At 70.0% G+C, this 44,996-nt stretch carries 40 protein-coding genes, 1 tRNA gene and 1 riboswitch; of the genes, 20 read left to right on the top strand and 21 right to left on the bottom strand.

Going from position 1 to position 44,996, the window contains the following annotated elements; translation table 11 throughout:
* Together R2N01_RS01625 and R2N01_RS01620 are read left to right on the top strand one after the other, a co-directional pair.
* On the top strand, positions 1–449 hold a 449-nt coding region (locus R2N01_RS01625; protein WP_316667779.1), incomplete at its 5' end, for a 4Fe-4S dicluster domain-containing protein.
* A 201-nt stretch (positions 450–650) separates the two neighbouring features.
* Entirely contained in the window at positions 651–1,334 is a 684-nt protein-coding gene (locus tag R2N01_RS01620) for a TetR/AcrR family transcriptional regulator (protein WP_316667777.1), read from the top strand.
* A 9-nt stretch (positions 1,335–1,343) separates the two neighbouring features.
* Here R2N01_RS01620 and R2N01_RS01615 read toward each other — a convergent pair whose 3' ends face one another.
* The 6 genes from R2N01_RS01615 to R2N01_RS01590 form a co-directional block, all read right to left on the bottom strand.
* Positions 1,344–3,029: an AMP-binding protein gene (locus R2N01_RS01615; RefSeq protein ID WP_316667775.1), complete on the bottom strand. Its 1,686-nt coding sequence runs from the start codon at positions 3,027–3,029 to the stop codon at positions 1,344–1,346.
* 52 nt (positions 3,030–3,081) lie between these two features.
* Entirely contained in the window at positions 3,082–4,233 is a 1,152-nt protein-coding gene (locus tag R2N01_RS01610) for an acyl-CoA dehydrogenase family protein (protein ID WP_316667773.1), read from the bottom strand.
* Between the two features lie 60 nt (positions 4,234–4,293).
* Positions 4,294–5,706: an MFS transporter gene (locus R2N01_RS01605; protein ID WP_316667771.1), complete on the bottom strand. Its 1,413-nt coding sequence runs from the start codon at positions 5,704–5,706 to the stop codon at positions 4,294–4,296.
* A 173-nt stretch (positions 5,707–5,879) separates the two neighbouring features.
* Positions 5,880–7,103, bottom strand: coding sequence for a CoA transferase (locus R2N01_RS01600; protein ID WP_316667769.1), 1,224 nt, complete (start codon positions 7,101–7,103; stop codon positions 5,880–5,882).
* A 36-nt stretch (positions 7,104–7,139) separates the two neighbouring features.
* On the bottom strand, positions 7,140–8,321 hold the full coding sequence (locus R2N01_RS01595) for an acyl-CoA dehydrogenase family protein (protein ID WP_316667767.1): 1,182 nt from the start codon (positions 8,319–8,321) through the stop codon (positions 7,140–7,142).
* Positions 8,322–8,917: 596 nt separating this feature from the next.
* Positions 8,918–8,991, bottom strand: a tRNA-Pro gene (locus R2N01_RS01590).
* Between the two features lie 364 nt (positions 8,992–9,355).
* On the opposite strand from R2N01_RS01590, the gene R2N01_RS01585 reads away from it, so the two are divergent.
* The 16 genes from R2N01_RS01585 (at position 9,356) to R2N01_RS01510 (ending at position 26,012) form a co-directional block, all read left to right on the top strand.
* Complete coding sequence (locus R2N01_RS01585) at positions 9,356–9,829, top strand: SRPBCC domain-containing protein (protein ID WP_316667765.1); 474 nt, start codon at positions 9,356–9,358, stop codon at positions 9,827–9,829.
* Positions 9,826–11,202 carry an MFS transporter gene (locus tag R2N01_RS01580; RefSeq protein WP_316667763.1) on the top strand — a complete coding sequence of 459 codons (1,377 nt, stop codon included), beginning with the start codon at positions 9,826–9,828 and terminating at the stop codon, positions 11,200–11,202. Before R2N01_RS01585 ends, R2N01_RS01580 begins: the two co-directional genes overlap by 4 nt.
* 2 nt (positions 11,203–11,204) lie before the next feature.
* Complete coding sequence (locus tag R2N01_RS01575; protein ID WP_316667761.1) at positions 11,205–11,726, top strand: universal stress protein; 522 nt, start codon at positions 11,205–11,207, stop codon at positions 11,724–11,726.
* A 3-nt stretch (positions 11,727–11,729) separates the two neighbouring features.
* Positions 11,730–13,610 carry an alpha-amylase family protein gene (locus R2N01_RS01570; RefSeq protein WP_316667759.1) on the top strand — a complete coding sequence of 627 codons (1,881 nt, stop codon included), beginning with the start codon at positions 11,730–11,732 and terminating at the stop codon, positions 13,608–13,610.
* Between the two features lie 109 nt (positions 13,611–13,719).
* Positions 13,720–14,190, top strand: a complete 471-nt coding sequence (locus tag R2N01_RS01565; protein ID WP_316667757.1) for an S-ribosylhomocysteine lyase — start codon at positions 13,720–13,722, stop codon at positions 14,188–14,190.
* 73 nt (positions 14,191–14,263) lie between these two features.
* Positions 14,264–15,034, top strand: coding sequence for an IclR family transcriptional regulator (locus tag R2N01_RS01560; protein WP_316667755.1), 771 nt, complete (start codon positions 14,264–14,266; stop codon positions 15,032–15,034).
* Positions 15,035–15,205: 171 nt separating this feature from the next.
* Entirely contained in the window at positions 15,206–15,850 is a 645-nt protein-coding gene (locus R2N01_RS01555; RefSeq protein WP_316667753.1) for a bifunctional 4-hydroxy-2-oxoglutarate aldolase/2-dehydro-3-deoxy-phosphogluconate aldolase, read from the top strand.
* Complete coding sequence (locus R2N01_RS01550; RefSeq protein ID WP_316667751.1) at positions 15,847–16,953, top strand: sugar kinase; 1,107 nt, start codon at positions 15,847–15,849, stop codon at positions 16,951–16,953. Before R2N01_RS01555 ends, R2N01_RS01550 begins: the two co-directional genes overlap by 4 nt.
* A 115-nt stretch (positions 16,954–17,068) precedes the next feature.
* Positions 17,069–18,658: an MFS transporter gene (locus R2N01_RS01545; RefSeq protein ID WP_316667749.1), complete on the top strand. Its 1,590-nt coding sequence runs from the start codon at positions 17,069–17,071 to the stop codon at positions 18,656–18,658.
* Positions 18,659–18,891: 233 nt separating this feature from the next.
* A riboswitch (FMN riboswitch) is annotated at positions 18,892–19,011 on the top strand.
* Positions 19,012–19,108: 97 nt separating this feature from the next.
* A complete protein-coding gene (locus R2N01_RS01540) occupies positions 19,109–20,023 on the top strand; it encodes an ABC transporter permease (RefSeq protein WP_316667747.1) in 915 nt (304 codons plus the stop codon).
* Positions 20,020–21,024, top strand: coding sequence for an ABC transporter substrate-binding protein (locus R2N01_RS01535; RefSeq protein WP_316667745.1), 1,005 nt, complete (start codon positions 20,020–20,022; stop codon positions 21,022–21,024). Before R2N01_RS01540 ends, R2N01_RS01535 begins: the two co-directional genes overlap by 4 nt.
* Positions 21,025–21,166: 142 nt before the next feature.
* Entirely contained in the window at positions 21,167–22,336 is a 1,170-nt protein-coding gene (locus R2N01_RS01530; RefSeq protein ID WP_316667744.1) for a homoserine O-acetyltransferase, read from the top strand.
* Positions 22,336–22,971 carry a methionine biosynthesis protein MetW gene (gene metW, locus R2N01_RS01525; protein ID WP_316667742.1) on the top strand — a complete coding sequence of 212 codons (636 nt, stop codon included), beginning with the start codon at positions 22,336–22,338 and terminating at the stop codon, positions 22,969–22,971. Before R2N01_RS01530 ends, metW begins: the two co-directional genes overlap by 1 nt.
* Before the next feature lie 73 nt (positions 22,972–23,044).
* On the top strand, positions 23,045–23,500 hold the full coding sequence (locus R2N01_RS01520; protein WP_316667740.1) for an Lrp/AsnC family transcriptional regulator: 456 nt from the start codon (positions 23,045–23,047) through the stop codon (positions 23,498–23,500).
* Entirely contained in the window at positions 23,500–25,110 is a 1,611-nt protein-coding gene (gene lnt, locus R2N01_RS01515) for an apolipoprotein N-acyltransferase (protein WP_316667738.1), read from the top strand. Before R2N01_RS01520 ends, lnt begins: the two co-directional genes overlap by 1 nt.
* 83 nt (positions 25,111–25,193) lie before the next feature.
* Entirely contained in the window at positions 25,194–26,012 is an 819-nt protein-coding gene (locus tag R2N01_RS01510; RefSeq protein ID WP_316667736.1) for a polyprenol monophosphomannose synthase, read from the top strand.
* Between the two features lie 61 nt (positions 26,013–26,073).
* Here R2N01_RS01510 and R2N01_RS01505 read toward each other — a convergent pair whose 3' ends face one another.
* The 4 genes from R2N01_RS01505 to R2N01_RS01490 form a co-directional block, all read right to left on the bottom strand.
* On the bottom strand, positions 26,074–26,412 hold the full coding sequence (locus tag R2N01_RS01505) for an RNA polymerase-binding protein RbpA (RefSeq protein WP_316667734.1): 339 nt from the start codon (positions 26,410–26,412) through the stop codon (positions 26,074–26,076).
* A gap of 194 nt (positions 26,413–26,606) precedes the next feature.
* On the bottom strand, positions 26,607–27,404 hold the full coding sequence (locus R2N01_RS01500; RefSeq protein WP_316667732.1) for a glycerophosphodiester phosphodiesterase family protein: 798 nt from the start codon (positions 27,402–27,404) through the stop codon (positions 26,607–26,609).
* A gap of 17 nt (positions 27,405–27,421) precedes the next feature.
* Positions 27,422–28,033 carry a PGPGW domain-containing protein gene (locus R2N01_RS01495; protein WP_316667730.1) on the bottom strand — a complete coding sequence of 204 codons (612 nt, stop codon included), beginning with the start codon at positions 28,031–28,033 and terminating at the stop codon, positions 27,422–27,424.
* A gap of 133 nt (positions 28,034–28,166) precedes the next feature.
* Positions 28,167–29,720, bottom strand: a complete 1,554-nt coding sequence (locus R2N01_RS01490) for a UDP-N-acetylglucosamine 1-carboxyvinyltransferase (RefSeq protein WP_316667728.1) — start codon at positions 29,718–29,720, stop codon at positions 28,167–28,169.
* A 130-nt stretch (positions 29,721–29,850) separates the two neighbouring features.
* Here R2N01_RS01490 and lpdA point away from each other — a divergent pair, with 130 nt between their 5' ends.
* Complete coding sequence (lpdA, locus tag R2N01_RS01485; protein WP_316667726.1) at positions 29,851–31,254, top strand: dihydrolipoyl dehydrogenase; 1,404 nt, start codon at positions 29,851–29,853, stop codon at positions 31,252–31,254.
* 114 nt (positions 31,255–31,368) lie between these two features.
* On the opposite strand, the gene R2N01_RS01480 is transcribed toward lpdA, so the two are convergent.
* The 4 genes from R2N01_RS01480 to R2N01_RS01465 form a co-directional block, all read right to left on the bottom strand.
* Positions 31,369–32,646: a chloride channel protein gene (locus tag R2N01_RS01480; RefSeq protein ID WP_316667724.1), complete on the bottom strand. Its 1,278-nt coding sequence runs from the start codon at positions 32,644–32,646 to the stop codon at positions 31,369–31,371.
* Entirely contained in the window at positions 32,643–33,422 is a 780-nt protein-coding gene (locus R2N01_RS01475) for a 2,3-bisphosphoglycerate-dependent phosphoglycerate mutase (protein ID WP_316667722.1), read from the bottom strand. Before R2N01_RS01475 ends, R2N01_RS01480 begins: the two co-directional genes overlap by 4 nt.
* 112 nt (positions 33,423–33,534) lie before the next feature.
* The gene (locus R2N01_RS01470; RefSeq protein WP_316667719.1) at positions 33,535–33,912 is read right to left on the bottom strand and encodes an arsenic metallochaperone ArsD family protein; all 378 of its coding nucleotides are present in this window, start codon (positions 33,910–33,912) and stop codon (positions 33,535–33,537) included.
* Between the two features lie 54 nt (positions 33,913–33,966).
* Positions 33,967–34,986: a DNA glycosylase AlkZ-like family protein gene (locus R2N01_RS01465; protein WP_316667717.1), complete on the bottom strand. Its 1,020-nt coding sequence runs from the start codon at positions 34,984–34,986 to the stop codon at positions 33,967–33,969.
* Between the two features lie 690 nt (positions 34,987–35,676).
* Here R2N01_RS01465 and R2N01_RS01460 point away from each other — a divergent pair.
* Complete coding sequence (locus R2N01_RS01460) at positions 35,677–36,813, top strand: Xaa-Pro peptidase family protein (protein ID WP_316667715.1); 1,137 nt, start codon at positions 35,677–35,679, stop codon at positions 36,811–36,813.
* 117 nt (positions 36,814–36,930) lie between these two features.
* Here the strand turns inward: R2N01_RS01460 and R2N01_RS01455 are convergent, their stop codons facing one another.
* From R2N01_RS01455 to R2N01_RS01425, 7 genes are all read right to left on the bottom strand, one after another.
* Positions 36,931–37,134 carry a hypothetical protein gene (locus R2N01_RS01455; RefSeq protein ID WP_316667713.1) on the bottom strand — a complete coding sequence of 68 codons (204 nt, stop codon included), beginning with the start codon at positions 37,132–37,134 and terminating at the stop codon, positions 36,931–36,933.
* A gap of 139 nt (positions 37,135–37,273) precedes the next feature.
* Positions 37,274–38,059, bottom strand: coding sequence for an alpha/beta hydrolase (locus tag R2N01_RS11375; RefSeq protein WP_399553211.1), 786 nt, complete (start codon positions 38,057–38,059; stop codon positions 37,274–37,276).
* A gap of 512 nt (positions 38,060–38,571) precedes the next feature.
* On the bottom strand, positions 38,572–41,121 hold the full coding sequence (locus R2N01_RS01445; protein ID WP_316667709.1) for a DUF2156 domain-containing protein: 2,550 nt from the start codon (positions 41,119–41,121) through the stop codon (positions 38,572–38,574).
* Between the two features lie 143 nt (positions 41,122–41,264).
* Positions 41,265–42,776, bottom strand: a complete 1,512-nt coding sequence (gene gatB / locus R2N01_RS01440) for an Asp-tRNA(Asn)/Glu-tRNA(Gln) amidotransferase subunit GatB (protein WP_316667707.1) — start codon at positions 42,774–42,776, stop codon at positions 41,265–41,267.
* Entirely contained in the window at positions 42,773–44,302 is a 1,530-nt protein-coding gene (gatA, locus tag R2N01_RS01435) for an Asp-tRNA(Asn)/Glu-tRNA(Gln) amidotransferase subunit GatA (protein WP_316667705.1), read from the bottom strand. Before gatA ends, gatB begins: the two co-directional genes overlap by 4 nt.
* A 7-nt stretch (positions 44,303–44,309) precedes the next feature.
* Complete coding sequence (gene gatC, locus R2N01_RS01430) at positions 44,310–44,615, bottom strand: Asp-tRNA(Asn)/Glu-tRNA(Gln) amidotransferase subunit GatC (RefSeq protein ID WP_316667791.1); 306 nt, start codon at positions 44,613–44,615, stop codon at positions 44,310–44,312.
* Between the two features lie 136 nt (positions 44,616–44,751).
* Positions 44,752–44,958 carry a hypothetical protein gene (locus tag R2N01_RS01425; RefSeq protein ID WP_316667703.1) on the bottom strand — a complete coding sequence of 69 codons (207 nt, stop codon included), beginning with the start codon at positions 44,956–44,958 and terminating at the stop codon, positions 44,752–44,754.
* Positions 44,959–44,996: the final 38 nt, after the last annotated feature.

Below are 44,996 nucleotides of genomic sequence, written 5' to 3'. Positions count from 1 at the left end.
TGGACGCCCAGCTGAGCGGCGCCGGGGGCGCCGCGCCCCGGGCCCAGCCGGTGATCGGCGCACAGCGGATGAACACGGGCCATTTCGCGACGCGCGTCCCGGTGCTGCCGAGCGGGCGGGCTGCGGGCGGCGCCGCGGGGCACCGGCCGGACGATCCGCCGTCGGGACTGACGGGAGTGGCCGCGGAGGCCGGCCGCTGCATGTCATGCGGCAGCTGCATGGCCTGCGATCTGTGCCACGACGCGTGCCCCTTCTACGCCATCGATCTGCTCGATTCGGGGGGCTACGAGATCGTGGCGGACGACTGCGAGAGCTGCGAAATCTGCGTGGCCGAGTGCCCGACCGGAGCGCTCGTAATGCCCTCACCCGAAATCGACATCGAGCCGCGGGTTATTCGCCCGCGGAGCAGTCGAGGAGCAACCGATCGGACGGCCCAACCAAGACGTTGAGCTTATTCGGGAGCAGCTCATCGTCAACCATAATACCCTGTTGAAGCAATACTACTGGGCAGTTTGAATAAACCTCAGTATACTCCGGGGGCGCGGTCCCGCACGGCCGGCCGCGGTGATCGCAGTTCACCGCGAGGCCCGAGCCGCGCCCGGGCCGCCGCGACACGCCAAGGATCATCAGCCACCAGGAAGAAAATCCCCATGTCATCGTCCGCAATCACTGGCCACAAGCTCCGCCGGGATCCCGATCTGACCAAGCAGGAGATTCTCGAGGCGGCCACCGAGGAGTTCGCCCTGCACGGCCCCTACGGGGCCCGCACCGAGGACATCGCGGAGCGCACGAACACCTCCAAGCGGATGATCTACTACTATTACGGCTCCAAGGAGGCGCTGTACGCGGCGGTGCTGCTGGAGAACTACATGAGGATCCGGAAGCTGGAGGCCGATCTGGGCCTGTCCGGGATGGAGCCGGTCGACGGGCTGGTACGGCTGATCAGGGCGACCCTCGACCACTACGAGGAGAACCCGAATCTGGCGCGCATCGTGGCGCTGGAGAACCTGCTCAAGCAGGGCCGTGTCGCGGCTCAGATCCCCGACTTCCAGAGGCTCAACGCGAGCGCGCCCGGAACCATCGCCGAGCTCTTGGAGCGCGGCCGGGCCGCAGGCGTGTTCCGATCCGGTGCGGGCGCGCCCAGCGCTCTGGACGTGCACCAGGTGCTGTCGGCCCTGGCCCTGAACCGCATCGAGCACCGGGCGACCTTCCGGACGGCCTTCGGACGCGACATGCTCGGGCGCCGGGACAACGCCCGTGTTCGGGCTCTCGTCGAGGAGACTGTGCTGCGCTTGGTGCTGGATGACCCGGAGGGCTATCTCGCCGGGCGCTGAGAACCGCCCTCAGCCCGCCAGGATCGCCGACCCCCCGGAGCGCTCCGCCGCGAGCATCGTCCCGATGCGTTCGCGCAGCACCCGCTTGGCGACCTTGCCGGAACTGGTGGTGGGGATCTCGTCGAGGTACTCGACCCGCTCGGGGATCTTGAACTTGGCGATGCCGCAGGAGACGAAGTAGTCGTGCAGATCGGCCACGGTGAGCCGCGGCTGGCCGTCGCGGGGCACCAGGAAGGCGCAGGCCCGCTGGCCCATGACCTCGTCGGGCATCGCCACCACGGCGGCCGACAGGACGGCCGGATGACACATCAGCGCGCGTTCCACCTCGGCCGCGCTGATGTTCTCCCCACCGCGGTTGATGACGTCCTTGCACCGGCCGGTGACCCGGATGTACCCGTCGTCGTCCATGATCGCCAGATCGCCGCTGTAGTACCAGCCGGCCTCGTCGACCGCGGCGGCCGTCAGGTCGGGCCGGCCCAGATAGCCGCAGAACACGGCCGGGCCGCGGGAGGCCTCCTCGCCCTCCACGCCGGGCGGGACGGGACGGCGAGTGACTCGGTCGACGATGCGGATCTCGGTTCCCGGGCAGGCCCTGCCATCGGTACTGAGCACCCGCTCGTCGCTGTCGTGGAAGGTGGTCATGGTGTGCGGCGCGGACTCGGTTGCGCCGTAGACCGAGTAGACGCGGATGCCCAGGTCGCGGGCGCGCTCCAGCAGCCGCCGCGGCACCGGCGAGCCGCCGCAGCACAGGAAGCGCATCCGTTCCAGCCCGGTGCCGCCGGTCTCGCAGGTGCACAGCATGGAGTCGATCACGGCCGGCACCGACATGCCGCAGGTGGCCCCGTAGCGGCTCGCCATCGCCGCCATCTCCGGGCCCTTCGTGTTGTCGCACAGCAGCGAGGTGCCCCGGGTGAGCATGGGCATCACGACCCCGTGCATGAAACCGGTCGCGTGGCCCACGGGCGCGGGCATGAGCATCCGGTCCTCGGGCCCCAGGCGCAGGGCGTGGGAGAAGCCGATCTCCGAGGCGATCAGATTGTTATGGCTCAGCATGACGCCCTTCGGCTCGGACTCGCTGCCGGAGGTGAACAGGACCGCGGCGAGATCCTCGCCGTGGACCGGCCGCCAGTCGCCCTCCGGTAGCGGCCGGGCGACCCCCACCGCGGCCGGGAGAGCGCCCGTGCCGTCGGACGCGTCGTGCACGAAGAGCACCTGCTGCAGACTGCCCACCTGCTCCACCAGTTCGGCGCCCAGCGCGCGGTGGTCCATCGAGCGGAAGACCGCCGGCATGAGCATGACCCGCGTGCCGCAGACGTTCACCGCGTGGCGCAGCTCGCTGAGCCGCAGGTTGGCCGAGAGCGGGTTGATCACCGCCCCCGCCTTCAGCACGCCGATGAAGACCGGCAGGAACTCGGCCCAGTTGGGCAGCTGGACGGCGACCACCTCGCCGGGGCGCACGCCCGCCCCCACGAGCCATCCGGCGAACCGGGAGGACAGCTCGTCCACCTGCGCGTAGGTGAAGCGGGTGCCCTCGCGGTCGATGACCGCGGTCGCGTCGGGGCAGGCGAGCACCGCGAGCCTCCACCAGTCGAGCAGGCAGTGCTCGCCCCACCAGCCGCGGGCGCGGAAACCGTCCCGCAACCGCGCCGGTACGGCGGCGAAGCCGGACTCGTGGCGTCTCGGCGTCCTTGACACGGTGGTCCCTCCTGTGCGTGCGCGGGGTCGGCGGCGCCCCTTGCAGAGCGGCTCAGAGCCTGTTGGCGTATTCCTTCTTGAGCTGACGGGCGATCACCACGGACTGGATCTGGTTGGTGCCCTCCATGATCTGGAAGACCTTGGCGTCGCGCATGAGCTTCTCGACCGGGTACTCCTTGGTGAAGCCGTTGCCCCCCATCACCTGGACGGCGTCCGAGACGACCTCCTGCTGAAGATCGGTGACGAACTGCTTGGTGATCGCGCCGTCCTTCTGCACGTCCAAGCCGAGGTCGACCCGGCGCATCGTCTGCTGCACCAGGGCCCGGCAGGCCACGATCTTGGCCGACATGCGCGCCAGGATGTCCTGCACCATCTGGAACTCGAAGATCGGCTGGCCGAACTGTTCGCGCTGCAGGGCGTAGACGGCCGCCTCGTCGAGCGCCCGCTGCATCATGCCGACCGCGATGGTGGCCATGAAGGGGCGGGAGACGTCCAGGCCCGACATCGCGATCCTGAAGCCGTCGCCCTCGGCGCCCACCAGGTGATCGGCCGGCACCCGGACGTCGTTGAGGATGAGATCGCACGTGTTGGAGGTGCGCAGACCCATCTTGTCCTCGTGCGCGCCGTGGCTCAGACCTTCGCGATCGGCCTCCACGAGGAAGGTGGAGATGCCGCGGTGCCCGGCCCCGGGGTCGGTCTTGGCCGAGATCAGGTAGATGTCAGCGATGCCGCCATTGGTGATCCAGCACTTCTGGCCGTTGAGCACGTAGTCGTCACCGTCGCGCACGGCGCTGGTCCGGATGGCCGCCGCGTCCGAGCCGGCGCCCGGCTCGCTGATCGCGAAGCAGCCCAGGCCGCCGTCGGCGATCGTGTCCGCGAACAGCCGCGCCTGCTCCTCGGTGCCGGCGAGCATGACATTGCGGAAGGCGACGAAGGTGGAGACCAGGGTGATGGCGTAGCCGGCGTCGACCCTGCCGAGTTCCTCGAAGACCATGGCACCGGTCTGGAAGTCGATGCCGGATCCGCCGTACTCCTCGGGCAGCTCGAGCATGTGCAGGCCCAGTTCGAAGGCGGACCGGAAGTCGGCCGGCTCGCACTGGGAGTCGCGATCGCGCTGGGCGACGCGGGGAGCGACCTCGCTCCAGACGAATTCCCGGACTGAGTCGAGCAGCAGTTGCTGCTCGTCGGTGAGTGGCTGGTTCATGATGCCCTTTCTTGGTGGTATGAACGTGCTCTTGCGTGTTGGCCCCGTCCGCGGACGGGGTCAGTCGGTGCCGTGCCGCGGGACACGGGGGCCGAAGAGATTGTCGGCGCGCAGGCTCGCGTACTCCTGTTCGTCGAGGGGGACCGCCTCACTGCTCCCGAGCCGGTCGCCGGGGATCCGGGAGGTCTCCGGGGACAGCGCGGCGGCAAGTGCGGCGAGCCCCGTGATGCCCAGGGTCATGGCCCCGACGACGAGTACGATCATCACCGTGCGCGTGCCGGGCGGGCAGACCGCTGCGAAGACCATCGCCATCAGGGAGGAGGCCGCGGTACCGATGTTCTGCCCGATCGCCATGCCGGTGACCCGCGTGGACGCCGGGAACTGTTCGGGGAAGAAGGCGGGGAACACGGCGTTGTAGCCCTGGTAGAGAGTGCCCCACATGAGCAGCGCCGAGCAGATCGTCAGCCACAGGATGCCCTGGGTGATGGCCCACAGGTAGAGGAAGGAGAAGGCCCCCGAGCTGAGTGCCCCGCCGATGACCAGGGGCCGGCGGCCCAGACGATCGGACAGTCGCGCGGCGACGGGGATCACGAGCACCGCGACGCAGTTGCCGAGCACCGGGATCCACAGGTAGACCGAGGCCAGCCAGCCGATTCCGTAGGCCCGCTGAGTGGCCAGCGAGGCCCCGAAGACCGTCGCCGTCACGGGCACGATATTGGTCAACGACATCGCGAAGACGCGCAGCACTGTTCCCGGGTTCTGGCTGAGGACGCGGCGGATCGGCGGCACGGCGGGGGCGTCGGCGGGCCTGGACTCCACCGTGCGCAGCCGCACGGAGAAACCCACCACGATGAGCAGGGCGCTGAGCAGGAAGGGCAGGCGCCAGCCCCAGGCCCGGAAGGCCCCGGCCGGCAGGAGGGCCGACAGCGGGATGAACACCAAGGCGCCGAAGATCTGCCCGATCTGGGCGCCCTGCAGGGTCACGGAGGCGCGCGAGCCGCGCACGCCGAGCGGGGTCTGCTCGATGATCAGCGTGGACGAGCCGGAGATCTCGCCGGCGACGGCGAAGCCCTGGACGAGCCTGCACAGCACCAGCAGCAGGGGAGCGGCGATGCCGATCCGGCCGTAGCCGGGCAGCAGCCCCACCGCGAAGGTGGAGGCGCCCATCAGCGCCATGGTGAGGATCAGGGTGAAGCGCCGCCCCACGCGGTCGCCGAGCCCGCCCAGCACGAAGGCGCCGACGGGACGCGCCACATAGCCCACGCCGAAGGTGCCGAGCGAGGCGATGATCGCCTGGGCGGGATCGGCGGAGGGGAAGAAGAGCTCGGGGAAGATGATCGCCGCGGCCTGCGTGTAGATGAAGAAGTCGTAGAACTCCAGGGCCGAGCCGACGGCCCCCGACCGGGCCGCGACCCGGCCCCGCTCCGGGCCGGCGCCGCGTTTCACGGCGCCCGGCGTCCATGGATGAGGCATCCGTGCCGTCCTCCCCTGTGTCCCCGGAATCGATGTGGTGCAGGGCCCGGAGCCGTCGCCGCTCGCCGGCCCGGGCCGTCGAGCGGCGTGGGCGGGGGTCCTTCTGCGGGCGCCCGTCGCCGACGGGCCCGGGTGCCGACCGGCGCGCCCCGCGGACGGACGGCATCCGCGACTCATGCGGGCCGCGTGGCCGCCAGGACGCCCTCGGAGGCGAGGATCTCGCCGATCCGCTGCTCGTCGTAGCCGAGCTCGGCGAGCACCGCCTCGGAGTCGGAGCCCTGGGCCCGGGTGAGTCTGAGCTCGGGATCGCCCTGCGAGGCGAAGCGCACCGGATTGGTCGGGATCATCCGCTCGTTCCCGCTCGGGCAGGTCACCGTGCGCAGCACGTCGTTGGCCTTGGCCTGCTCGTCGACGTAGATGTCGGTGGGCAGCTGGCAGGCCTCGATCGGCACGTCGTTGCTCAGCATCACCTCGAGCCAGTAGGCGCGGTCCCGCGCGGCGAAGGCCTCGTCCAGGATGTCGACCACCTCGCCGTTGAGCCCCTTGGCGTTGAGCTCGTCGCAGACGTTGTAGCGGGTGCTGCCCACCAGGTCGTCGCGGCCGATGAGCCTCATGAGCTTGTCGAAGTCGCGGTCGTACTCCGGCGCGCACAGCGTCATGAGCAGACCGTCGCCGGCGGCGTAGGTGTTGTTGAAGGGATTGATCACCTCGCGTCGGTCCTTCGGGTACTCGTTGCCGTACTGGGCCGAGATCATCGCGGTGTTGAGCATGAACGCGCCCGAGTGGAACAGGGAGGTCGTCACGTAGTCGCCCCGGCCGCTGCGCTCCCGCCCCAGCAGCGCCGCGAGGATCCCGGCCGCCAGCACGAAGGAGACCTGGAAGTCGCCGTAGCCGTTGGGCGGGATCATCGGCCGGCTGCCGCGGTTCACCGTGGTGCCGAGCACACCGCCGCGCGACATGCACGCGGTCATGTCGAAGCCGGGCGCGTCCTTGAGCGGGCCCTCGGCTCCGAAGCCGAGCACCTGCGCCATCACCAGGCGGGGGAACCTGGCATGCAGGGCGTCGAAGTCGTAGCCGAGCTTGACCAGCGATCTGACGCGGGTGGAGGTGAGGAACACGTCGGCGCCGGCGAGCAGGCGGTCCATCACCTCCCGGCCCGTGTCCTTGCGCAGATCCACCGTGATGAAGCGCTTGTTCATGTTGGACATGTCGAAGCCGAGGTTCTCGTCGTCGGTGTACGGGGTGCCGAAGACGGCGCCCTGGGTGCGCCCGGGATCGCCCTTGGGCGGCTCGACCTTGATCACGTCGGCGCCCCACTCGCCGAGCACGCGGGCCACGGTGGGGGCCGCCAGGAAGGCCGTCATGTCGACGACCCTGATTCCACGGAGCGGGTTCATGCCCATGTCACTGCCTTCCCGAAGAGGTTGTCGCGGTCACGAGTCCCACAGATCCCCGCCGGTGTCGATCAGCCCGCGGGCCGCGGTGGTGCGCTGCACGGTGGGCGGGCCCTCCTCGAGCCACATGGCTCGGCAGTCGCGGTAGAGCCGCTCGACCGGGCCGTACTCGCACTCCTCGAAGTAGCCGATGCCCCCGAGGATCTCGAGCATGTTGTCGGAGACGACCTTGACGCCGTCGATGGAGGCGAGTTTGCACAGCGAGGCCTGGGTCATCGGGTCCTCGCCCGCGTCGTAGCGGCGGGCCGCGTCGTGGATGGCCGAGCGCAGCATGTAGACCCACTTGCCCGACTCGGCGATCATCGTCTGGATCGCCTGGCGCTTGACCAGCGGCTTGCCGAAGGTGACGCGCTCCTTGGCGCGGGCGATCGAGATCTCGAGCATCCGCTGGGCCATGCCCAGGTTCGAGTCGGCGATGTGGAGCCGGGACAGGCCGAGCGAGTACATGGCCACGTGCAGGCCCTCGCCCACCTCGCCGAGACGGTACGCGTCGGGCACGCGGCAGTCGGTGAAGCGCAGGCCCGCATGGCCGGCGCCGCGGCAGCCCATCATGTGGGGCATGTCGACGATCTCGTAGCCGGGGGTGTCGAAGGGCACGAAGAAGGCCGTGAGTCTCTTGTCCTTGTCGGCCTCGGGGTTGGTGAGGGTGATGAGATAGGTGCCGTCGGAGCAGTCGGTATGACTGATCAGGGTCTTCTCGCCATTGATGACCCACTCGTCGCCGTCGCGCCGGGCATTGGTCTTGATGTCGGCGCCGGAGCCCGCCTCCTTCTCGGTCAGGGCGAAGTTGACGAACAGCGTCTTGTCCTGGAAGCGGGGCATGGCCCACTCCTTGAGGGCGGGCTGGGCGAAGTCGTCCATGATGCGCCAGTTGAGGCCGGCCGCGTGGTGCAGGTGCATGCGCATGCCGCCGGGCCCGCGCGAGAACTCCTCCTGCACCTTCATGATCTGCAGGGTGGACATGCCCCAGCCCCCGTACTCCTCCGGCAGGTAGAAGCGGTACAGGTTGTGCTCCTTGGCGAGCTCGTAGAACTCGTCGGGGAACTTGTTGGTCACCTCGATCTCGAGCTGCATCTCGTCGAACGGGCCCTGAGCGAGCTCCCGGACCTCCATGAGGTACTGCTGGAACTCTTCCTCGTTCTGTGGTTTCTTGGTCAGCATGGCATCTCCTTCGACGACCGAATCGGCGTGACACCCGTTGTCAACGTCCTGTCCATGGTCCAGCAAGTCTGCGAACTACCCGGATAGAACAAAGTTTAGCGACGTCGTCCGCCCCTGTCAGGGGACTATGGTCCCGACCCGTACCGCTGATCTGGAGCCATGGAACGAGCCGATGCCCCGATCGGGAGGACGGCTGGGCTCCGACCGCGGCGACGCGATGCCGCCGATGAGCCGGTGCGAACCAGCCCTTGGAAGGCGCCTGCGCCGGGCACTCGTCCACCGGGCGGGCCCTGCCTGACTCCGGCCGAGAACGCGGGGTTTCCGGTAAGCGCCGGCCCTGCCGGACTCCGGTCGCCTCCGGCAGCCCCGTTGTCGAGCCCGTCGCAAACCGCGACGAACGCGTCCTCGACGCCCCGGCCCCTTCGAACCGGTGAGCACCCGCAACCGGGACCTCGCACCCCCGCGCCGCAGCACATCCGCCATGAAGTGCTCGCCGGGCCTGCTCGGTTCCTGGGCGGGCGGGAGTACGAACGCACCCCCGCCCACGGGGTGCGGACCCGAAGAGGCCGGGCACCATCCAGGCACCCGGCCATCGGTCGGGCTGACAGGATTTGAACCTGCGACCCCTTGACCCCCAGTCAAGTGCGCTACCAAGCTGCGCCACAGCCCGCCGGGCCACTGCCGGCCCGCCGGGAAACTCTAGCCCACGTCGAGCCCGGTTTTCCAATCGCCGAGGCCGGTCATCACCACGGCCGGAGGGCCCGAGACGACACGGCCGCACCCGCCTCGCAGCCGCCGGCACACGACCACGGCCTCGTCCACGAACGGGCAGGATCGTTCTCACAGGATCTGGCCAGGGCACTCACAACCGTCACCAGAACTAGTCTGGCAACGCCTTTCCCCTGAGCCGAGGGATCGACTTAATTCGCTAACAGCGATCTGGACAGCTCCCCTGGGCCCCTAGGGGTGGTGGAAAAATCGATCGCACCGGGCCACCCCTAGCGCCCGCGATCGATTGCGACGGAGGAATCGACATGGAAGTGGATACCGTCCTGGAGGTCGAACGCGAGTTCGCCCAGCCGCGCGAAGTGCTGTTCAGAGCATTCACCGAGCCGGCCGCCTTCAGTCAGTGGTTCGCCCCGACCGGCTGGCACGTCGTGCCCGAATCCGTGGAGCTCAATCCCCAGCTGGGCGGGCGCATCCGTCACACCAAGGTGCACGATGACGATCCCGAGAGGATCTGGGTCGTCGACGGCATCTACACGGAGGTGTTCTACCCGGACGTGCTCGTCACTCGCCAGCGGATCAGCGGCATCCCCGGCATCGACCCGGCCAAGCCCGTCGAGCTGCGCGTCGAGTTCACACGCCTGGGCCAGGGCAAGACGCTGCTGCGCGTCGTGCAGGGCCCCTACACGGAGGAGGCCGCCCTCGACTACTCCGACGGTTGGGAGTCCATCCTCGACCATCTCCAGAACTATCTCGACGCCTCCAAGGACAACGCACGATGAGCGAGACAACGACCGCTACGACGACCGTCATCAGGCGCAAGCCGATGATGTCGATGAAGCAGATCCTCCTGATGAATCTGGGCTTCTTCGGCATCCAGTACTCCTTCGGCATGCAGCAGACGGCCATCAACCCGATCTACAACTTCCTCGGCGCCTCGGCCGACGAACTCCCGCTGCTGAACATGGCCGGCCCGATCACCGGCCTGTTCATCCAGCCGCTCATCGGTTCGCTGTCCGACCGCACCTGGAGCGAGCGCTGGGGCCGGCGCAAGCCCTTCTTCCTCATCGGCGCCGTCGGCTGCGCCGTCTGCCTGTTCTGCTTCCCCTTCGTCTCGGCCATCTGGATGGCGGCCCTGCTGCTGTGGCTGCTCGACGCCTCGAACAACACCGCCATGGAGCCCTACCGCGCCTTCATCGCCGACAAGCTGCCCCCGAGCCAGACGGCCAAGGGATTCCTGGCGCAGAGCTTCTTCACCGGTCTGGGCATCACGCTGGCCAACATCTCGCTCTTCCTGTTCCAGCACGTCCTCTCGGGCATGACGGCGGCCGGCCTGCCGTACTGGGTGTTCGGCTCCTTCATGCTCGGCTCGGTCTGCTCGATCGGCACCGTGCTCGTCTCGGTGCTGACCACCCCCGAGATCCCGCCCTCGCCCGAGGAGCTGGCGCGCCTGCGCTCGAAGCAGAGCGGCAACGCCCTGGCCGGCATCTGGACGGCCATCGTCGAGATGCCCGCCCAGCTGCGCAAGCTCGCCCTGGTCTACCTGTTCCAGTGGTACGCGATGAACGTCTACTGGCAGTACGTGTCGTTGTCGGTCGCCAAGAGCGCCTTCGGCACCAGCGACACCCACTCGTCAGCCTACGAGTCGGCGGTCACCTGGACCGGCCTGATCAACGGGGGCTACAACGTCGTCACCTTCTGCGTGGCCTTCTTCCTCGTGTCCTTCGCCAAGAGGCACGGCGCCAAGTGGGTGCACGCGTCCTGCCTCACGCTCGCGGTGATCGGGCTGTTGATCTTCCCGCACCTGGGCAACAAGTTCCTGCTGTTCCTGCCGATCATCGGTCTGGGCGTCGCCTGGGCCTCCATCATGGGCGTGCCCTACATCATGGCCGTGCGCATGGTGCCGTCGAGCCGCTACGGCGTCTACATGGGCATCATCAACATGATGATCGTCATCCCGCAGCTGCTGGAGACCCTCACCTTCGGCGCGATCTACAAGCACCTGCTCGGATCCAACCCGACCAACGCCATCACCTTCGCGGCGATCCTGCTCGGCTGCGCCGCACTGGCGATGCTGTGGATCAAGGAGCCGCCGATCGTGCGCGACATGGATGACGTCACAGCACCGGCGCAGGTGCAGATGGGGGAGAAGTGATCATGCAGCTCGACCGTTACAAGAAGATCCTCGTCGGCACGGACGGCTCGTCGCTGGCCAGCCCGACCGTCACCCGTGCGGCCCGCCTGGCCGTGACCGACGACGCGGACCTGATCATCGTGTGCGCCTATACGAAGATGCCGGCCCGAGAGGCGGCGAAGGAGCCCAATCTCGAGGGCTCCGTGGCCACGCTCGGCCAGGTGCCCGGCACCGAGGCGGCCACCCTGGCGCTCCAGGAGGCCATGCAGACGGCGCACGCCGAGGGCGCCCGCGTGACAGCGGCCCTGCTCGTCGACGCCGAACCCGCCGCCGCGATCCTCGAGACCGCACGCGACCAGCTGGTCGACGCCATCGTCATCGGCGCCATCCGCGACACCTCGATCGTCGGACGGCTCCTCGGCACCGTGTCCTCCGCCGTGGTGCGCCGGGCCCACCGCGACGTGCTCATCGTGCGCCCAGTGCCGGGCGAGGAGGAGCCGAACGTGGCCGAGGACGTCGAGATCGCCCCGGCCCCGGAGGACTGAGCCATGAGCCTCGATGCCCCCACCGCCCAGTCCCTGGAACTGCGCTGGGACCGCTACGCCCCCCAGATCGCCGTGTCCCTGGCCCGTCTGTACCCCGACCGCGCCGCCGAGATCACCGAGCGGCTCAAGACGATCATCACCGGCGCGCTGACGAAGCGCTCCGACGACCTGAAGCGGCTCGACGAGGCGCGCCTGCTGCGGCCGGACTGGCTCCAGCAGCCGGACATGACCGGCTACGTGTGCTACGCCGATCGTTTCGCCGGGGACCTGCGGGGGGTCAAGACCCACGTGGACTACCTGGACGGGCTGGGAGTGCACTATCTGCACATCATGCCCTTCCTCAGGCCCCGCGACGGCGAGAACGACGGCGGCTACGCCGTCGCCGACTACCGCGCGATCCGCCCCGACCTGGGCACCATGGACGACCTGGAGGACCTCACCGGCGAACTGCGCGAGCACCGCATCTCGCTGGTGATGGACCTGGTGATCAACCACGTGGCCGCCGAGCACGAGTGGGCCCGCAAGGCCCGCGAGGGCGACAAGAAGTACCGCGACTACTTCCTCATGTACCCGGACCGCTCCGTCCCCGACGCCTACGAGCGGACGCTGCCCGAGGTGTTCCCGGACTTCGCCCCGGGCAATTTCACCTGGAACGACGACGCACAGGCCTGGGTGTGGACCACCTTCAACGACTACCAGTGGGACCTCAACTGGGCCAATCCCGACGTGCTGTGCGAGTTCGTCGACCTCATGTGCTGGCTGGCGAACAAGGGCGTCGAGGTATTCCGTCTGGACGCCATCGCCTTCACCTGGAAGCGCATGGGCACGAACTGCCAGAACCAGCCCGAGGTGCACGATCTCGTCCAGATCATGCGCGCCTGCATGCGCATCGCCGCCCCCGCGGTGGCCTTCAAGGCCGAGGCGATCGTCGCCCCGGAGGATCTCATCGCCTACCTGGGCACCGGCGAGCACTACGGGCTGGTCTCCGACATGGCCTACCACAACGAGCTGATGGTGCAGCTGTGGAACTGTCTCGCCACGGCCGACGTCAGGATGACCGAGACGGCCCTGGCGAACATGCCGGCCAAGCCCCCCTCGGCCACCTGGGCCACCTACGCCCGCTGTCACGACGACATCGGCTGGGCCATCTCGGACGCCGACGCCGCCGCGGTGGGGGTCGACGGGTACGACCACCGCCGGTTCCTGTCCGATTTCTACTCGGGCGAGTACAAGACCTCCTTCGCCCGCGGCCTCGTGTTCCAGGCCAACCCGCTGACGGGGGACAGGCGCATCTCGGGCTCGGCGGCCAGCCTGGCCGGGCTGGAGAAGGCGCTGGAGGAGGGCGATGAGCACGGCGTCGACATGGCCATCGCCCGCATCCTGCTCGTGTACTCGATCGTCTGCGGTTACGGGGGAGTGCCGCTCATCTACATGGGCGACGAGCTCGGCATGCTCAACGACACGGACTACGCCCGCGACCCGGCCCACGCCGACGACAACCGCTGGGCGCACCGGCCCTTCATGGACTGGGCCCTCGCCGAACGGGTGGGCCAGGACGAGGAACTGCCCGCGGCCCGCCTCAACAGCGCGATCCGCCACGTCCTGCAGGTGCGCGCCGCGACGCCCCAGCTGCACGCCGGGTTCGCCACCGAGGTGGCCGTCAGTCCGGACCCGCGCATCCTCATCCTCAGGCGCTGGCATCCGCTGGGGCCCCTGGTGGAGGTCTACAACGTCAGCGAGCAGATGGTCGACCTGCACCACGGCGCGCTCACCCAGCACCTGGGCTACAACGCCCGCGAGCTCATCGGCGGCTACGACTACGACCTGCGTCCGGCCACGATCGGCATCTGGCCGTACCAGGCGGCCTGGTTCATCGCAACCTGAGTGGTGGCCCCACCGGGCGGTCCGGCCTGGCGGCGACCGCCCGGTGGGGTGCTCGCCAGTGCGCCCGGGTCTGCGAGAATGGGCGGCAGCAACGAACCTCGAGTGGGGGATGACCGTGCCTCAGCACATGAACGTGGAGAGTTTCAACCTGGACCACCGCACCGTGGCCGCGCCGTTCATCCGGGTGGCCGACGTCAGACGCCTGCCCGCCGGGGACGCGCTCACGAAGTACGACGTGCGCTTCTGCCAGCCCAACAAGGAGCACCTCGAGATGGTGGCCGTGCACTCCATCGAGCACTCCTTCGCCGAGTGCGTGCGCAACCACAGCGATGCCGTCATCGACTTCGGTCCCATGGGCTGCCAGACCGGCTTCTACCTCATCATGGCCGGGGAGCCCGACGTCCCGGCCACCTGCGACCTGGTCGAGCGGACCCTGCGCGACGTCCTCGGGCTGACCGAGGTGCCCGCGGCCAATGAGGTCCAATGCGGTTGGGGCGCCCACCACAGCCTGGAGGCGGCCCAGGCCGCGGCCTCCGAGATGCTCTCCCACCGCGGCGAATGGGAGCAGGTCATGGCCTGAACCCGATCGCATCCAGCCAGATTCGCACCGCCGGTGCGCGTGCTGCGCCCGGGACGAAAGGAGCCGCTCGACGATGGGCGCGACCAACGGAGCTACGCGCATCGAGGCGATCGACCGCGCCCTCGCCCTGCTCGACGACCTGTCGCGAGCGGGGACGGACGGATCCTCGCTGGCCGGTATCTGCGCACGCGTCGGGATGAACAAGTCGACCGCCTATCGCGCGCTCACGACGATGCGCGGGCGCGGCTACATCCAGCAGGACGTCGAGACCGGCAACTACTCACTCGGCCCGGCCGCCTTGACACTGTCGTCCAGGTACTTCGAGGGCGACGCCCTGGTCTGGAGCATGCACCCGGTCATCGTCGCCCTCTCGCGCGAGACCGATGAACTCGTCCATCTCGGTGTGATGCGGGGCGACAAAGTCATCTACCTCGACAAGGTCGAGCCTTCGCGCATCATCCGCGTGCGGTCCGACATCGGTCGTGCGGTGCCCGCCGCGAACACTGCGCTGGGAAGATCGATCCTGGCCTTCACGGGGGTCGGGCGCCAGCAGCTCAGCGCCTACGCCCCAGCCGACGGGCCGCCCCGGACCGAGCACCTGTGGGAGATGATCGGGTTCGCCCGCAGGCACGGTTATTCCTTCGAGGTGGAGGAGTACGAGCCGGGCATCGCCTGCTTCGGTGTGGCCCTTCTGCGCGCTGGCCAGCCCGTCGGGGCGATGAGCGTGACGACCTTCGCCTCCTCTTTCACCGCCGAGCGTCGGGCGGAGTTGCTCGAGGCCGTCTCGAGCGTCGTCCCGCCGTTGCTGCCGAGCGGCATCAACCTGCCTGAACTGCGCCGCTGAGCCGGTCCCGCTTCGCGGCACGGTCCGTCCCCCGGCGCACCCCGGGAGCCGTCAGCGGCCCCTCTGGACGTATGCTCTAGATGTTTCTCGGAACAAACTATATATTTCACTTGCAGAAACATGAATCGAGCGAAGGACCCGATCCTCCATGCATCGAAAGGGGTCTCCTCCATGCCCGTGGACCTGGCCGTCATCACGGCCCACAGGATCATTCCCGTCATCGCCCTCGGCAGCTCCGACAAGGCCGACGGTCTCGCCCAGGCCCTCGTCGACGGCGGTCTGCCCATCGCCGAGGTGACCTTCCGCACCGATGCGGCCGCCGAATCCATCCGGGCGATGGCCGATCGGGGCGACATCCTCATCGGCGCCGGCACCGTTCTCGACGTCGAGCAGGTGCACCGCGCCCTCGACGCCGGGGCAGTCTTCATCGTCAGCCCCGGCTACAACCAGGCGGTCATCGACGAGTGCCTCGGGCTCGGCGTCCCCGTCCTGCCCGGCGCCGCCACTCCTTCCGACATGACCGCCGCCGTCAATTCCGGACTCGACACCGTCAAGTTCTTCCCGGCCGGCGCCTGCGGCGGCCCCGGGACCATCAAGGCCCTGTCCGCCCCGTTCCCGCAGATGCGGTTCGTCCCCACCGGCGGCGTCAATGCCGCCAACATCGGCGAGTACCTCGCCCTCGACTGCGTCCCCGCAGTCGGCGGTTCCTGGATGGTCCCGCCCGGACTCGTCGACGCCGGCGAGTTCGACCGGGTCACCGGACTCGTCGCCGAGGCCGTCGCCGCTGTCGAGAACCGCCGGGGAGGACGACGATGACCGCCGGTATCACCCTCCGCCCCGCCAACCAGTGCGCCTTCGACGCCGCCGGCCTCGGCGAGGTCATGCTGCGCCTCGACCCGGGCGAGGGCCGCATCCGCACCGCCCGTGCCTTCCGCGTCTGGGAGGGCGGCGGCGAGTACAACGTCGTCCGGGGCCTGCGCAAGGTCTTCGGCCTGCGGTCCACCGTCCTGACCAGTCTGGTCGACAACGAGATCGGTCACCTGGTCGAAGAGCTCATCGAGGCCGGCGGCGTCGACACCTCGAACATCCTCTGGGCCCCCGGCGACGGCGTGGGCCGCACGGTCCGCAACGGCCTGAACTTCACAGAGCGCGGCTTCGGCGTGCGCGGCTCGGTCGGCGTCTCCGACCGCGGCGCTACGGCCATCTCGCAGGCCGGGGCCGGCGATTTCGACCTCGACGGGTTGTTCGGCAGGGCCGGCGTGCGCTGGCTGCACACCGGCGGCATCTACGCCGCCCTGTCCGAGCAGGCCGCCCGGACGTGCATTGACGTCGTCAAGGCGGCCCACGAGGCCGGCACGATCGTCTCCTACGACCTGAACTACCGTCCGAGCCTGTGGCGGGCCATCGGCGGCCGGACCCGCGCCCAGGAGGTCAACCGCGAGCTCGCCGAGTACGTGGACGTCATGATCGGCAACGAGGAGGACTTCACCGCCGCCCTCGGCTTCCAGGTCGAGGGCGTGGACGAGGACCTCACCGAGTTGCCCGTGGACGAGTTCAGCGCCATGATCGACCGCGTCGCGACCGTCTACCCGAACTTCAAGGTCATCGCCACCACCCTGCGCGGCGTACGCTCGGCCTCCAGCAACGACTGGGGCGCCATCGCATGGAGCGCACAGGACGGCCTCGTCCGGGCCACCCAGCGCAACGCCATGGAGATCCACGATCGGGTCGGCGGCGGTGACTCTTTCGCGTCCGGTCTCATCTACGGCCTGCTGAACGACGAGCCCCTGCAGACCTGCGTCGAATACGGCGCCGCCCATGGGGCGCTGGCCATGACGACCCCCGGCGACACCTCGATGGCCTCCAAGGCCGAGGTGCTCAACCTGGCCGGCGGCGGCAACGCCCGCGTCGACCGCTGAACCGGCGGGCCGCCCGACTCCCGCCAGCGGCCGCACGAGACGCGCCGGGCAGGGCACTGCGCGGCTCACGGCGCGTCTCGTGCACGCGTCCGACACGTGATGAGAAAATTCCTCAGTGAGTCCTCTCCAGAGCTCCCAGGCCCACGCGGAGCACGCCCGCGCCGACAGGCGCCGGTGGTGGGGACTCATCGCCCTCACCATCGCGCTGCTCATGGCGTCGATGGACAACACGATCCTCAATGTCGCCCTGCCCACCCTGGCCCGTGAGCTGCACGCCACCAACGACGCCCTGCAGTGGACCGTGGACGCCTACCAGCTCACCTACGCGGGCTTCCTCCTGGTGGCCGGCAGCCTCGTCGACCGCTGGGGGCGCAAACGCACCTTCATAACGGGCGTGGCCCTGTTCGGCGCGTGTTCGCTCGCCGCCGGTTTCGCCTGGGACACCGCCGTGCTCGTCGCGGCGAGGGCCCTCACCGGCATCGGCGCCGCCCTCCTCACGCCGTCCACGCTCGCCGAGGTCTCCGTGCTCTTCCGCCGCCCTGCAGAGCGGGCAACGGCCTTCGCCATCTGGTCCGGCGCGAATGGCGCCGGCGCCGCGGTGGGCCCGCTGCTGTCGGGCGCCCTGCTGGGACGTTTCACCTGGTCGTCCATCTTCCTGATCAACGTGCCGCTGGCCGCGGCCTGCGTCCTGGCGGGCACCTGGCTGCTGCCGCGCACCGCGCCGGAGCGGAGCGATGAACGCGTCGACTGGCTCGGCACGGTCGCCTCGATCGTCGGCCTGTCGGTACTGTGCTGGGCCGTCATCTCCGCTCCCGGCCTCGGGCTCGCCTCCCCGCTCGTCATCGGCGCCGCCGTCATCGGACTCGTCGTGCTCGGCCTCTTCGTCTGGGTCCAGGCGCAGACCGCATCCCCGCTCCTGGACCTGGCGCTGTTCAAACGCCGCCCCTTCGCCGTCTCCGTCTCGGTCTCGGGCCTGGTCACCGGCGGGGGAGCAGGCGCCCTGTTCGTCCTGACCCAGTACATGCAGTACGTACTGGCCTTTTCGCCGTGGCAGTCCGGGCTGGCGATCATGCCGGTCGCGGCCTGCATGCTCGTCGGCGCCGTCAGCGCCCCGAAAGCACTTACCGCGATCGGCATCAAGCGCACCGTCGTCGCCGGACTCCTCCTGGTCACCGGCGGTTTCACCGGCCTGGCCGCAGCCGGCCCGTCCATGGCCTACTCGCACCTGGTCGTCGGAGCCTGCGCCTTCGGCCTGGGTGCCGGCGTGCTCCTGCCCGCCGCCACGCAGGCCGTCATGGACTCCCTGCCACCCGGCTCGGAGGGCGCGGGCTCGGCCACCAACAGCGCGCTCATGCAGGTGGGCAGCGCCCTCGGCGTGGCCGTCATCGGCAGTCTGCTGGCCTCCACCTACCGGGTCAGCCTCGCCGGCAGGGCGGTGATCGCGGGCCTGGACGAAGCCACCCGCGAGAAGGTGCTGAGCTCCGCCGGCGAGGCCTTCTCGATGGCGCTGGGCGGCATGGGCGACCTGCTCATCGCCATGCGCGAGGCCTTCTCCTCCGGCATGGCCCTCGGCCTGGGCGTCTGCGCCGGTGTCGTCGCCATGGCGACCATCGCGGTCATCGCCCTGTACCCGATGCACGCCCCGACCGAGCCCGCCGCCGAGCCGGCCGGGCAGCCCGCCGGCACCGTCCCAGGGCAGAGTTGATGCACCTGACCGCCGCCCTTGCCCCGGCGGGTCCCCGTCCGAAACGGCATGCGGGCAGCGGGCCCCGCACACCGCAGGCGGTGGCGCTGCGGCTGCCGTTCTTGGATCGGGAGGACAATCGGGCACCGTGCGGAACCCGCCCACGGGCGAGCGGCCGCGCGTTATCGACCCGGTCCACGGACAACAGGACCGGCAGGGTCATGGCGCCAAGGGCTATAGTTCTTCCCAGCAATCAACGTGCCCGGGGTCGGTGCAAACCCGAACCGGCGGTGACAGCCCGCGAACCAGTTCTGCTGGCCGAATCGGTGGAATTCCGATGCCGACGGTGACAGTCCGGATGGGAGAGCACGTGCAGGCTCGCAGGGGGCCGTGACGGCGCATGCCGCGCACGACCGCTGCGTACACTGACTGCGCCCCGGTCGCAACGAGGCGGCAGGAGACGCGCAGCAGATGAGGACGATCAAGGCGAACCGACCGGCAGCACCGCTCGTCGTGCGCATCGGCGCACCTGCGGCCGTTCTTCTCGTCCTGCTCACCGCCTGGCACCTCATCGCCCTCTCGGGCACCGTCCCGACCGCTCTCCTTCCGGCGCCCGGCAGGGTCCTCACTCGTCTGGTGGCCGATCTGCGGACCGGCGACCTGTTGGCCCGCACGCTCGTGACGGTCTGGGAGGCCGTTCTGGGCTGCGCCCTCGCCACCGTCATCGCGCTGCCGATCGGCTACCTGATCGCCCACATCCGTTCGGCCGAGGCCGCGTTCTCCCCGTACCTGGCCGCCTCGCAGGCCATCCCGGCCGTGGCGATCGCACCGCTGCTGGTCATCTGGGTCGGCTACGGCTTGGTGCCGATCGTCCTGCTGTGCGCCCTGCTCGTCTTCTTCCCGCTCGTCCTGGCGACCGTTCTGGGCGTTCGCGGCATCGACGACGAGATCACCGAGGCCGCTGAGCTCGACGGCGCCTCCGGGCTGCCCATGATCGTCCATGTCGAGGCTCCGATGGCCCGCACGGCGATCCTCACCGGCATCCGCAATGGCTTCACCCTGTCGATCACCGGCGCCGTCGTCGGCGAGTTCGTCATGGGCGGCGAAGGCCTGGGCGCGATCGTCTCGGAGGAGTCCGCCAGCGCCGACACCGCCGGCCTGTTCGCCACGATCATCGTGCTGTGCGCCCTGGCCACGGCCGTCTACCTGGCGCTCGTGCTCGTCGAGCACCTCACCGATCCCTACCGCGGCCCCCGAGGGGCCGGCCCCAGCCCCGGGGCCGATGCGCAGGGCCCCGGACCCGGCGCCGGCGGCCGGCGCCCCGTCCCGGGCTTCCCGCCCGAGCGGGCCCGCACCGCCGACAAGGACAAGGAGCTGATCGCATGATCCTTCCCCATTCCCGCCGCCTGTGGCAGGCCCTGCTGCCGGTCCTGGGCCTGCTGCTCCTCGTCCCGGCCTGCTCCACCGGCCCGTCGGCTGCGCCCGGATCCTCCGCGGGCGGTGACAAGATCGTCGTCGGCCTGACCTATACGGCCGACGTCCAGTTCTCGCCGTTCTACGTGGCCGCCGAGAAGGGCTACTTCGCGGACGAGGGCCTCACCGTGACGCTGCGCCACCACGGCGCCTCCGAGTCCCTGCTCGGCGCTCTGCAGGCCGGCACCGAGGACGTCGTCTACGCCGGCGGCGACGAGATGATGGTCAACCGCGCCTCGGGCGTCGATGTCGTCGATTTCGCCACGGTCTACCAGACCTATCCCGGCGAGCTCATCGTCCCGGCCGACTCCCGGATCGACTCCCCGGCCGACCTGAGAGGTCGCCCGATCGGCGTCCCCGGCAAGTACGGCGAGACCTGGTACACGCTGCTGGCCCTGCTCAACGAGGCCGGTCTGAGCCAGGAGGACGTCGACATCCAGACCATCGGCTTCACCCAGCAGTCCGCCCTCATGACCGGCAAGGTGGACGCCGTCGTCGGTTTCTCCAACAACGACGCCGTCCAGTTCGAGCAGGCCGGTTTCGGCGTCCGCGGGATCGCTCCGAGCACGGGCACCCCGCTGGTCGGCCTGGGCCTGGGCGCCATGGCCGGCACCGTCTCGGAGCACGGCACCGACCTGGTCAAGCTGCTGCACGCCGTCCAGCGTGCCGCCGCCGACTGCGCCTCGGACCCGGACGAGGCCGTCGGACTGTCCGCGAGGTACGTCACCACGCTGACCGACGATGAACAGCGCGCGAAGGCCAAGGCGACCCTCGAGGCCACCAACGCCCTGTACGGCGACGACTTCGGCGCGCAGGACGCCGAGACCTGGAACGCCATGAGCGCCTTCCTGGCGGCCAAGGGCATCACCGCCGAGACCGTCGATCCGCAGGCGGCGTACACCTCGCTGGGCTGATCCCCGCCCGGGGACGGACGGGCGCACCCCGGCCGCACCCGCGGGACGGTGCACGGATGCGGCCGCACCCACGACTAGAGTTGAGCCGCGATTCCCGCGCCGTCCGCCGGAGTCGCGAACCGAGTCCTTCAGGAGTGGATCAATGACATCGGCCGAGCCCAGGACGCTCGTCGAGACGCAGCGGACCCGGCTGTTCGACCGGGCCAGGCCGCTCGACTTCGCACGCGGCGGTCGTCTGGAGGACGTCACCGTCGCCTACGAGACCTACGGCGCCCTGAACAGGGCCCGCGACAACGCCGTGTACATCTGCCACGCCCTGACCGGCGACGCCCACGCCGCCTTCTGGCACGAGGGCGATGCCCATCCCGGCTGGTGGGACGCCATGATCGGTCCCGGCAAGGCCATCGACACGAGCCGCTGGTTCGTCATCTCCTCGAACATCCTCGGCGGCTGCCGGGGCACGACCGGCCCGTCCGACATCGACCCGGCCACCGGCGAGCCCTACGGCCTGAGCTTCCCGCTGATCGACATGCACGACTTCGTCACCGTGCACCGGGCGCTCGTGCGGGCCCTCGGCGTGGACCACCTGCACGCGGTCGTCGGCGGCTCACTCGGCGGCATGCAGGTGCTCGACTGGTCGCTGAGCCACCCCGAGGACACGGAGCAGGCCGTCATCGTGGCCAGTTCCAGCCGCCTGACCGCGCAGAACATCGCCTTCAGCGCCGTCGGCCGCGAAGCGATCATGCGCGACGAGAACTTCTACGACGGCCGCTTCGCCGTCCACGGGACGAACCCCGATGTGGGGCTGGCCGTGGCGCGCATGATGGCGCACATCACCTATACGAGCGAGGAGGGCTTCGAGGAGAAATTCGCCCGCCGCCCGCAGTACGACGCCCGTCATCCCGGCTTCGGCGTCGATTTCGCCGTCGAAAGCTATCTCGACCATCAGGGCAGTGTCTTCGTGAACCGCTTCGACGCCCTCAGCTATCTGTACCTGACCCGCGTCATGGACTACTTCGACCCGTTCGCGGACCCGACCGTCATGGACAGGGTGGCCGGGAGCGGCCTGAAATACCTGGTCATGAGCTTCGACTCCGACTGGCGCTTCGGCACCGCCCACTCACGGCGGATCGTCCGCCAGCTGCACTCGCGCGGCCTGCCGGTGAGCTTCCGCGAGATCAGCGCGCCATGGGGTCACGACTCCTTCCTGCTGAGGATCGACCCCTACCTCGACACCGTGCGCGCCTTCCTCGAACAGCCGGCCATGCCCAGGCCGAGCACCCGCCGCCGCCGACTGGGGAGGCGCCGCTGATGCCACCCGATCGTCTGACCCAGGGTCTGCTGCGTCACGACCTGCAATCGGTTGCCGCGCTCGTCGACAAGGGCGAACGCGTCCTGGACCTCGGCTGCGGCGACGGCGACCTGCTCGCCTACCTGATCGGGGCCATGGACTGCACGGGCACCGGCGTCGAGCGCGATCCCGACGCCGTCATGGCGGCCATCAGCAGGGGAGTGCCACTGGTCGAGCTCGACCTCGACACCCAGCTGGGGGAGTTCGGCGACGACTCCTTCGACGTCGTCGTCCTCTCGCGCACGCTGCAGGCCGTGCTCCGCCCGAAGGAGGTCGTCATGCAGATGCGCCGCATCGGCAGGCGCCTCATCGTGACCATGCCCAACTTCGGCTTCTGGCGCCATCGCCTGCGCCTGCTGAGCGGCCGCATGCCGCAGAGCCACGATCTGCCGTACACCTGGTACGACACCCCGAACCTGCATCACACGACGCTGGTCACCCTCGAGGAGTTCTTCGACGAGTGCGGGCTCAATGTCGACAAGCGCATCCCGCTGGACGGGGAAGGACGCCAGCCGCGCATCGGCGGGCGCCTCATGCAGTACGGTGCGAATCTGCTCGCCGGCTCGGCGATCTACGTCCTGGCGCGCCGCGACTGACCGGCCGGCGGTCGTCCGGTGCAGAATACGGGCACCCGTACTCGCCCGGGAAGACTCTGTCAAAATGACGATCATGGAATCGACTGATCAGAAGATTCTTGCGCTGTTGACCCGCGATGGACGCATGTCTTTCACCGACATCGGTCGCGAGACCGGCCTGTCGACGTCCGCCGCACAGCAGCGCGTCAGGCGGCTCGAGCAACGCGGTCTCATCACCGGTTACCGAGCCCGGCTCGACGGCAGGGTCCTCGGCCGCTCCCTGGTCGCCTTCATCCAGATCACACCGCTCGGCCAGTCGGCGGACGACTCCAGCATCGTCGAGCTGCTCGAGCGGATGCCCGAGATCACCGCCTGCTACTCGGTGGCCGGTGACGCCAGCTACCTGTGCCGGGCCGATGTCGGCACCCCCGAGGAGCTGGACGACCTGCTCACCCGCATCCGCCTCGCCCAGTCCATCACCACCTCGACCACCGTCGTACTGCGCACCATGTTCGCCGACAAGCCGCTCGTCGACGAGCCCGAGGGATGATGGGCGGCACGCCACACCCACCGGCCCCGGTCAGCGCACGGCTGGCCGCCCCCCGCACCGGTCCGGGACCCGCTCCGCCCTGGTGGGCCTCGACCCTCCTGTCCCTCGCGGCCGGGACTCTTCTGGGCTCGTCCTACCAGCCCTACGGTCTGTGGTTCGCCGCGCCCCTCGGCGTCGGCCTGCTGTGCTGGTTGTCCCGTCAGCCGCGCATGCGACGGGTCGTATGGACCGGCTTCGCCGCGGGCCTGGTCCTGTACGCGATGACGGTCAGCTTCGAGTACGTCGTGGACTGGTGGTTGCCGCTGCTGCTCGTGCCGGTCCTGGCCCTATGGGTGGTGCTGACGGCCGTACTCCAGCACTTCGCCCAGTATCTGAGGCTGTGGCCGGTGTGGTCGGCCGCTGCGTGGATCGCGGCCGAGGCGGGGGCCCAGCGCTTCCCGCTCGGGGGATTCGCCTGGGATCGTCTCGGCTTCACGACAGCCGATGCGCCCCTCGGCGGCTACCTGTGGGTGCTCGGCACCGCCGGCACGGGGTTCGCCGTCGCACTCGTCGGCACCGGCCTGCTCGCCGCCGTCGACGCGGCCCGGGCCGCCGGCCACCGGCTCGGACGGACCACGGCGGTCCTGGTACCGGTCGCCCTGATCATCACCGGCGGGGGAGCGCTCCGCGCCGTCCCCGTGCAGGACCCCGACCAGGGCGAGGTGACGATCGCCGTCGTCCAGGGCGATGTCGACGGCTCGGCCGGGCCGCGCACATCGGGCTACGCGCGTTCGGTGACGAACAACCATGTCTCCGAGACGATCATGGCGATGGCCCGTGCCCGTACGGGCATCGACCCGGCGCCCGATCTGGTGCTGTGGCCGGAGAACTCCACCGACATGGACCCGAACAGCGACCAGCGGACGCGCGAGCTGATCGAGCGGGCCCAGGCCATCGCCGGTGTCCCGATCCTGGTCGGCGCCGTGACCGACGGCCCGGGGACCGACGAGCGCCAGACGACGGCCCTGTGGTGGACGGCCGACGGCGAGACCGACCGCTACGCCAAGCGCAATGCGGTCCCCTTCGGCGAGTACACGCCCATGAAGGACCTCGTCTTCAGGCTCGTGCCGATGGCCCGGCAGGTAGGGCGCCAGACGGTGCCGGGGGCGGAGCCCGGCGTCATCGAGGGCGATCTGGACGACGGACGCCGGCTGAGCGTCGGCGACATGATCTGCTACGAGCTGGCCTTCGACTCGACCGTCTACGACACGGAGCGCTACGGCGGCCAAGTGATGACCGTCCAGTCGAACAACGCCACCTACTCGGGCACGGCGCAGCCGCTGCAGCAGTTCACCATCACCCGCATCCGGGCCATGGAGATGCGCCGCGAGATCGTCGTGTCGACGACCAGCTCCTACTCGGGCATGATCGGCGCCGACGGCAGAGTCATCGCCCGCAGCACCCCCGACACGGCCTACGCACGCTCCTTCATCACGCCGATCCGGTCCGGCACCACGCCGGCGATGACGGCCGGTCCCGTCCTCGAACTGGTGGGTGCGGTTCTGGCGGCGACCAGCGCGATCGCCGGAGTGGCCGTGGGGCGCGCGGCCGGACGCGACCGGGATCGCTAAGCTTGGCCCGTTGCGGCGCCACCACCGCTGCAGCGCGATGTCTGACGGCCCGCAGGGGCCCTCTCCAGCACGAGGAGTGCGTCATGGTTGACCGCAAGCGCGAGCCCTTGGACAAAGTGCTCGTCATCATCCCCACCTACAACGAGGCCGAGAACCTGGGGCCCATCGTCCAGCGGCTGCGCGAGGCCGTACCGACTGCGGACGCCCTGGTCGCCGACGACAACTCCCCGGACGGCACCGGCGCCGTCGCCGATCGCCTGGCCGCGGCCGACGACCACATTCACGTACTGCACCGCGCCGGCAAGGAGGGCCTGGCCCCCGCCTACGTCGCCGGCTTCCGCTGGGGCCTCGAGAACGGCTACGACGTGCTCGTCGAGATGGATGCCGACGGGTCCCACCAGCCGCAGTTCCTGCCCGCCATGCTCGACGCCCTGAAGAGCGCCGACATGGTGAAGGGCTCGCGCTGGATGCGCGGCGGGGAGGTCGTCGACTACGACTTCAGGCGCGAGTGGCTCTCGCGCCTGGCCAACATCTGGATCCAGGCGGCGATGGATCTTCCCGTGCGCGACAGCACGGGCGGCTTCAACGCCTTCCGCGCCAGCGCGCTGGAGGCCATGGACCTCGACACGATCGCCTCGAAGGGGTACACCTTCCAGGTCGACCTCACCCGCCGAGTCATCGCGGGCGGCGGCACGGTCGCCGAGGTCCCCATCAGCTTTCCCGACCGCCGGCTGGGCGAGTCGAAGATGAGCGGCTCGATCATCGTCGAGGCCCTGCGCCGCACGGCCGGCTGGGGCTACGAGAAACGCTCGGCCCAAGTCAAGGAGCTCGCCGAAAAGGCCTCGGCCAGGATCAAGCCCCTGCTCGGCAACCCGAAGGACCAGGCCGACCGGGCCCGCTGACGCCCGGGCCCTCCGGCGCTGCGGGCGCCCAGCGGCGGAGGGCCCGGCTGATCGACGACGATCAGTAGTGCGGGGTGTTGCGCACCACCTCGAGGCGCTCTGCGAGCAACTCCTCGAGCTCCGGGATCGAGCGGCGCTCCAGCAGCATGTCCCAATGCGTGCGAGGCGGTTTGACCTGCTTGTCCTCGGGCTGGGTGCCGTCGGAGCGGGCTGCTACGGCGCCGCAGCGCGGACACTCCCACTCGGCCGGCAGATCCGCCTCAGTCGAGAACGTGATGTCGAAATGATGGCCCTTGGGGCAGTCGAAGCCCAGGACCCTGCGAGCGGCGAACTCGACGCCCTCCTCATCCTCGAAGCTCTTGGCCCCGAGGCCCATACCGCGCAATGCTCGATCTGCCATCTCATTTTCCTTCTTGTTGTCCATAGCCTTACGAGCGGCCCTGCAACGCCCGTGTGCAGCGACAATGATGTCGTGCCGGTTTCAACGATTTGTTCATCACCATTGTTCCATGGACGAGTACCCCCTGCACTCACCCGCCATCGCCCATTAAAGCCCCGATCCGTGGACGCCGGCCGCCGAGAGGGCGGAACCCGTCACCACAGATCAAGATCCACGCACAGGGCCTTCAACTCGTCGATCCGGTTCGAGACGATGCCGTCGACGCCGGCATCCAGCAGGGAGCGCATCTGGCCGGGGGCATCGATCGTCCAGACGTGGACACGCATGTCGCGGGCACGGGCTGTGCGCAGCAGGTTGCGGGTGAGCACCTTGACGCCGACCGGCCCCATCCGCTGGCGCACCGGGACCTGGAAGGCCTGCACGCCCGCGTTCACGAAACGGGGGAGCAGGGGCACGAAGGACGACCAGGCCACAGCGCCCGGGGACGCCGAGACGGCCACGCGCGGACCCATGATCCTGCGGAAGGCCGCCAGCCTCCCGGGGCTGAAACTGGCCACGCAGACCCTGGCGTGGGCATTGTGACGGCGGATGGCCCGCACGAGCGGCAGGACGGCATTGGGCTCCTTGATGTCGATGTTGATGCGCGTGTCGGGCAGTGCCTCGAAGACCTCGTCCATCGTGGGGATCGGTTCACGACCGTCGATGCGGGCGGCCCGCACCCGGCCCCAGTCGAGCTCGGCGATGACCCCCGCACGGTCGGTGACGGGGTCGAGCCTCGCGTCGTGGAAGGCCAGCAGCTCGCCGTCGGACGTGGCCCGCACATCGGTCTCGATGTAGCGGTAACCCAGGTCGTTGACCGCGTGCTGGAAGGCCGGCAGGGAGTTCTCGAGCTCCTCGCCGATACTGCCGTCCCAGCCACCGCGATGGGCGAACGCGGCGAAGGGCGCATCGAAGTACGCGTACTCGCTGGCATTGCGAATCGAGGCGCGCACGGTACGGACAGCGCCTCTCAGCGAAGACCCGGAACGCGGGACAGCAGCCGGGCCGCCCAGCCGGGGGCCCAGGAGGGGACGCCGACGAACAGCAGGACCACGTAGAGGAGGACGGCGGCGAGGGCGACGAAGACGCAGACGCCGATCGCCTTGGCCCTCGTGGACCAGCACTCGACACGACGCACGGTCATCATGACGCCGACGGTGATGCGGTGGGCCCAGCGGAACTCGCTGGCCAGGACGGCCATGCCGATGAGAAAGAGCGGGATGCCGCCGGGACCGGGCAGCCAGCCGGTGAGCGCCGCCAGGACGAGGAGCAGCGCACCGACGACGCCGACGCCGATGCGGTAGGTCAGAGAACTGGCCGGATTGGCATGGATGCGGGCGCGCCAGGCGAAACGTTCGCGGCGGGGGATCTCCCAGCGGTGCATGGCGGGCCGGATGCCGCTGGCGATCAGCGGCTCCGTCAGGCCTCCACCGGCGTGCCCGGAGAGCTCGCCGATGCGGGGCAGCGAGGCCAACGTGCGCCCGATCCTCCCGCCGATCCCGGCTGCGGCGGGGAGCTCACGCGGGCCGACGGCGCGGAGCCGCTGCCGCGACTGCCCCTCGAAGACCTGTGCTGCGCCCATGACATCCATGGTGCCAGAAGAACACGCCGATGGCGCATTCCCGGCGTCCGCCTGGGGGCCGTGCGGGGGCCCTGCCCCTCGGGGGATGCACCCGTGGTCGGACCCTCGTCGGACCGCGGCGGCCAGCCGCGGGTCACTCGTAGAAGGGCTCCACATGGGCGCCGAGGGCGTTGAGCCTGGTAGGCAGGTCCTCGTAGCCGCGGTTGATGACGTAGACGTCGCGCAGGACGCTGCCGCCCCTGGCCGCGAGCATCGCCAGGAACAGGCAGACGGCGGGGCGCAGGGCCGGCGGTGAGACCATGTCGCGGCCGCGCCAACGCGTCGGCCCCGTGATGACGAGGCGATGCGGATCGAGCAGCTGCACGCTGGCACCGAGCTGCGAGAGCTGCAGCAGATGGATGGCCCGGTTCTCGAACACCCAGTCGTGGATCTGCGTCTGGCCGTGGGCCGCCGCGGCGATGACCGCGAAGAACGGCAGATTGTCGATGTTCAGGCCGGGGAACGGCATCGGGTGGATCTTGTCCGGTGGAGCCTTCAACTCGCTGGGGTGCACGGTGATGTCGGTCAGACGGGTGAGGCCGTTGCCGGACCGGTACTCCTCACCGAGGGAGTAGTCCAGGCCCATCTCCTCGCCGAGCACCGCCAGCTCGATCTCGAGGAACTCGATGGGTGCGCGCTCGACAGTGAGCTCGGAGCCGGTGACGACGGCAGCGGTGACGAGGCTCATGGCCTCGATCGGGTCCTCGCTGATCTGGTACGAGACATCCATGCTGGGGGCCTCGTCGAGGCCGTGGATGATCAGCGTCGTGGTGCCGATGCCCTCGATCCGCACACCGAGCAGCATGAGATAGGCGCACAGGTCCTGGACCATGTAGTTGGACGAGGCGTTGCGCACGATCGTCGTGCCGGGCGTGACAGCGGCGGCCATCAGCGTGTTCTCGGTGACCGTGTCGCCGCGCTCAGTGAGGACGATGCGACGTTCGGCCCCGCGGTCGCGGTCGGCCGTGACGTTGTACTGGCCGCTGGTCGCGCGCACCCGGACGCCGAAGTGGCGCAGGGACTGCAGATGGGGCTCGACGGTGCGCACCCCCAGATCGCAGCCGCCGGCGTAGGGCAGCCGGAAATCCTCGTAGAAGCGGCTGAGCGGCCCCATGAACATGATGATCGAGCGCGTCCTGCGGGCGGCGGCCTCGTCCATGGCGGCCAGGTCGAGCCCGCCGGGGCGGTGCAGTGTCAGGTCCCTGCCGTCGGCCGACCACGAGACCTCGACGCCGATGCTGGTGAGCACCTCGAGAAGACGGTTGACCTCCTCGATGTGGGCGATGCCCTTGAGCACCGTGCGACCGCGGTTCAGCAGGCTCGCGCACAGCAGTGCGACGGCGGCGTTCTTGCTGGAACGCACCTCGATGGAGCCCTCCAGATGGGTCTCGCCGCCGATGCGGAAGTTCAGGGCGCTCGTATTGCCCGGCACGATCAGGGGCGACTCGAGGGCGTTGGCGATGCGGTTGATCGTCTCGAGGGACAGATTCTGATGCCCCGACTCGATCCTGTGGATCGCGCTCTGGCTCGTGTTGAGCTCGGCGGCCAGTTGGTTCTGCGTCATGCCGCGCTGCTTGCGGGCATCCCGGATGAGGCGACCGATGTTCGCGGGGGTCGGTTCCTGTGTCACGGCGACATCATAACTCATGCATAACTCATGCGTGAGATATTCCATGATCACGCACGATCCTGGACGCGCCCCGCACGGTGATGTCGCCCAGAGCGAACGGGTAGGCGGGCACCGGACGGGCAGGATCCGATCCTCTACAGTGACAGGCATGAGCGCTCATTTCGATGTTGTTGTTCTCGGTGCCGGCCCCGGCGGCTATGTCGCCGCCATCCGCGCAGCGCAGCTCGGCAAGAAGACCGCGATCATCGAGAAGCAGTGGTGGGGCGGCGTCTGCCTCAATGTGGGCTGCATCCCGACGAAGGCCCTCCTGCGCAACGCGGAGCTGGCCCACATCGTCACCAAGGAGGCCGCAGCTTTCGGCATCGGCGGCGACATCACCGTCGACTACGGCAGGGCCTTCTCCCGCAGCCGCCAGGTCAGCGACCGCATGGTCAAGGGCGTTCACTTCCTGATGAAGAAGAACAGGATCACCGAGTACGACGGCTACTGGGGCACCTTCGTCGATGCGAGGACCCTGCAGGTGGCCAAGGAGGACGGGACCGCGGACACCGTCACCTTCGAGAACTGCATCATAGCTGCCGGCGCCACCGCGAAGCTGCTGCCCGGCACGAGCAGGTCGGCCAATGTCTACTCCTTCGAGGAGATGATCCTGTCCGAGCAGCTGCCCGGCTCGATCATCATCGGCGGTTCAGGCGCCATCGGCACCGAGTTCGCCTACGTGCTGGCCAGTTACGGTGCCGAGGTGACCGTCGTCGAATTCCTCGACCGCATGGTCCCGAACGAGGACGAGGAGATCTCCGCCGAGCTCACCCGCGAGTACAAGAAACTCGGCATCAGGATCATGACCGGCACCGCGGTGCAATCGGTCGTCGACACCGGCACCGGCGTGGACGTCACCGTGGCCCCGGCGGGGGGCGGTTCCTCGCAGGCGCTGCACGCCGACAAGATGCTTCAGGCCATGGGCTTCGCCCCGCGGGTCGAGGGCTACGGCCTCGAGAGCACCGGCGTGGCCCTCACCGAGCGCGGCGCCATCGCGGTCGACGAGTACTGCCGCACCAGTGTCCCAGGCATCTACGCCATCGGCGACTGCACCGCCAAGATGATGCTCGCCCACACCGCAGAGGCCATGGGGGCCGTCGCTGCCGAGACCATTGCCGGCGTCGAGACCATGCCCGTCGACTACACGATGATTCCTCGCGCCACCTATTCGCAGCCGCAGATCGCCAGCTTCGGCCTCACCGAGAAGCAGGCCAGGGACGCCGGTTACGAGGTCAAGACGAGCAAGTTCCCGTTCAGCGCCAATGGCAAGGCCGTCGGCATGGGCGCCGGCAATGGTTTCGTGAAGCTGGTCGCCGACGGCCGCTACGGCGAGCTCCTGGGCGCCCACCTGATCGGCGAGGGCGTCACCGAGTTGCTGCCCGAGTTGACCCTGGCCCAGAAGTGGGACCTGACGGCCGGTGAGATCGCACTCAATGTCCATGCCCACCCGACCCTGTCCGAGGCCCTGAAGGAGGTCGCCGAGGGCATCGAGGGCCATATGACGAACCTCTGATCGCACTCGGCGTCCTTCCCCGCGAGCACCGGTGCGCACCTCCGCGGTGCCCACCGGAAAGCACGGTGTCCGCGGGCCCGGCGGCGGGGGAGGGGCGGACGGGGAGTGGCGATTTCAGCGCCGACGTCCGCCGGGCACGCCGCAGACGAGCAGATCGAGGCGCCAGAGGATCCCCACTGCGGCGAGTACCGTGATGGCGGTGGACAGGGGCGCCCTCGTCAGCTCGATGGCGAACAGGGCTCCGAAGAACGGCGCCTTCTGGTTGAGTGCGAGCACGCAGCCGGCACCCGTAATGGCCAGCACCATCGTCGTGGCCGGGTCGAGCCTCGCGACGCCGCCGAGGCAGGCACCGAGGCAGGCGCCGACGGCCAACGAGGGCGTCAGCAGGCCGCCGGTCGAACCGGTGACGAGTCCCACCGCAGTGCCGCAGGCCTTGGCGAGCAGCAGGACGGCCAGCGCGGGCAGTGGGACGCCGCCGGTGATGACGGCCTGGACGACCACTTGGCCGTTGCCGACGATGCGCGGCTGCCAGACGGCCAGTCCCGCGACGGCGAGCGCACCGAGCGGGACGGTCCAGATGAGCATGCGGGTCGGCGGCGCGTACTTCTTGGCGACGCCGATGAGCGCGTTGAAGCACCGGCCGGCGACCAGCGCCGCGACCACGACGACAAGGGCCCACGGGCCGCACACGGCGGCGGTCCGACTCGTCGGCAGCTCGTAGATCGGCCGGTTGCGGTTGAAGACCCACGAGACGAGCGTGGCGATACCGCAGATCAGGCCGGTCAGCCCCGCCTGGGCCCACCCGCGGCGAGTGCGCAGATCGGGATGCAGGACCAACTCGATCGTGTAGAGGGCGGCCGCCACTGGTGCATTGTAGATGGCTGCCAGACCGGCGCCGGCCGCCGAGCCGATGAGCAGACGACGGGTCTCCTCGCCCACCCCCGTCCGGTCGAGAACCGCCTGGCCGCCGATCGCGGCGAGGATGCGCGGGGCGGCCTCCCGTCCGAGTGACATGCCCGCGCCGACGATGAGCAGCTGGGCCAGGGCGTCGGCGGTGTCGACCAGTGCGGGCATGCGGGCGCGCCTGGCGGGATCCGGGTCGACGGCCTGGGCGATGCCGGGCGGCATGCCCCTGGGCCGGCGGCGGATGCGCCACCAGCAGCAGCCGCAGACCAGGCCCGCCAGCCCCGCCACGAGCAGGCGACGCCAGAGCGGCGCCGCGCCGACGCCGTCCGGGGCGGCCGTGCAGTCGAAGCCGAAGGAGCCCGTCTCGATACCGATGGACAGGTACCGGACCAGTGAGCCGATGAGGCCGGCGACCACCGCCACGAGCACGACGACGAGGCCCAGGCGCACCCGGTCGCATGCCCGAGCCGGGAGCCGCCCGCTCACGTGCCGCCCTCGGCCGCGACTCTGGCCGCCTCGATCCGGGCCGTGTCCGGGTCGAGGTAGACACCGGCGCGGTCCAGGGGTTCTCCCCGCTCGCCGAACCGGAAGACCAGCGGTTGGGCAGCCGGGACGTTGAGCCGCTCGACCTCGGCGGCGCCGAGTCCGCAGATGAGCAGGCACAGCGCGCGCAGCGAGTTCCCGTGCGCGACGACCGCAATGGGGCCCTCGGCCGCGACGAGCCGCCCGCGCAGTCGCGCCCAGAGGGGACGCACGCGCTCGACGACGTCCGCCAGCGACTCGCTCATGCCGGGCCGCAGGGGACCGAGCCCGGCTCCATCGAGCCCGCGCCAGGTGACGCGCTGCTCTTCGGTGGCCGCCGGCGGTTTGCCCGGCAGGGTGCGCCGCCAGACGAAGAAGGCCTTCTCACCCCAGCGGCTGCGGCACTCCCGCTTGGACACGCCCGTCAAGCAGCCGTAGTCGCGTTCGGCCAGACGCCAGTCGACGTGCAACGGGGCATCGGGACACAGGAGCCGGTGGATGCCCTCGGCGGTGCGCGAGGCGCGCAGCAGGGGAGAGGTGACCATCAGGCGGGGGCGCAGTCCGGCGTCGGCCATGAGCCGGGAGGCCGTGCCGATCTGGGCCGAGCCGCGCGGCGACAGGTCGACGTCGAGCAGGCCGGTGAAGATCTGCTCGGCGTTGTAGCAGGACTCGCCGTGACGGACCAGGACGAGAGTGCGCCGATACCGCGCGTCATCGGGTCGCGCATCACTGGTGCTCATCCTCGCCCTCCCGCCTCCGGCCCCGACAGTCTACGACGGGCCGACAGGGGCCGGACGCAGGGCGGTCCCGGCCCACCGCCTCTCATGGAACCCGACGGAGAAAGGGGGCGGTTCAGGTCCGAGGGCCCTGGAGACGGGTCGCACGGCCGTACGCACCGGTCGCGGCGGTGCCGGCCGGGTCCGGCACGGTGATGGAGCGCACGGCCCTCCGGGCTCCCGCGTACCTGCGCAGCTGGTCGGCGCTCGGATAGCGCCCGTACAGCATGATCAGCTCGTCGACGGTGGTCGCGGGCAGCTTGTCCTCGCCCTCGACCTCGATGAGCCTGCGGGTGACGATACTGCGTCGGAAAGCCTCCGGATCGCGCCCCAGACGCAGCCGCTCGACTTCGACGCCCTCGGCGGTGACGGCGGCGACGACCCTGTCGAATTCGGCCAGCTGGCCGGGATCGACCTTGTCAGCCGCTTGTTCATAGATGCGGATACTGCGCATGCGCCGCCCCTCGCCCCCGGTGGGCCCCTGACCGGGCTCGATGATGCCCCGATCCTAGTCCTGCCGGTCCTGCGACGGTCCGACCGCTCGCGGAGCGGGGAGGCCACCGGCCCTGCCCCGCACGACACCGCGCCGCACGGTGAAGTGCCAGCTCAGACCATTCATGGTGAGCACCTTCGGACGCAGCTCGTCGGGCAGGATGCCGGTGCGGTCGGTGTAGCCGAGCAGGTACTCATCGAACGGGGGGAGCGTATACGACCTCGCCAGAGCGCGCTCCAGTTCCCTGGTCGTAACGCCGTCCTGCCAATCGGCCAGGTAGTGGTCGCCATCGCGATGGTAGCCGGTGCCCAATTCGAGAGCCCGTCTGGCGCGAGAGCGCCCCAGGCGCGTCCACCAGGCCAGATCGTCGACGGTCGCCGGGCCGTGCGAGGCGACATAGCGCGTGGCCAGCGCGGCCAAGGCCTCCTCCTCGCCGGTGAGCTCCAGCTGGGGGACGGGCAGGTGCTCGGCGAGCCTGAAGGTCTCGTCGCCGCCGGCCCTGGCACCCTGGACCACCAGGCCCTCACCGCCGAGCGCCCGCATCAGATGCGGGCCGCGGCCCTCGGCCGGATCGATGCCGGCATCGGCGAATGCCCGGTAGCACTCGCGGCGCGTGCGGGGCCCGTCGGCCAGGGCCGCGTGCAGCACGCGCCGCGGTCCGTCCAGGCCCGGCTCCAGCCCCAGTTGCGAGCGGCGCCTCCCGGCGGCCCTCTCGGCCGCGGCCATGCCCAGCGCGCTGAGCCAGGCGGTGTCCTCGGCGGCCAGGTAGTGCAGGGTCCCGCGCTGGGGCCAGCAGCGGACGATGCGCCCGGCGGCGAGTTCGGCCTCGGCCTGGCCCGTCCACGACCTGCTGCGGCGGCGGCCCTGACGGATCGCGATCGCCTCGAGACCGCCGACATAATTCTGCCCCTGGATCGCGAGCATCCACCGGCAGACGTCGGCAGGCGTCAGTCCCGGACCGGTGAGCGGATGGGCGTCCGACGGAGCCAGCAGCTGGGCGATCAGTCGCCGCGCGGCGATCTCACGGGTCTTCATGGGCACCTCGCAACGGTACCGAGTACCGGCCCCGCGGATACTGCGCGACCACGGGTTGTCGGCGGGCCGGATTGCCCCCGGCGTCAGGTCGGTTCCGGCCGCGGTGACCGTGTCCCAGTCCCGCGCCCTCTCCGCTCGGGTCTGCATGATTGCCCGATAATGAGCATTATGTCAGTAAACATCGTCTTCGCGTCGTTTCCCCCGGCGAACCGCTCCCCCGATCGCTCCACGGCAATCGAAACGCCAGCCGCAGCTCATGCGACCGCGGAAACGCCGTACCGGCAACGACAACGATGTTGAGAGCCCCCCGGCGGCCCAACTCAGCGCTCTCGGAACGCGGCGCCCGATCGCCCTTGACCGGGCGCCGGTCCGAGAACCCTTCGAGAGCTTGTGGCCAGCGATGGGCAGATCGGATAGCCACAAGCTCAGGAGCGCCCGCACGACCGGCTTCACAACTCCATCGCACAAGCACCCCACGCGGACACCGCACGGGAATCAAAGGGTGGGAACCCGAGTGGCGCATATTTTCCGCGCAGAAGCAATGCTCTCACATAGCGCGAGCTGTGAATACATTATGTATCGATATTTCACTCTACGCGAACAAGGTTGTTCACAACCCGCCGCGCCACACGCACCTGGTGCTCGTGGCGTCCTCTCCCCCGCTCACCCGGTGACGGTACTCTGCTGCTCATGGCTGATCTACGTCTGCTGTGGACTCCCGACATCGCCGAGCAGAAGGCGCGGCTCGCCCGGCTCGCCGAGCTGGTGAGTCAGGCCGGCCTGGATGCCGTCGTAATGGCGCCCGGCGCCGACATGCGATTCGTCCTGGGGCGCTCTCAGGGCTCGCACGAGCGCTTCACCGGCCTCGTCGTGCCGGCCCACGGCGATCCGTTCCTGGTCGTCCCCGCGCTCGAGCGCCCCGGCTGGGCCGGGTCGCCCGCCGAGCAGATCGGTCTGGACATGCCCACCTGGGAGGACGGCGACACCGCCTACGAGCTCGTCTCGGCCAGGCTCGGCGCCGGCGCCCGCGTCGGCGTGGACGACTACATGCCCAGCATGCACACCACCGGTCTGAGCACGGCGCTCGGCGCGGGTGCCGCTGCCGGCGGCCCGGTCATCCGGACCCTGCGCATGGTCAAGACCCCCGATGAGCTCGAGGCGCTGCACGGCGTCGGCGAGGCGATCGACCGCGTTCACGCCCGTATCGGCGAATGGTTGCGTCCGGGCCGTACCGAGACCGAGATCGGCGCCGACATCGCCGCAGCGATCGTCCAGGAGGGTCACTCCCACGCCGATTTCGTGATCGTCGGGTCCGGCCCCAACGGCGCCAGCCCGCACCACGAGCAGTCCGACCGCGCCGTCCGGGCCGGCGAGTCCGTCGTCATCGACATCGGCGGCCCGGCGCCGAGCGGCTACTTCAGCGATTCGACCCGCACCTACGTGTGCGGCGAGCCCACCGACCCCGAGTTCGAACGGGTCTGGCGGATCGTCACGGACGCCCAACGGGCCGGTGTCGACGCGGCGCGGGCCGGGGCGACCTGCTCCGGCGTGGACGCGGCCGCCCGCAGGGTCATCACGGAGGCCGGCTACGGCGAGTACTTCATCACCCGTACCGGCCACGGCATCGGCATGGAGGTGCATGAGCACCCGTACATGGTGCGGGGCAACGACCTGCCGCTGGAGCCCGGCATGGTCTTCTCGGTCGAGCCCGGCGTCTACCTGCCCGGGCGTTTCGGCGTGCGCATCGAGGACATCGTCGCGATCGGCCCCGAGGGGGGCCCGGTACCGTGCAACCACAGCTCGAAGGATTGGCGGTTGCCGGGCTGACGGCGGGGCCGGGTCCCGGCGGCCGTCCGAGGACGGGACGGGCACGCGACGGCCAGGCTGAGCCCCCGTGAGCGGACGACTCCATCATCGTCATACGATTGGGGCCTCGTCTGTCGCCTATGTGGTGCAGGCCATCGTCAACAACCTCGGACCGCTGCTGTTCGTCATGCCGAATCCCTGCGCGGGCCTGCTCGTCGCCATGGCCGTTGCGGCAATTCGCTGGCCTCGGAGGCCTTCCCGCGCGGCGGTACGGCGCCGTTCGCCCTGCTGGCGCTCGGTGGTGACGCCGGCTGCGGCCTCGGACCGGACCTGGTCGGTCATGCCGCCGATCGCCTCGGCTCGCTCTCGACGGGTCTGGCAGTCGGTCTGGTCTTCCCCGCGACAGTCCTCGTCGTGACGACGACGGTCCACGTGTCCGGGGGCAGGGGTTCCCCCCGCCCCCGGTGGGGGCCGGCCGGTCTCAGTCGAGGCCTTCGCGCCTGGACCAGTAGGCCAGGCCGTTGGTGAAACCGCCCTGGATCGCGGCCTCGAAATGGTCGGCGCCCTGCAGCGGGTCGAGCAGGACGGTCATGCCCGCGTCCTGCGCGGCCTGCGAGACGGCCACGGCATCGGGCCCGAAGGTGCCGTCCTCGGTGCCGTAGGAGAAGTAGGCCCACATGTCCTCGTAGTGGTTCTCGCCGAGGATGGTCAAGGGCTTCACCGCGTCGTAGGCCGCCTGGTCACCGCCGAAGACGTTCTCGAGGTTCCACTCGGGATGCTCCTCGCCCTGGTAGAGCTCACCGGAGATGTCCAGGATCGTCCCGAACAGGTCGGGGTGCTTCGCGCCGAACAGGATCGAGCACAGGCCGCCGTTGGAGTAGCCCGCGACCGTCCAGTCGTCACGGTCGGCGGAGACGTTGAGGTTGTCCCCGATCCAGTTGACGACATCGGTCGTCACATAGGTCTCGACACCGCCGTAATAACTGGTGTCCATGCACAGCGTGTCATTGTCGGGATCGCCGAGCTGGTCGGCGAGGACCACGATCGGGGCGATGCCCTCGTGGGCCGCGGCGTAGGCGTCCAGGATCGCCGCCACGCTCGTCGGATCGGGATTGCCGGGCTGTCCCATCATCATGATGATGACCGGCAGCTTCGGCGCGTCCTCGACGAGCGCCGCAGGGGGCAGGTAGACGCCGGCGGACCGGGCGTCGAAGCCCGAGACGGTCGAGGGGATCGTCACATAGCCTGTCGTCCCGGCGTCCGGCATACCGGACGGCGCCGTCCAGGTGGTCGGATCGATGCGCCCGGAGTCGCTGAGGGCCGGCACGGAGATCGTCGTCCCCTGGTCGTAGCCGATGAGCGCACCGACGGTCTTGTCGATGCCGTAGACCTTGTTGACGCCGAGCACCGCTCCGGCGAGGAAGACGAGGCTCGCCAGCACGGCACAGCATCGGCGTCTCCAGGTGGACCAGCGGAAGTTCGCGACGGCGATGCCGATGGCGGCGAAGCAGCCGACGATGATGGCCCTCGCGGCCCACGGGATCGGGCCGCCGGCGACGTTGAGCCCCTTCTCGACCACGAGGAGGGCCAGGGCGCCGAGCACGGCGCCGTTGAGGGCGCAGACGCAGGCGGTGACCGCCCAGCGGCGCTTGCGCCTGATCAGCAGCCCGGCCAGGGCCAGCGCGCAGACGGCAGCGGCGGGCACCAGCTCGGCGGCATCGACGATGCGCCTGCCGGCGAGCCAGGCGAGCACCGATCCCAGCCATCCGCTGAGGGCGTTCATGAACCGCTCACCCCCGCCGGACGCCGCGAACGGATCATTCTGGAGATCACCGTGCGCCAGTTCACCTGGTCGGTGTCGCTGAGGTAGGCGGTGGTCAGGGCCCCGCCGATCGCGGGCAGCTGACTCGGGTCGGCGTAGACGAGGTAGACGGGCCGGAAGCTGGGCCCGAACTTGGACTTGAAGCGGTGCAGCGAGGTGAAGTCGTAGTACGGCTCGATCGCATCGGCGAGCTGGTCGACGAAACCGGTGATGGCGTCGGAGACCTGGTCCTCGACGGGCTCGTTCTCGCGCTCGACGCGGGCCAGGGGCGAGCCTGACAGGCTCATCACCTCGTAGCCCTCGTCCTGGAAGGTGAGGGCGGCCGTGCCGATGAGCAGCTCCATGCCGGAGTGGAAGGCCTTGGGGTGGTCGCTGCGGCGCATGACGTCGAGCAGCCAGCCGGTCACCCGCCCGTCGGTGTGGAACGGCAGCCAGGAGGCGACGGCATGGACGCGCCCGGCCTCGTCGACCGCGACCTCGCAGCGCACGGCCGGGTCGTCCATCTCGGCCAGGCCGCCGAGGGTGAAGCCCATGGGCGGCAGCGCCTGCTCGTCCTGCCAGTCCTCGACGACCCGGACGATGCCGCGGCGCAGCTGCGCCGGGCACAGCGGCAGGCTCGTCCACTCCACGGTGATGCCCTCGCGCCTGGCCCGGTTCATGGCGGTTCGGACGTCCTGGAAGCGCTTGCCCCTGAAGGCCACCTCGCCGAGCTCCAGGTGCGACTCCTCGGCGATCTGCATGGCATGCCACCCGCTCGCGCGTGCGGCCCGGGCGAACTCCGGGCCGACCGAGTAGAAGCAGGGAACGAGCCCCTGCTCGTCGCAGTAGGCGCTGAACTGGACGGCCGTGCGCATCTGGTCGCTGCTGAGGGGCTCCCCCACCGTCAGGGCGACGCCGTGCGAGGCGCGGTAGGCGACGGCCGACGCCCGGTCCGGCCCCAGCCAGTGGATGGCCCCGGGCCAGGCGGCCATCCACGAGAAGAGACCGCCCTTGCCCTCGACGACGAGCTCGCGCACGCGGGTCCTGTCGCGGGCGGTGCGCGCCGGGCCGACCGTCATGTCACGCACGAGCATGACGAGGAAGGCCAGTGTGGTCAGGAGCGGGATGAGATTGGCGACGAGCCCGGTGAGCAGGGAGTCGGCGGTCAGTCTCAGCGACATGCCGACGAATACCTCCAGGCCGAGTACGCGCGCGAAGGCGTCGTGGACGAGGTCGCCGGGCCGGGCGCTGGGCTCCCACAGTCCTGACGCGATCCAGCCGGTGACGACGAAGGCCGCCACCCCGATCGCATACACGCCGACGTAGCGTGCAAGACGCGTCACCACCTCGCGGTGGGACAGCCGGACGACGAACAGACCGCCGCAGGCCAGCAGCAGGATGATGATCGCCACCGGTTCGAGCACCGACACGAGGTTGACCGTCATGCGCAGGACGAACTGGCCCCGGCTCGGGGTGCCGGGTGCGCTCCACATCTCGACGAGATCGGGCAGCCCGGCGATGAGCGGAAGCACCGTCGTGACGCCCGTGGCGATGTTGACGCCGAGCGCCCAGAACCAGGCCGAGCGGCGCCCGCGCAGCAATCCGACGCAGACCACGAGCAGGATCAGCGAGGGCAGCACCGTCACGAGCAGGGTCGGGAACCCGGCGGTCTTGTGCAGACGGGCCAGCACGCAGGCGTGCTGACTGGCCAGTGAGCAGATGACGCGCAGTTCGGAGGACTCGAAGGAGCCGGTGCGCAGATAACCGCTGAACTGGCTCAGCGGGCTCTCGACGGCCGCCGACCAGGCCGAGACGATGGGACCGATGCTGGTGCAGGCGACGACGAGCGTCACGAGCGCGCGCCGTTCGGACAGCACCGGGCGGACACCGGTGCGTCGGCGCCCGCGCCACATGACGGCGCCGAGCGCGACGCCGACGAGCATCGAACCGCAGGCGACGCAGACCGTCGAGGTCGCGTCGTACAGCAGCAGGGTGACGGCCACCGTCAGTCCCGCCCAGCGCGCCCGCGAGCACCACAGGCGGGACAGGCCTCCCGAGACCGCCATGAGCGCACCCATGAACGCGGGGAAGGCGCCCGTCACCCAGCCCTCGCGCATGATCGTCGCCCAGTCGGGCCACCAGGGATGGATGACCCAGGTCAGTGCGGTGGTGAACAGGAAGCCCGACAGATGGCAGGCGAGCAGGACGATGCCGTAGCGCCAGGAGCCGAGGCGACGCTCGACGGCCGGCCCGGCGGCCAGTACAGCGGCCAGCACGACGAACAGCGCGGCCCAGGTGCCCGGGGCGATCAGTTCCAGGCCGATGCGGCTCAACCGGATCGTGTCGGGGTCGAAGCGCAGCTCGGACTGGTGGCTCACCGAACCTATCTCATCGGGGCCGGACAGGGCCAGGTGTCCTCCCCGGATCGTCATCGCCAACGAGACGAGTGCCAGCGCGAGGCTGACGGGGGCGCGCCCGAGACGGACGCCCCAGGCCCTCAGGCCCGAACCGATACGGCGAACGGGCACGGATGCCCTGCGCGCTGGATGATTGCTGCCGGCTGCCTGCACGACCCCCGATGGTAGGGCCCCCTGCAGGTGCAGGCCGGTCCCGGTCAGGATCCGGCCGGCGCCGGGCGGGGACGGGGAACCTGCCGGCGCGGGCAACAGGTTCAGGACAGCCTGGCAGTGATCAGCTCGCGCACGCGCCTGGCATCGGCCTTGCCGCCCAGCTGCCTCATGACGGCCCCGATGAGGGCGCCGACGGCCTGCGTCCTGCCGCCGCGGATCCTCGCGGCGACATCGGGGTTCGCCTCGATGACGGCATCGACGGCCGCGGTCAGGGCGCCCTCGTCACTGACCACGGCCAGGCCGCGGGCCTCGACGATCCGTCCGGGAGCGCCCTCGCCGGCCAGCACGCCCTCGATGACCGTACGGGCCAGCCTGTCATTGACCGTCCCGGCCTCGACGAGCTCCTGCACCTGGGCCACCTGGACCGGGCTGATCGCCAGCTCCTCGAGCGCGACGCCCTGCTCATTGGCCGCCCGGGCCAGCTCGGTGAGCCACCACTTGCGAGCGGCGACGGGATCGCAGCCGGCCGCAACGGTGGCCTCGATGAGGTCGAGGGCGCCCTCGTTGCCGATGACGTCGCGCATCTCCAGATCGGAGAAACCCCACTCGGACTGGAGGCGGGAGCGCTTGGCCGAGGGCATCTCGGGAAGGGAGGCGCGCAGCTCGGCGACCCACTCGCGGCCGGGGGCCAGGGGGATCAGATCGGGCTCGGGGAAGTAGCGGTAGTCCTCGGCCTGCTCCTTGGACCGGCCGGCGGTGGTGAAGCCGCCGGCCTCGTTCCACATGCGGGTCTCCTGCTCGACCCGGCCGCCGCCGGCCAGGACGGCGCCCTGGCGGCGGATCTCGTAGCGCAGGGCGGCTTCGACCGAGCGCAGCGAGTTGACGTTCTTCGTCTCGGTGCGCGTGCCCAGCTCATCCGACCCCTTGGGCATGAGCGAGACATTGGCGTCGCAACGCAGCTGGCCCTGCTCCATGCGCCCCTGCGAGACCCCGAGGGCGCGGACCATGTCGCGCAGGTGGGCCATGTAGGCGCGTGCGACCTCGGGGCCCCGCGCGCCGGTGCCGCGGATCGGCCTGGTGACGATCTCGACAAGCGGCACGCCGGCGCGGTTGTAATCCATCAGCGAGTGGTCCGAGCCCTGGATGCGGCCGGTGGAACCGCCCACGTGCAGGGATTTGCCCGCGTCCTCCTCCATGTGGGCGCGCTCGATCGGCACCTCGTAGCCGACACCGTCCACCTCGAGCTCGACCCGGCCGTCGAAGGCGATCGGCTCGTCGTACTGGCTGATCTGGTAGTTCTTCGGCATGTCCGGATAGAAGTACTGCTTGCGGGCGAAGCGGCACCACTGCGCGATCTCGCAGCCCAGGGACAGGCCGATCCGGATGGCCGACTCGACGGCCTTCCGGTTGACGACCGGCAGGGACCCGGGCAGGCCCAGGCAGACCGGGCAGGTGCGGGTGTTGGGCTCGCCGCCGAACTCGGTGGAACAGCCGCACCACATCTTCGAGGCGGTGCCGAGCTCGACGTGCACCTCCAGGCCGAGGACGACGTCGAAGCGCTCCATCGCCTCGTCGTAGCCCACGAGTTCGTCGCTGCTGCGCTGGAGGCTCATTTCGAGGCCTCCCCGTTCTCCGCAACGGGCAGCACGGGCGCCTGCCGGCAGAAGTCGGCCGTCCCGGCGAGCCTCTCGAGTGCCGCGCCGACGCGGTAGACGCGGTCGTCGCCGAGTACGGGGGCCATCACCTGGAACCCGACCGGCAGGCCGTCCTCGGGCGAGCGACCCGCGGGGAACGAGCCGGCTGCGACGCCGGCGAGGTTCGCCGGCAGGGTGCACAGGTCGCCCTTGTACATGGCCAGCGGGTCCCCCACCCGCTCCCCCAGCCTGAAGGCGGTCGTCGGGGCGACCGGTGAGACGAGCACGTCGACCCGGTCGAAGGCCGCGGCGAAGTCGCGCGCGATGAGCGTGCGCATCTTCTGCGCCGAACCGTAGTAGGCGTCGTAGTAGCCGGCGGACAGGGCGTAGGTGCCCAGAACGATGCGGCGCTTGAGCTCGGCGCCGAAACCGGCCCCGCGCGAGCGGCGCATGACGCTCTCGGCGGAGGTGGAGCCGTCGTCGCCCACCCGCAGCCCGTAGCGCATGGCATCGTAGCGGGCCAGGTTGCTGCTCAGCTCGCTCGGCATGATCAGATAGTAGGCGGCCAGGGCCTGCGCGAAGCTGGGGCAGGAGACCTCGATGACCTCGGCACCCGCCTGGCGGAGCAACTCGACCGATTCGGTGAAGCACCGTTCGACGCCGGCGGCGTAACCCTCGCCGCCCAGCTGGCTGACGACGCCGATGCGCATGCCGGTCACGTCGGCGGCACCGGCCGCGGCGACGACATCGGGGACGGGCTCGTCCAGGCTCGTCGAGTCGGCGGCGTCGTGGCCGGCGATGACGACGTGCAGGGCGGCCGCGTCGGCCGCGTTGCGCGCGCAGGGACCGGCCTGGTCGAGACTGGAGGCCATGGCGATGATGCCGAAGCGACTGACGCCCCCGTAGGTCGGTTTGACGCCGACGGTGCCGGTCATCGAGGCGGGCTGCCGGATCGAGCCGCCGGTATCGGTGCCGATGGCCAGCGGGGCCTCGAACGCGGCCAGTGCGGCGGCGGAACCGCCGCCGGAGCCGCCGGGGACGCGTTCCAGATCCCACGGGTTGCGGGTGGGGCCGTAGGCCGAGGACTCGGTGGACGAGCCGGTAGCGAACTCGTCGAGATTCGTCTTGCCGAGGATGACCAGTCCGGCGTCGAGCAGGCGCTGGACGACGGTCGAGTTGTACGGCGGAATCCAGCCCTCGAGCATCTTCGACGCCGCAGTGGTGGGCAGGCCCGCGTAGCAGAACAGGTCCTTGACGGCGATCGGCACGCCGGCCAGTGGTGACGCCGGGGGCTCGCCCGCCGCGACCCGGGCGTCGACGGCGGCGGCCTGGACCAGTGCGCGCTCGCCGTCGACCGCCAGGAAGGCGTGGACAGCGGGCTCGACGGCCTCGATCCTCTCGAGGAAGGCCCGGGTGATCTCGGTGCTGGTCTGCTCGCCGATCCTGATGCGCCGGCCCAGTTCCAGAGCGGTCGCGGTGCAGATGCCGCTGCTGTCGCTGCTCATGATGGCCTCAGCCGGCATTCGAGTCGTCGATGATGCGGGGCACGCGGAAGCGCTGCTGCTCCTGGGCGGGGGCGCCCGCGAGCATCGCCGCAGCGGGCCAGCTATCCCGGCGCTCGTCGTCGCGCATCACATTGGCCAGCGGTACGGCGTGGGAGCTGGGCGGAATGTCCTGATCGGCGAGAGCGCCCACCGAGGCGACGGCCTCGAGGATGACGTCCAGCTGGGGGGCGATCTCGGCCAGTTCTGCCTCGGTCAGTTCGATGCGGGCCAGACCGGCCAGCCTGCTGACGTCCTGCGGCGTGAGTGCCACGATGACCACTCCTTCACGGATTCGCGGACCCCGCAGCCGCCCGAACGTTCGGCGATCACCACCGGGGTCCTGCCCGCGCTCAATCCTATCGGGCCCATCGGGCGCTCCCAGCCCGCCCCGGCAGGACGGACCGGCACGGCTAGCCGCCCTGAACGGCCCTGTAGAAGACGGTGATGAGGGCCGTAACGGCGGCGAGGCCGACGACGAGCGCCGCCAGCGAGTAGACGCGGACGCGCTTCTTGCGCGAGGTGGTGGGCACCAGGGAGGGGCCCCACTCCCCCAGACGGGGACGCACGCGCACCGGGGCGTCGCCGGTGAGATCCAGGTCGGAGGAGAACTTGGCCATGCCGGCGATTCTAACCGGCCGGTACGGCTCGGGGCGCG

It is taken from the genome of uncultured Propionibacterium sp. (assembly GCF_963539965.1).
Lineage (GTDB): Bacteria > Actinomycetota > Actinomycetes > Propionibacteriales > Propionibacteriaceae > Propionibacterium.
Note: the sequence above shows the minus strand (reverse complement) of the source record. Positions and strands in the feature narration are given on the sequence as shown.

Bases quoted from the DNA above. Each gene is read 5' to 3' on its own strand.
- R2N01_RS01620 (WP_316667777.1), top strand. From the start codon at position 651: ATGTCATCGTCCGCAATCACTGGCCACAAGCTCCGCCGGGATCCCGAT.
- R2N01_RS01610 (WP_316667773.1), bottom strand. From the start codon at position 4,233: ATGAACCAGCCACTCACCGACGAGCAGCAACTGCTGCTCGACTCAGTC.
- R2N01_RS01605 (WP_316667771.1), bottom strand. From the start codon at position 5,706: ATGCCTCATCCATGGACGCCGGGCGCCGTGAAACGCGGCGCCGGCCCG.
- R2N01_RS01600 (WP_316667769.1), bottom strand. From the start codon at position 7,103: ATGAACCCGCTCCGTGGAATCAGGGTCGTCGACATGACGGCCTTCCTG.
- R2N01_RS01595 (WP_316667767.1), bottom strand. From the start codon at position 8,321: ATGCTGACCAAGAAACCACAGAACGAGGAAGAGTTCCAGCAGTACCTC.
- R2N01_RS01585 (WP_316667765.1), top strand. From the start codon at position 9,356: ATGGAAGTGGATACCGTCCTGGAGGTCGAACGCGAGTTCGCCCAGCCG.
- R2N01_RS01580 (WP_316667763.1), top strand. From the start codon at position 9,826: ATGAGCGAGACAACGACCGCTACGACGACCGTCATCAGGCGCAAGCCG.
- R2N01_RS01575 (WP_316667761.1), top strand. From the start codon at position 11,205: ATGCAGCTCGACCGTTACAAGAAGATCCTCGTCGGCACGGACGGCTCG.
- R2N01_RS01570 (WP_316667759.1), top strand. From the start codon at position 11,730: ATGAGCCTCGATGCCCCCACCGCCCAGTCCCTGGAACTGCGCTGGGAC.
- R2N01_RS01565 (WP_316667757.1), top strand. From the start codon at position 13,720: ATGACCGTGCCTCAGCACATGAACGTGGAGAGTTTCAACCTGGACCAC.
- R2N01_RS01560 (WP_316667755.1), top strand. From the start codon at position 14,264: ATGGGCGCGACCAACGGAGCTACGCGCATCGAGGCGATCGACCGCGCC.
- R2N01_RS01555 (WP_316667753.1), top strand. From the start codon at position 15,206: ATGCCCGTGGACCTGGCCGTCATCACGGCCCACAGGATCATTCCCGTC.
- R2N01_RS01550 (WP_316667751.1), top strand. From the start codon at position 15,847: ATGACCGCCGGTATCACCCTCCGCCCCGCCAACCAGTGCGCCTTCGAC.
- R2N01_RS01540 (WP_316667747.1), top strand. From the start codon at position 19,109: ATGAGGACGATCAAGGCGAACCGACCGGCAGCACCGCTCGTCGTGCGC.
- R2N01_RS01535 (WP_316667745.1), top strand. From the start codon at position 20,020: ATGATCCTTCCCCATTCCCGCCGCCTGTGGCAGGCCCTGCTGCCGGTC.
- R2N01_RS01530 (WP_316667744.1), top strand. From the start codon at position 21,167: ATGACATCGGCCGAGCCCAGGACGCTCGTCGAGACGCAGCGGACCCGG.
- metW (WP_316667742.1), top strand. From the start codon at position 22,336: ATGCCACCCGATCGTCTGACCCAGGGTCTGCTGCGTCACGACCTGCAA.
- R2N01_RS01520 (WP_316667740.1), top strand. From the start codon at position 23,045: ATGGAATCGACTGATCAGAAGATTCTTGCGCTGTTGACCCGCGATGGA.
- lnt (WP_316667738.1), top strand. From the start codon at position 23,500: ATGGGCGGCACGCCACACCCACCGGCCCCGGTCAGCGCACGGCTGGCC.
- R2N01_RS01510 (WP_316667736.1), top strand. From the start codon at position 25,194: ATGGTTGACCGCAAGCGCGAGCCCTTGGACAAAGTGCTCGTCATCATC.
- R2N01_RS01505 (WP_316667734.1), bottom strand. From the start codon at position 26,412: ATGGCAGATCGAGCATTGCGCGGTATGGGCCTCGGGGCCAAGAGCTTC.
- R2N01_RS01495 (WP_316667730.1), bottom strand. From the start codon at position 28,033: ATGGGCGCAGCACAGGTCTTCGAGGGGCAGTCGCGGCAGCGGCTCCGC.
- R2N01_RS01490 (WP_316667728.1), bottom strand. From the start codon at position 29,720: ATGAGTTATGATGTCGCCGTGACACAGGAACCGACCCCCGCGAACATC.
- lpdA (WP_316667726.1), top strand. From the start codon at position 29,851: ATGAGCGCTCATTTCGATGTTGTTGTTCTCGGTGCCGGCCCCGGCGGC.
- R2N01_RS01475 (WP_316667722.1), bottom strand. From the start codon at position 33,422: ATGAGCACCAGTGATGCGCGACCCGATGACGCGCGGTATCGGCGCACT.
- R2N01_RS01470 (WP_316667719.1), bottom strand. From the start codon at position 33,912: ATGCGCAGTATCCGCATCTATGAACAAGCGGCTGACAAGGTCGATCCC.
- R2N01_RS01465 (WP_316667717.1), bottom strand. From the start codon at position 34,986: ATGAAGACCCGTGAGATCGCCGCGCGGCGACTGATCGCCCAGCTGCTG.
- R2N01_RS01460 (WP_316667715.1), top strand. From the start codon at position 35,677: ATGGCTGATCTACGTCTGCTGTGGACTCCCGACATCGCCGAGCAGAAG.
- R2N01_RS01455 (WP_316667713.1), bottom strand. From the start codon at position 37,134: ATGACCGACCAGGTCCGGTCCGAGGCCGCAGCCGGCGTCACCACCGAG.
- R2N01_RS11375 (WP_399553211.1), bottom strand. From the start codon at position 38,059: ATGCCGGACGCCGGGACGACAGGCTATGTGACGATCCCCTCGACCGTC.
- gatB (WP_316667707.1), bottom strand. From the start codon at position 42,776: ATGAGCCTCCAGCGCAGCAGCGACGAACTCGTGGGCTACGACGAGGCG.
- gatA (WP_316667705.1), bottom strand. From the start codon at position 44,302: ATGAGCAGCGACAGCAGCGGCATCTGCACCGCGACCGCTCTGGAACTG.
- R2N01_RS01425 (WP_316667703.1), bottom strand. From the start codon at position 44,958: ATGGCCAAGTTCTCCTCCGACCTGGATCTCACCGGCGACGCCCCGGTG.